Origin of the sequence: Myxococcus sp. RHSTA-1-4, from assembly GCF_020037125.1 — a bacterium.
Lineage (GTDB): Bacteria > Myxococcota > Myxococcia > Myxococcales > Myxococcaceae > Myxococcus.
In genome coordinates, this window is record NZ_JAIQDG010000024.1 from 115,344 (window position 1) to 169,968 (window position 54,625).

General features: G+C 71.6%; 56 protein-coding genes and 1 pseudogene (2 of these 57 only partly in view). 23 read left to right on the top strand and 34 right to left on the bottom strand.

The genetic code is table 11. The features are described 5' to 3' along the window. Positions 1-477: the 5' portion of a Sapep family Mn(2+)-dependent dipeptidase gene (locus K8638_RS29060; RefSeq protein WP_223757913.1), read on the bottom strand. The gene continues 1,146 nt to the left of window position 1, outside the view; only the first 477 of its 1,623 coding nucleotides appear in the window; it begins with the start codon at positions 475-477; its stop codon lies off the left edge, out of view. Between the two features lie 126 nt (positions 478-603). On the opposite strand from K8638_RS29060, the gene msrA reads away from it, so the two are divergent. Beyond that, a complete protein-coding gene (gene msrA, locus K8638_RS29065) occupies positions 604-1,260 on the top strand; it encodes a peptide-methionine (S)-S-oxide reductase MsrA (RefSeq protein ID WP_223757914.1) in 657 nt (218 codons plus the stop codon). A gap of 34 nt (positions 1,261-1,294) precedes the next feature. Here the strand turns inward: msrA and K8638_RS29070 are convergent, their stop codons facing one another. After that, a complete protein-coding gene (locus K8638_RS29070) occupies positions 1,295-1,795 on the bottom strand; it encodes a hypothetical protein (protein WP_223757915.1) in 501 nt (166 codons plus the stop codon). A 273-nt stretch (positions 1,796-2,068) separates the two neighbouring features. On the opposite strand from K8638_RS29070, the gene K8638_RS29075 reads away from it, so the two are divergent. After that, on the top strand, positions 2,069-4,384 hold the full coding sequence (locus K8638_RS29075; protein ID WP_223757916.1) for a kelch repeat-containing protein: 2,316 nt from the start codon (positions 2,069-2,071) through the stop codon (positions 4,382-4,384). Positions 4,385-4,425: 41 nt separating this feature from the next. Here K8638_RS29075 and K8638_RS29080 read toward each other — a convergent pair whose 3' ends face one another. Both K8638_RS29080 and K8638_RS29085 read right to left on the bottom strand, forming a co-directional pair. Then, entirely contained in the window at positions 4,426-5,148 is a 723-nt protein-coding gene (locus K8638_RS29080; RefSeq protein WP_223757917.1) for a YebC/PmpR family DNA-binding transcriptional regulator, read from the bottom strand. 108 nt (positions 5,149-5,256) lie between these two features. After that, positions 5,257-5,640 (bottom strand): DUF962 domain-containing protein, encoded by a 384-nt coding sequence (locus K8638_RS29085; RefSeq protein ID WP_223757918.1) that lies wholly within the window; start codon positions 5,638-5,640, stop codon positions 5,257-5,259. A 77-nt stretch (positions 5,641-5,717) separates the two neighbouring features. On the opposite strand from K8638_RS29085, the gene K8638_RS29090 reads away from it, so the two are divergent. From K8638_RS29090 to K8638_RS29100, 3 genes are all read left to right on the top strand, one after another. After that, a complete protein-coding gene (locus tag K8638_RS29090) occupies positions 5,718-6,614 on the top strand; it encodes a hypothetical protein (RefSeq protein WP_223757919.1) in 897 nt (298 codons plus the stop codon). A 178-nt stretch (positions 6,615-6,792) separates the two neighbouring features. Next, a complete protein-coding gene (locus K8638_RS29095) occupies positions 6,793-7,014 on the top strand; it encodes a hypothetical protein (protein WP_223757920.1) in 222 nt (73 codons plus the stop codon). Positions 7,015-7,131: 117 nt separating this feature from the next. Continuing rightward, the gene (locus tag K8638_RS29100) at positions 7,132-8,208 is read left to right on the top strand and encodes a hypothetical protein (protein ID WP_223757921.1); all 1,077 of its coding nucleotides are present in this window, start codon (positions 7,132-7,134) and stop codon (positions 8,206-8,208) included. Between the two features lie 214 nt (positions 8,209-8,422). Here the strand turns inward: K8638_RS29100 and K8638_RS29105 are convergent, their stop codons facing one another. Further along, complete coding sequence (locus K8638_RS29105) at positions 8,423-9,277, bottom strand: SDR family oxidoreductase (protein ID WP_223757922.1); 855 nt, start codon at positions 9,275-9,277, stop codon at positions 8,423-8,425. A gap of 102 nt (positions 9,278-9,379) precedes the next feature. On the opposite strand from K8638_RS29105, the gene K8638_RS29110 reads away from it, so the two are divergent. Next, entirely contained in the window at positions 9,380-9,802 is a 423-nt protein-coding gene (locus K8638_RS29110; protein ID WP_223757923.1) for a helix-turn-helix domain-containing protein, read from the top strand. Positions 9,803-9,812: 10 nt separating this feature from the next. Here the strand turns inward: K8638_RS29110 and K8638_RS29115 are convergent, their stop codons facing one another. Continuing rightward, positions 9,813-10,583 (bottom strand): bifunctional 2-polyprenyl-6-hydroxyphenol methylase/3-demethylubiquinol 3-O-methyltransferase UbiG, encoded by a 771-nt coding sequence (locus K8638_RS29115; RefSeq protein WP_223757924.1) that lies wholly within the window; start codon positions 10,581-10,583, stop codon positions 9,813-9,815. 56 nt (positions 10,584-10,639) lie between these two features. Continuing rightward, positions 10,640-11,101, bottom strand: coding sequence for a thioesterase family protein (locus K8638_RS29120; RefSeq protein WP_223757925.1), 462 nt, complete (start codon positions 11,099-11,101; stop codon positions 10,640-10,642). Positions 11,102-11,199: 98 nt separating this feature from the next. Here K8638_RS29120 and K8638_RS29125 point away from each other — a divergent pair, with 98 nt between their 5' ends. Continuing rightward, a complete protein-coding gene (locus K8638_RS29125; RefSeq protein ID WP_223757926.1) occupies positions 11,200-11,877 on the top strand; it encodes a cupin domain-containing protein in 678 nt (225 codons plus the stop codon). Then, positions 11,867-13,702, top strand: a complete 1,836-nt coding sequence (locus K8638_RS29130) for a metallophosphoesterase (protein WP_370644135.1) — start codon at positions 11,867-11,869, stop codon at positions 13,700-13,702. Before K8638_RS29125 ends, K8638_RS29130 begins: the two co-directional genes overlap by 11 nt. Positions 13,703-13,741: 39 nt before the next feature. Here K8638_RS29130 and K8638_RS29135 read toward each other — a convergent pair whose 3' ends face one another. Then, entirely contained in the window at positions 13,742-14,320 is a 579-nt protein-coding gene (locus K8638_RS29135; protein ID WP_370644136.1) for an imm11 family protein, read from the bottom strand. Positions 14,321-14,606: 286 nt separating this feature from the next. Here K8638_RS29135 and K8638_RS29140 point away from each other — a divergent pair, with 286 nt between their 5' ends. After that, positions 14,607-15,038 carry an OmpA family protein gene (locus K8638_RS29140; RefSeq protein WP_223757928.1) on the top strand — a complete coding sequence of 144 codons (432 nt, stop codon included), beginning with the start codon at positions 14,607-14,609 and terminating at the stop codon, positions 15,036-15,038. A 99-nt stretch (positions 15,039-15,137) separates the two neighbouring features. Here the strand turns inward: K8638_RS29140 and K8638_RS29145 are convergent, their stop codons facing one another. Further along, positions 15,138-16,574 carry a PLP-dependent aminotransferase family protein gene (locus tag K8638_RS29145; protein ID WP_223757975.1) on the bottom strand — a complete coding sequence of 479 codons (1,437 nt, stop codon included), beginning with the start codon at positions 16,572-16,574 and terminating at the stop codon, positions 15,138-15,140. Between the two features lie 199 nt (positions 16,575-16,773). On the opposite strand from K8638_RS29145, the gene K8638_RS29150 reads away from it, so the two are divergent. After that, positions 16,774-17,136 carry a DUF2917 domain-containing protein gene (locus tag K8638_RS29150; protein ID WP_223757929.1) on the top strand — a complete coding sequence of 121 codons (363 nt, stop codon included), beginning with the start codon at positions 16,774-16,776 and terminating at the stop codon, positions 17,134-17,136. Further along, positions 17,133-18,041: a DMT family transporter gene (locus K8638_RS29155; protein WP_223757930.1), complete on the top strand. Its 909-nt coding sequence runs from the start codon at positions 17,133-17,135 to the stop codon at positions 18,039-18,041. The genes K8638_RS29150 and K8638_RS29155 overlap by 4 nt, the downstream gene beginning before the upstream one ends. Here K8638_RS29155 and map read toward each other — a convergent pair. From map to K8638_RS29170, 3 genes are all read right to left on the bottom strand, one after another. After that, positions 18,028-19,026 carry a type I methionyl aminopeptidase gene (gene map, locus K8638_RS29160; protein ID WP_223757931.1) on the bottom strand — a complete coding sequence of 333 codons (999 nt, stop codon included), beginning with the start codon at positions 19,024-19,026 and terminating at the stop codon, positions 18,028-18,030. The two genes, K8638_RS29155 and map, sit on opposite strands and share 14 nt — an antisense overlap. Next, on the bottom strand, positions 19,023-19,244 hold the full coding sequence (locus K8638_RS29165) for a hypothetical protein (RefSeq protein ID WP_223757932.1): 222 nt from the start codon (positions 19,242-19,244) through the stop codon (positions 19,023-19,025). Before K8638_RS29165 ends, map begins: the two co-directional genes overlap by 4 nt. Positions 19,245-19,410: 166 nt before the next feature. Further along, positions 19,411-20,148, bottom strand: coding sequence for an immunity 52 family protein (locus tag K8638_RS29170; RefSeq protein WP_223757933.1), 738 nt, complete (start codon positions 20,146-20,148; stop codon positions 19,411-19,413). Positions 20,149-20,283: 135 nt separating this feature from the next. Between K8638_RS29170 and K8638_RS29175 the strand changes: the two genes are divergently transcribed. Both K8638_RS29175 and K8638_RS29180 read left to right on the top strand, forming a co-directional pair. Continuing rightward, positions 20,284-22,251 (top strand): serine/threonine-protein kinase, encoded by a 1,968-nt coding sequence (locus K8638_RS29175; protein WP_223757934.1) that lies wholly within the window; start codon positions 20,284-20,286, stop codon positions 22,249-22,251. Between the two features lie 17 nt (positions 22,252-22,268). After that, positions 22,269-23,192, top strand: coding sequence for a DUF2381 family protein (locus tag K8638_RS29180; protein WP_223757935.1), 924 nt, complete (start codon positions 22,269-22,271; stop codon positions 23,190-23,192). A gap of 223 nt (positions 23,193-23,415) precedes the next feature. On the opposite strand, the gene K8638_RS29185 is transcribed toward K8638_RS29180, so the two are convergent. Beyond that, entirely contained in the window at positions 23,416-23,775 is a 360-nt protein-coding gene (locus K8638_RS29185) for a TraR/DksA C4-type zinc finger protein (protein WP_223757976.1), read from the bottom strand. Positions 23,776-23,928: 153 nt separating this feature from the next. On the opposite strand from K8638_RS29185, the gene K8638_RS29190 reads away from it, so the two are divergent. Continuing rightward, positions 23,929-24,741 (top strand): YwiC-like family protein, encoded by an 813-nt coding sequence (locus K8638_RS29190; RefSeq protein ID WP_223757936.1) that lies wholly within the window; start codon positions 23,929-23,931, stop codon positions 24,739-24,741. Positions 24,742-25,230: 489 nt separating this feature from the next. Here the strand turns inward: K8638_RS29190 and K8638_RS45340 are convergent. From K8638_RS45340 to nrfH, 4 genes and pseudogenes are all read right to left on the bottom strand, one after another. Further along, positions 25,231-25,389, bottom strand: a pseudogene (locus tag K8638_RS45340) (helix-turn-helix domain-containing protein); the annotation flags it as partial. 971 nt (positions 25,390-26,360) lie between these two features. Further along, on the bottom strand, positions 26,361-27,008 hold the full coding sequence (locus K8638_RS29200) for an START domain-containing protein (protein WP_223757937.1): 648 nt from the start codon (positions 27,006-27,008) through the stop codon (positions 26,361-26,363). Positions 27,009-27,264: 256 nt separating this feature from the next. Continuing rightward, entirely contained in the window at positions 27,265-28,767 is a 1,503-nt protein-coding gene (locus K8638_RS29205; RefSeq protein ID WP_223757938.1) for an ammonia-forming cytochrome c nitrite reductase subunit c552, read from the bottom strand. Between the two features lie 24 nt (positions 28,768-28,791). After that, complete coding sequence (gene nrfH / locus K8638_RS29210; RefSeq protein WP_223757939.1) at positions 28,792-29,337, bottom strand: cytochrome c nitrite reductase small subunit; 546 nt, start codon at positions 29,335-29,337, stop codon at positions 28,792-28,794. A gap of 166 nt (positions 29,338-29,503) precedes the next feature. Between nrfH and K8638_RS29215 the strand changes: the two genes are divergently transcribed. Then, positions 29,504-31,021 carry an HAD-IG family 5'-nucleotidase gene (locus tag K8638_RS29215; RefSeq protein WP_223757940.1) on the top strand — a complete coding sequence of 506 codons (1,518 nt, stop codon included), beginning with the start codon at positions 29,504-29,506 and terminating at the stop codon, positions 31,019-31,021. Between the two features lie 35 nt (positions 31,022-31,056). Here K8638_RS29215 and K8638_RS29220 read toward each other — a convergent pair whose 3' ends face one another. Continuing rightward, positions 31,057-31,512, bottom strand: coding sequence for a DUF2267 domain-containing protein (locus K8638_RS29220; RefSeq protein WP_223757941.1), 456 nt, complete (start codon positions 31,510-31,512; stop codon positions 31,057-31,059). Positions 31,513-31,702: 190 nt separating this feature from the next. On the opposite strand from K8638_RS29220, the gene K8638_RS29225 reads away from it, so the two are divergent. Continuing rightward, a complete protein-coding gene (locus tag K8638_RS29225) occupies positions 31,703-32,191 on the top strand; it encodes a hypothetical protein (protein ID WP_223757942.1) in 489 nt (162 codons plus the stop codon). A 187-nt stretch (positions 32,192-32,378) separates the two neighbouring features. Next, positions 32,379-32,678 carry a hypothetical protein gene (locus K8638_RS29230; RefSeq protein ID WP_223757943.1) on the top strand — a complete coding sequence of 100 codons (300 nt, stop codon included), beginning with the start codon at positions 32,379-32,381 and terminating at the stop codon, positions 32,676-32,678. A 105-nt stretch (positions 32,679-32,783) separates the two neighbouring features. Here the strand turns inward: K8638_RS29230 and K8638_RS29235 are convergent, their stop codons facing one another. Continuing rightward, positions 32,784-33,485, bottom strand: coding sequence for a DUF1361 domain-containing protein (locus K8638_RS29235; RefSeq protein ID WP_223757944.1), 702 nt, complete (start codon positions 33,483-33,485; stop codon positions 32,784-32,786). A gap of 111 nt (positions 33,486-33,596) precedes the next feature. Continuing rightward, positions 33,597-34,247, bottom strand: coding sequence for a hypothetical protein (locus tag K8638_RS29240; protein WP_223757945.1), 651 nt, complete (start codon positions 34,245-34,247; stop codon positions 33,597-33,599). Positions 34,248-34,426: 179 nt separating this feature from the next. Here K8638_RS29240 and K8638_RS29245 point away from each other — a divergent pair, with 179 nt between their 5' ends. After that, entirely contained in the window at positions 34,427-34,825 is a 399-nt protein-coding gene (locus tag K8638_RS29245; RefSeq protein ID WP_223757946.1) for a hypothetical protein, read from the top strand. A gap of 65 nt (positions 34,826-34,890) precedes the next feature. On the opposite strand, the gene K8638_RS29250 is transcribed toward K8638_RS29245, so the two are convergent. From K8638_RS29250 to K8638_RS29275, 6 genes are all read right to left on the bottom strand, one after another. Beyond that, entirely contained in the window at positions 34,891-35,208 is a 318-nt protein-coding gene (locus K8638_RS29250; protein ID WP_223757947.1) for a YciI family protein, read from the bottom strand. Between the two features lie 22 nt (positions 35,209-35,230). After that, entirely contained in the window at positions 35,231-36,412 is a 1,182-nt protein-coding gene (locus K8638_RS29255; protein ID WP_223757948.1) for a trypsin-like serine protease, read from the bottom strand. After that, positions 36,409-36,960 (bottom strand): hypothetical protein, encoded by a 552-nt coding sequence (locus K8638_RS29260; RefSeq protein ID WP_223757949.1) that lies wholly within the window; start codon positions 36,958-36,960, stop codon positions 36,409-36,411. The genes K8638_RS29255 and K8638_RS29260 overlap by 4 nt, the downstream gene beginning before the upstream one ends. A 75-nt stretch (positions 36,961-37,035) precedes the next feature. Beyond that, entirely contained in the window at positions 37,036-37,383 is a 348-nt protein-coding gene (locus K8638_RS29265) for a hypothetical protein (RefSeq protein ID WP_370644138.1), read from the bottom strand. A 39-nt stretch (positions 37,384-37,422) separates the two neighbouring features. Further along, on the bottom strand, positions 37,423-38,319 hold the full coding sequence (locus K8638_RS29270) for a hypothetical protein (RefSeq protein ID WP_223757951.1): 897 nt from the start codon (positions 38,317-38,319) through the stop codon (positions 37,423-37,425). A 151-nt stretch (positions 38,320-38,470) separates the two neighbouring features. Beyond that, the gene (locus K8638_RS29275) at positions 38,471-39,541 is read right to left on the bottom strand and encodes a protein-glutamate O-methyltransferase CheR (RefSeq protein ID WP_223757952.1); all 1,071 of its coding nucleotides are present in this window, start codon (positions 39,539-39,541) and stop codon (positions 38,471-38,473) included. Between the two features lie 538 nt (positions 39,542-40,079). Here K8638_RS29275 and K8638_RS29280 point away from each other — a divergent pair. After that, a complete protein-coding gene (locus K8638_RS29280; protein ID WP_223757953.1) occupies positions 40,080-42,155 on the top strand; it encodes a M3 family metallopeptidase in 2,076 nt (691 codons plus the stop codon). Between the two features lie 24 nt (positions 42,156-42,179). Here K8638_RS29280 and K8638_RS44665 read toward each other — a convergent pair whose 3' ends face one another. Beyond that, positions 42,180-43,808, bottom strand: coding sequence for a R3H domain-containing nucleic acid-binding protein (locus K8638_RS44665; RefSeq protein ID WP_255662970.1), 1,629 nt, complete (start codon positions 43,806-43,808; stop codon positions 42,180-42,182). A gap of 307 nt (positions 43,809-44,115) precedes the next feature. Between K8638_RS44665 and K8638_RS29295 the strand changes: the two genes are divergently transcribed. From K8638_RS29295 to K8638_RS29305, 3 genes are all read left to right on the top strand, one after another. Further along, positions 44,116-45,822, top strand: coding sequence for a DUF1592 domain-containing protein (locus tag K8638_RS29295; protein WP_223757954.1), 1,707 nt, complete (start codon positions 44,116-44,118; stop codon positions 45,820-45,822). Next, positions 45,819-47,168 carry a DUF1552 domain-containing protein gene (locus tag K8638_RS29300; protein ID WP_223757955.1) on the top strand — a complete coding sequence of 450 codons (1,350 nt, stop codon included), beginning with the start codon at positions 45,819-45,821 and terminating at the stop codon, positions 47,166-47,168. The genes K8638_RS29295 and K8638_RS29300 overlap by 4 nt, the downstream gene beginning before the upstream one ends. A 106-nt stretch (positions 47,169-47,274) precedes the next feature. Then, positions 47,275-47,880 (top strand): CAP domain-containing protein, encoded by a 606-nt coding sequence (locus K8638_RS29305; RefSeq protein WP_223757956.1) that lies wholly within the window; start codon positions 47,275-47,277, stop codon positions 47,878-47,880. Positions 47,881-47,884: 4 nt separating this feature from the next. Here K8638_RS29305 and K8638_RS29310 read toward each other — a convergent pair whose 3' ends face one another. Then, positions 47,885-48,088 carry a hypothetical protein gene (locus K8638_RS29310; protein ID WP_223757957.1) on the bottom strand — a complete coding sequence of 68 codons (204 nt, stop codon included), beginning with the start codon at positions 48,086-48,088 and terminating at the stop codon, positions 47,885-47,887. Between the two features lie 144 nt (positions 48,089-48,232). Here K8638_RS29310 and K8638_RS29315 point away from each other — a divergent pair, with 144 nt between their 5' ends. Beyond that, on the top strand, positions 48,233-48,841 hold the full coding sequence (locus tag K8638_RS29315; RefSeq protein ID WP_223757958.1) for a CAP domain-containing protein: 609 nt from the start codon (positions 48,233-48,235) through the stop codon (positions 48,839-48,841). 76 nt (positions 48,842-48,917) lie between these two features. Here K8638_RS29315 and K8638_RS45345 read toward each other — a convergent pair whose 3' ends face one another. The 6 genes from K8638_RS45345 to K8638_RS29345 form a co-directional block, all read right to left on the bottom strand. After that, complete coding sequence (locus K8638_RS45345; RefSeq protein WP_223757959.1) at positions 48,918-49,964, bottom strand: WD40 repeat domain-containing protein; 1,047 nt, start codon at positions 49,962-49,964, stop codon at positions 48,918-48,920. Further along, on the bottom strand, positions 49,961-51,316 hold the full coding sequence (locus tag K8638_RS29325; protein ID WP_223757960.1) for a GTP-binding protein: 1,356 nt from the start codon (positions 51,314-51,316) through the stop codon (positions 49,961-49,963). Before K8638_RS29325 ends, K8638_RS45345 begins: the two co-directional genes overlap by 4 nt. A gap of 57 nt (positions 51,317-51,373) precedes the next feature. Further along, positions 51,374-51,997, bottom strand: a complete 624-nt coding sequence (locus tag K8638_RS29330; RefSeq protein WP_223757961.1) for a hypothetical protein — start codon at positions 51,995-51,997, stop codon at positions 51,374-51,376. A gap of 79 nt (positions 51,998-52,076) precedes the next feature. Then, positions 52,077-53,192, bottom strand: coding sequence for an alpha/beta fold hydrolase (locus K8638_RS29335; RefSeq protein WP_223757962.1), 1,116 nt, complete (start codon positions 53,190-53,192; stop codon positions 52,077-52,079). Between the two features lie 110 nt (positions 53,193-53,302). Then, positions 53,303-54,136: a dienelactone hydrolase family protein gene (locus tag K8638_RS29340; protein WP_223757963.1), complete on the bottom strand. Its 834-nt coding sequence runs from the start codon at positions 54,134-54,136 to the stop codon at positions 53,303-53,305. 185 nt (positions 54,137-54,321) lie between these two features. Further along, positions 54,322-54,625, bottom strand: partial view of an FKBP-type peptidyl-prolyl cis-trans isomerase gene (locus K8638_RS29345; RefSeq protein ID WP_223757964.1) — the 3' portion only. 488 nt of this gene lie beyond the right edge of the window; the window shows 304 of its 792 coding nt (coding positions 489-792); its start codon lies beyond the right edge, outside the window; its stop codon occupies positions 54,322-54,324.

The window sequence follows — 54,625 nt, forward strand, 5'->3', positions numbered from 1 at the left end:
GTAGAGGCGGCCGTCCTGGACGTAGGGCTCGAAGGGCGGCTTCTTCCACTCGTGCGTGGGGGCGGGCACCACGTCGCCGTGGAAGACGAGCCCCACGTGCGGCACCGCGTCGGCCGGGCCCCACGCCAGCTCGAAGACGTCGTTGTGGCCCACGGCGCGGTACGCCATGCCGCGCGCCTTCGCCCACTTCTCCAGGAAGCGGCCCATGGCGGCGATGCCCGGGTTCTTCGCGGCGGGGGCCTCGCTGCTGACCGTCTTGAAGCGCACGAGCTGCTTCGTCAGCTCCACCACCTCGTCCAGCGCGCAGGCCTGGACGTAGGCGGCATAGCGCTCCGCGGCGGGGGCGCCCTTCATGGCCGCTTCCGAGAAGCGCGCGGCGCGGGCCCTGGGGCCGCCCTGGCAGCGGGCGTCCTTCGGCGCGGCGAGGGCCAGGGAGGGGAGGACACAGAGAAGGGCGGCGGTGAGTCTCAGGCGCATGTGGGGGGACACCGTAGTCGAGGAGAGCGGGCCGGCCCACCGGAGGAACGGGGCTTCCACCCTCCGTCCGGCCGCCTGCTCCGTCTGGGGGTGAAACCGGGCCCCGGGGCCGCTATTCCTCAGGGCATGTTCTTCAACCCCACGAAGAAGCTGAGGATGCCGTCCCCGGACGAGGCACTTCCGGGCCGGTCGGAGGAGATGCCCGTTCCCACCAGGCACGAGGTGCTCGGCACGCCGCTGAAGGGCCCGGTTCCCGAGGGCTTCGAAGAGGTGGTGTTCGGCCTGGGGTGCTTCTGGGGCGCGGAGCGGAAGTTCTGGCGGACGCCGGGCGTGTACAGCACCGCGGTGGGCTACGCGGGCGGCCTGACGCCCAACCCCACCTACCGCGAGGTGTGCAGCGGGCTCACCGGCCACAACGAGGTGGTGCGCGTCGTCTTCGACCCGAAGAAGGTCTCCTTCGAGCAGCTGCTGCGCGTGTTCTGGGAGAGCCACGACCCGACGCAGGGCATGCGCCAGGGCAACGACGTGGGCACCCAGTACCGCTCCGGCATCTACTACACGAGCGACGCGCAGAAGCGCGCCGCCGAGGCCAGCCGCGACGCGTACCAGCAGGCGCTGAAGGCGAAGGGCTACGGCGACATCACCACGGAAATCGTTGCGGCGCCGGCCTTCTACTACGCCGAGGACTACCACCAGCAGTACCTGGAGAAGAACCCGGACGGCTACTGCGGCCTCGGCGGCACGGGCGTGAGCTGCCCGGTGGGCGTGGGCGTCAGCGCCTGAGCGTCACGAGGCATGGGGGCACTCCACGTGCCCCTCAGCAGCCGCAGGCGCCAAGCTGCGACTGCTCCTCCGTCTCGACACAGGTGTCTCCCCACCCATTGGAGCACTCCCGGTAGCGCTCGTAGGTTGTCACCTGGACATAGCCGTTCCCCGTCGCGACGCAGCACCAGTCCGACGGAGAAACGGGCTGGGGCAGGCTCTGGCAGTAGGGGTCGTCAAGCACCTGCACGCACACGGGACACCAGGAACTGCCCGAGCACCAGCCCCTCGTGGCGTACCACTCCGACCACGGCGAGCACTGCGAGTAGCCGAAGCAGGGAGGGATGAGGGCGGCTTCCTGCTGTCCCTCCTCACCGACCTCCAGCAGCGGGGACGCGTCTTCCAACCGCTCCGTGCCGCCGCAAGCGGACAGCCCCATGAGGGCCATGACTCCCAGGGACATGACCATCGACCGGCTCCAGGTATTCGGCATCGCCGACCTCCAGGTGAGGATGAAGCCGCGCGATGCCAGCAGCGACAAGGCCGGCCGGTCCATCAGGGAAACCCCTCACTACCCATGTGTTCAAGCCCACCATCACCGGGGCGTACGACCTCCACCTCGTGACGAATGAGGCGAGCACCTACCAGGCCGGGTGCCCCCCCCTGATGAGCCCGCGGGTCAGCTCGCACATTGATGGTGCCGTTACGACCCAGAGGCAGTGGCCCGCGTACCCCAAATACAGTTGCCACTCACCTAACAACGAGGGCGGCGCGCGAGTCGAAGCCAACGCCTGGCTGCGCCTCACCGCCGTCCTCGCAGGAGAGTTGGATGACCCGAAACGGAAAGACGTGGCTGCTGTGCATGGTGTTGGCCCTCTGCGCCGCCGTGTCCGGCTGCGGCCCGGAGGAAGCCTCGGGCGAGGCCCAGGCGTTGGTGACGCTACCGCAGGCGTTGAGCGCCAGCGACGTGGCGAGGGTGGAACTGACGGTGACCGGAACGGGCATGGTCACACGCACCGAGGCGCTCGCGAAGACGGGCGGGGTGTGGGGCGGGTTGGTGGGCAACCTCCCGGCGGGCACCGGCCGCACCTTCCGGGGCGAGGCCTTCAACTCCGCCAACACCCTCATCTACGCGGGCCAGGTGACGGGCGTCACCATCACCGCCGGACAAACGACGTCGGTGACCCTGATGCTGCAGGAGGTGAACGCCCCCGCGCCCTTCGAGAATGCGGCACCGGTTATCACCTCCGTGGTGGCCAGCCCCGCGATGGTGGGCCCCGGGGGCGTGGTGGCACTGCAGGCGAGCGCGGAGGACCCCAATACCGGGGACACCCTCACCTATGCGTGGACGGCAGGCGCGGGCAGCTTCACCGCGGCTTCGAGCCTCAACACGGCCTGGACGGCGCCCACGACGCCCGGGCCCGTGGTGCTGACGCTGACGGTGACGGATTCGAAGGGCGCCACGGCGGCCCTGAGCCTCACCATCACCGTGAACACCGGCACGGGCAGGGCGGCCGTCAACGCCACCGTGAATACCTGGCCGCAAGTGGCACGAGTCACCGCGACGCCCAGCACGGTGGCGGTAGGCCAGACCGCCACCGTGCTGGCCACCGCCAGCGACAATGACGGGGACGGCCTCACCTACGCGTGGACGGCGGGGTGCGCGGGAACGTGGACCCATGCCACCTCGGCGAGCGCGAGCTTCACGCCCACCGCACAGCCTCCGGTGGGCAACCCGTGCGCCACCTGCGCGCTCACCGTGACGGTGGAGGACGGAAGGGGCGGACAGACGACGGGGACGCTGGGTATCTGCGTGGGGACGCCGCCTTCGGCACTCTTCCCGCCGGAGGTCGTGGAGACCTTCCAGTCCACCCCCACCACGCCAGCGCCGGGAAGCGCCGTGGGCTTCCGGGTGCGGGCCAGGGACCCGCAAGGCAGTGCCCTCTCCTTCGCATGGGCGACCCACGTGGGCACGCTGGGGACGGCCACCACCGCGGCGACGACGAGCGAGGTCGTCTGGACGGCGCCTGCCTGCGTGCCGCCGGGTACGACACCCACGGTGACGGTGACGGTCTCCAACGCGCTGGGACTGCGGACCACGAGCAGCTTCACCGTCACGGGGTCGCCCGTCTGTGACACCTCGGGATGGACGTCTGTCGGAAGCCTCACCGAGGCACGCTATCGGCACACGGCGACGCTGCTGCCCTCGGGCAAGGTGCTGGTGGCGGGAGGTGGCGTCGGTTACAGCACCGACACGGTGGGCCTCTCATCCGCGGCCCTCTACGACCCGGCGACGGACACCTGGGTGCCCACCGGAAGTCTTCGTGTGGGCCGCTACGGCCACACCGCGACGCTGCTGCCCTCGGGCAAGGTCCTGGTGGCCGGTGGCATCACCCGCGACGGTGAGGCCCTGACCTCGGCGGAGCTGTATGACCCAGCAACGGGCACCTGGGCCTATACCGGCTTTCTCTCCGTGGCCCGCTGGGCGCATCTGGCGACGCTGCTGCCCTCGGGCAAGGTGCTGGTGATTGGCGGCGACGGTTCCTTCAGCCAATACGCCGCGGAGCTGTACGACCCGGCGAGGGGCTCCTGGGCATCCACCGGAAGTCTCTCCGTGGCCCGAAGCACAGCCACGGCGACGCTGCTGCCCTCGGGCAAGGTCCTGGTGACGGGCGGCACCGGCGGCGGCAGTACGGATGTGGAGCTGTATGACCCGGCGACGGGCACCTGGGCACTCGCCGCCAGCATGACCGGGCTCCGCCGGTTCCACACGGCGACACTGTTGCCCTCGGGCAAGGTGCTGGTGACGGGCGGCGACCACTCCAGCGCCGGAGCCACCGCGGAGGTCTACGACCCGGCGACGGGCACCTGGGTGCCCACCGCCAGCATGGCCGCGCGCCGCGCCAACCACACGGCGACACTGTTGCCCTCGGGCAAGGTCCTGGTGGCAGGCGGTCGCGTCAGCTCGACCCTGCCCGAGGCGGAGGTCTACGACCCGGCGACGGGCACCTGGACGCCCACTCCCAGCATGGCCACGCGCCGAGCCAACCACACGGCGACGCTGCTGCCCTCGGGCAAGGTGCTGCTCACGGGCGGCATGAGCCCTAACGGGCCTACCACCTCGACGGAGGTGTACTCGCCATGACCGGAGCCTGAGACTCGACTCCGCCGGGCGTCGTCCCCGCCTCAGGCCAGGTTGTGGAAGACGCGCTGGACGTCGTCGTCCTGCTCCAGCGCGTCCACGAGCTCCAGCACCTCGGTGGCCTTGTCCTCGGGCAGCTCGATGAGATTCTGCGCCACGTACTCGGACTCGGCGGAGATGGGCGTCAGGCCCTTGGCTTCGATGGCGGACTGGAGCTGGCCGAAGTCGTTGAAGGCGCAACGGATGATGAGCTGCTTCTCGCCCTTCTCACCGGTGCCCTCACCCAGCTCCTGGAGGCCGTGGTCGATGAGCTCCAGCTCCAGCTCGTCCTGATTCACGCCCTCGGGGTTGAGCCGGAAGACGCCCATGCGCTGGAACATGAAGGCCACGCTGCCGGTGGTGCCCAGGTTCCCGCTGTACTTGTTGAAGTGCATGCGCACGTTGGCCACGGTGCGCACGACGTTGTCGGTGGCGGTCTCCACCAGCAGGGCGATGCCGTGGGGGGCGTAGCCCTCGTAGAGCACGATTTCGTAGTCGGTGGCCGTCTGGCCGCTGGCGCGCTTGATGGCCGCGTCCACCTTGTCCTTCGGCATGTTCGCCGCGCGGGCGTTCTGGAGGACCCGGCGCAGCGTGGGGTTCGAATCGGGATTCGGCCCCCCGGCCTTCACGGCGATGGCGATGTCCTTGGAGATGCGCGTGAACTGCTTCGCCATCTTGTTCCAGCGGGCCATCATCGTGGCCTTGCGTGTCTCGAAAATGCGTCCCATGGGAGGGATGTATAGGTCGGCCACGACGCGCGTGGCTACTCCTACGCCACCTCCCTGGGGGCGCCCGGACAGGCTGGAACGAGGGGAGCGGCTCGCCCCCCCGGGGGACTACCGGACCTGCTGCTGCGCCGCCGGCATCCGGTTGGCGGCGCCGGAGCCCGGGCCGCCGGCGAGGGCGCGCTCCATGTGGGGGCCCAGCTGGCCGGCGGCCATCAGTCCGGCCATGCGGTAGTCGGAGATGAGCGACCAGAACGGGTACTTGAAGGACGCGGGCTTGTTGCGCTCGATGACGAAGTGGCTGAACCACGCGAAGCCGTAGGCGGCGACGAGCGCGGCCGGCACGAGCAGCCCGCGGCCCGTCACGGCGGCGGTGATGCCGATGCCCGTCCCCAGGCCGGTGCCGATGAAGTGAAGCCAGCGCGTGGAGGGCAGCGCGTGCTCCCGCAGGTAGAACGGCCAGAACTCGCCATAGGTCTGGATGCGGTCGGACATGGAGAGAAGTTGTGTCCGGGGGGCCGGTCCACGTCAACCTGCCCTGGGTCGTAGCGTGTAGGCATGGACAGGGCTGGATGCCTGCCCCCCTTGTGGTGCCCCTGCATCGTTGTAGATTCCCCGTGCCCATGTCGTCTTCCGCAACACTTCCGGCGCCTCTGTCGCTGCCCTCCGGCGGGGGGCTCCTCGCGCTCATCGAGATGGCGGCGTCTTTTCTCACGCGCGAGCGGTTGACGGCGGAGGAGCGTGCGCTGCTGGAGCAGGTGCAGAGCCTCTCTGACAAGTACGGGACGTACCTGCTGGAGGCCGGAGATCGGGAAGACCTGCTGAGCCGTGTCGATGCGGTCCTGGAAGATGCCCGGTTCCATGAAGACTCCCTGAGCCTGAGCCTCCTGCTCGACCCCAGACACATCGCCGAGTCCATGCAGGCGCTGCGGGACGAACCTGAAGAGGACCTGAGGGGGTCGGCCCTGGTTCGGGCCCTGGGCCCCGCAGCGACTCCCGCTCTGCACAAATGCAATCAGTACCTGGCGGAGCTCGGCCGGTGCATGAGCCCCCTTTTTCAGGGCGCGACTCCGGTATTCGAGCTCCCTGCTCCGGGCACGATTGGCCCGGAGCCCCTGGCATATCTGAGCGACCCGGCAGTTCCGGTACCAATTGCGCGCGCCCTGCTCTCCGCACACCGCACGAATGCCGTGGTCATGGCCATTGGCGCGGCGCGCTTCAGGGAACAGCCGATCGCCCGGTGGCTGGGCCTCGCGCTCGCGGATCTGCTCGCGGAGCAGGCCCGTGGCTTCCTGGCCTTGATGGCCGCATTCACGGGAACCGATGTTCCCGCCAGCCTCCTGCCCCCCGAAGAGCGGCTGGACCTGCTGGCCCTCCAGCGCAGCGCCCTGTCGGTGCAGTTGGCCTACGCTCGCTTCAACTCAGACGCGGAGCGCTCGGGTGAGCCGGTATACCCCTCCGCGTCCTGAGCCACGGCTCCGTGAGCGAGGCGTCGTTTCCGTCGTCATCAACGGAAAGCCTCGGCCCGCCATCCTCGTCCGCCTCTTCCAGGAAGAAGGACGCGCCGTTGTCCTCTGCGGCACGGGCACCCGGCGCTCCGAGCTACTCGTCATCGAGGTTCCGCAAGCCACTGCCGCGGGGAAGTCGTTGCGCCTGACCAAGGACACGTATTTCTACGCGGACCAATTGAAGAACGTGAAGCTCAGCCACTTGCAACCCGTGGAGGGGCTGTGTCCCCCGGGGCTCTTCCTCCAGGTACGACTCCTTGCCGAAGGAGCGCTCGCGGTGCTGACGGCCGAGGCGCTGACCAGGGACCTGGCCGAGGGCGCGGCCCCGGAGCTCGCCTCGACAGGAAGTGGACAGCCCTGAGCAGCCTGGGCTCCCTCGCAAGGGAGCCAGGGAGACACGCGCCCACGTCACCCGACTGACAGGGAGTCGCCGTGTCCACTCGGCGCGAGCCCACGGGTCGTGGGAGACTCCTGGGCGATGGCGGAATGGATTCCCAAGCTGAACCCCGCGGTGGACCTGCGGAAGCTGGTGCTCAGTCCCGAGGAGGGCTTCGTGCTCTCGCGCCTGGACGGGGCCACTCCGGCGCGGAACCTCCCCGCACTGACGGGCCTGCCCGTGGAGCGGCTGCGGACCATCCTCACGCGCCTCGTCTCCGAGGGCGCGCTGCTCCCCGCGGCACCGGTAGCGAGCCCGGGTGGGGTTCCTGAAGCACGGGCCCCCCACCCCACCCCTCCTCGGGAGCAGGAGGAGGAACTGCCCACGCTCGACCTGACGGCGCAGGAGGCCGAGGCCCCGGAGGCCGGCGATGCCGCCGACGAGCCGGAGCCCGCGGACGACGAGCCGGAGGTGGCGCTGGGCAACTACCGCCAGCTCTTCGAGACACGGCTGCACCCGCTGCCGGAGGACCAGCGCGTGGCGCACGCGCACGCGGCGGAGGACCCGGAGCTGTCCGCGCTGTGCTTCGACCCGGTGCCCGGGGTCATCAAGGCCGTGTTGGAGAACGCGCGAGTCGGTCTCGCGCATGCACGCCTGGTGGCGCGCTACCACCGCACCCCCGTGGGGCTGGAGGCGCTGTGCGGCCGGGCGGCATTCGCCGCGGACGCGGGCGTGCGGCGGTGGTTGGTGCGCAACCCGCAGCTCCCCTCCGGCCTCTTCCGCCGGCTGTGGGGCTCGCGGCGCCTGATGGAGCTGCACAAGGTATCGAACGACCGCGACATCCCCGAGGGGACGCGGCGCTCGGCGCGCGAGGTGCTCCGCCAGCGCTTCACCACCGGGCCCGCCGAGGAGAAGGTGGAGCTCATCATCAACACGGAGGGCCGCTCGCTGGCGGCGCTCATCGGCCTGCCGGTGGACGGCAAGACGGCGTCGCTCCTGTGCGGACGCACCTACCGCTCGCCGATGCTCATCCAGAACATCGCCCGCTGGAGCGCGGCGCCACCGGCGCTCATCGCGCACCTCCTGCGGCAGGAGGCGGTGCGCCGCCAGCCGCAGCTCCGCACCCTGCTCGCCCGCCACCCCAACGCCCCCGCGGAGGCGAAGCGCGGCGGCGCGTGAGGCAGGCCGTCTGAAGCCCCCCCCGCGCGACCGGGCGTTCCTCGCGGAGGCGAAGCGCGGCGGCACGTGAGGCAGGCCGTCTGAAGCCCTCCCCGCGCGACCGGGCGTTCCTCGCGGAGGCGAAGCGCGGCGGCGCGTGAGGCAGGCCGTCCGAAGCAGCCCCCCGCGCGACCGGGCGTTCCTCGCGGAGGCGAAGCGCGGCGGCGCGTGAGCCTCAGCGCTTGAGCGCCGCCGCGACCGCGTCCGCGAGCGGCGTCGTCGGCCTGCCGATGAGCCGGCGCAGGTCGCCGGAGGAGTCGTCCAGCGACCCTTGCGCGGCGTTGACGTCGGAGTCCACCAGCACCGCGGCAAAGGGCCCTGGCACCCCCACGCCCACGAGCGCCGCCTGGTACTGCTCGGGCGGCAGGTTGTTGTATCCAATCGTCTTGCCGGCCTGGCGCGACACCTCGGTGGCCAGCTCCGCCATGGTGAACGGCGTGTCTCCGGCAAGCTCGTACACCTTGTTCTCATGGCCCGAGCCGGTGAGCACCGCCACCGCGGCCGCCGCGTAGTCCGCCCGGGTGGCGGCGGCGATACGGCCCTCGCCCGCGCTGCCCATGAACGCGCCGTGCGCCAGCGTCGGCCCCAGGTTCTCGGTGTAGTTCTCGATGTACCAGCCGTTGCGCAGGAACACGTAGGGCAGGCCGGAGGCGCGGATGGCCTCCTCGGTGGCCTTGTGCTCCGCCGCCAGCGCCATCTTCGAGCGGTCCGCGTGCAGGACGCTCGTATAGGCGAGCAGCCTCACCCCCGCCTTCCTGGCCGCCTCCACCACCGCCTGGTGCTGCTGCGCCCGCTTCCCGACCTCACTGGAGGAGATGAGCAGCACCTTCTCCACTCCAGCGAGCGCCGGCCCCAGCGTCTCCGGCTGGCTGTAGTCCGCCTTGCGCACCTGGACGCCGCGCGCCGCGAGGTCGCCGGCCTTCTCGGGATTGCGCGCGGCCGCGACGACCTGGCTGGCGGGGACCTTCTTGAGCAACTCCTCGATGACGAGACGGCCGAGCTTACCGGTGGCTCCGGTGACGAGAATCATGGGGTGCCTCTCCTGGCGTGAGGACTTCGTTGGAAACACGAGACACACCGTAATGACCGTACTAACTTTTCGTAAGTACCCACTTTTTGGTAAGCTACTGACATGTCAGCGAACAAGCAGCCCAAGCACCTGCGCAAGGCGATGGCGAAGTGGGCCGAGCAGCGGGGCGACCTCTACGCTCCCGCGTGCCCGTCCCGGGGCGTGCTGGACCACGTCACGAGCCGCTGGGGGGTGCTGGTGCTCGTGGCCCTGCTGGAGGGCACGCACCGCTTCAGCGAGCTGCGGCGCAAGGTGGCGGGCGTGAGCGAGAAGATGCTCGCCCAGACGCTGCACGCGCTGGAGGAGGACGGCTTCGTGCTGCGCGAAGTCTATCCGGTGATTCCCCCGCGCGTGGACTACAGCCTCACCCCCATGGGCGAGGAAATCGCCGGACACATCGAGGTCCTCACCGACTGGATTGAGGACAACATGGGCCGCATCATCACCGCCCGCGCCCAGCACGTGCCCAGGAAGTCCACAGGCTGACCGGAGCGCCTCACGGCCTCCGGGCGGTGAGGATGGGCTGGTAGAACCCGGTCTCCTCGGGCGCGTACCATCGCGTGTCCATGAGGCCCGCCCGCGTCAGCGCGCGCTCCACCTCCACGCGCTGGAGGGCGCGGTACATGCCGGTGTGCTCGGTGGTCTGCCACCCGCTGCCCTCGGGGCGCAGGATGAACTGGTGCACCGTGTACGTCTTCCCGTCCACGGCCCAGTCCCACACCTGGAAGAGGATGCGGCGGCCCTCGGGCGCGTCCAGCACCCGCTCCGAGGTGAAGCGCGGCTGCTCCGCCACCAGCGCGTCGTAGTCGCGCATGCTCAGGAGCAGCAGCCCGCCCGGTGCCAGCTTCGACGCCATGGCGCGCGCCGCCGCGTCCAGGTCCTCATCCGTCAGCAGGTGCGGCACCGCGTTGTCCAGGGCCAGCACCACCGGGAAGGTGCCGGGCACCTGTGTGTCCAGCGTGCGCATGTCCGCCACGCCCGTGGTGAGGGTGACGTTCATGGCGCGCGCCTCGCGCTCGGCGCGGGCCACGGCGGCGGGGCTCAGGTCCGTGGCATGGACGATGTACCCCCGCGCCGCCAGGCCCAGCGCCTGGGTGCCGATGCCACACGCGCAGTCCAGCACGCGCCGGGGCGGGGGCGCACCGCAGCGGCGCAGCAGGGCATCCAGCGCGGCGCCCTGCCGCTCCACCGACTGTGCCCAGTTGGCGAAGAGCAGGTGGTACTCCTCCGCCATTCCCTCGTAGAAGCCCCGCACGGAATCGCTCATGTGCGGCGAGTCCTAGCACTCATGGGCGGGCGCGCACCTTCCGGGAGTGCCGAGCGTCATGGCCCGAACGAGCGCCCCTCGAGCGCCTCGATGGCCGAGCGGATGGCGTCCGGGACGGGGACCTTCTCGTGGCTGGCGTAGCGCAGGGTGACGATGGTGCAGCCACCGCGGGTGTAGAGGAGGCCGTCCTCCTCGCCGGCCACGGCGTGCTCGAGGGTGATGGAGGAACGGCCGATGCGGGTGACGCGGGTACCGGACACCAGGCGGGCGGGGAAGACGACGGGGCGGAGGTACTCCGCGCTCGTCGCCGCGAGGATGGGGCCGATGCCGCCCGGGGCCCGGTCCTCGCCGGCGCCTGACGGGCCCGTCAGGCCGATGCGGGCGAAGTAGGCGATGCGGGAGGACTCGAACCAGGTGAAGGTGCGGGCGTTGTTGGCGTGACCGAAGGCGTCCATCTCGCTCCAGTGGAGCGTGAAGGGGACGACGACGGGGAAGTCCTTGAGGGGGGAGTCCGGCATGGCGGGCAGGGTGCCCCAGGCCGGGCCCCCAGGGAACGAAGAACCGCGCCCGCCTGCCCTCCAGACAAGGGCCACGGCCGTGGTAATGCAGGAGCGTCATGCGCTCACGATTCCTGATTCCGGTGCTCGCGGCCGGACTCGGCACCGCCACGCTGGCCTGGGCCCGCGAGCCGGCGCCCCAGGCGGCCTCCGCGTCCACGAAGTCCGCCACGCCGGCGTCGCCGCCCACGGCTTCGTCCGCGAAGTCCGCGGCAGCGTCCCAGCCCGCCGCCTCGTCCGCGAATCCCGCGGCAGCGGCGCAGCGGCCCACCTCCGCGCCCGCGAAGCCCGCCACGCCAGCGTCCCAGCAGGCGGCTCCGGGTGCCGCCCCCGCGTCCGGCGCTGTGCGCTACCGCGTCCCCACCTCCGAGGCCCCGCGCCACATCATCGCGGGAGGCAAGGGCCGCGCGACGCTGCTGCTCAACCCGTCCACGGGCGCCACCGCCGCGTCGATGACGCTGCTGGAGCTCCAGCCCGGCGCGGAGGTCCCCGAGCACGTCCACGATACGAGCGCCGAAATCCTCTACATCGAGGACGGCGCGGCGGAGATGACCGTCTCCGGAGAGAAGGTGCGCGTCGCGAAGGGAGACGCGGTGTACATCCCCGCCGGAGTGAAGCACTCGGCGCGGGTGGTGTCGCCGGACGCCGCGCTGAAGGCGGTGCAGGTGTACGCCGGGCCGGGCCCCGAGCTGCGCTTCACGCAGGGCCCCCGGGAGAACCCGCCCCATGGCCGGTGAGCGGAACGGGGCCACGGCGCGACAGGAACAGCCCGAGCAGCCGCCAGCGGCCGTCGAGCGCCCCTACGCGGTGTCGCCGCGCGAGGGCCTTCCCATCTCCGACAGCGGCATGGCGACGAACCCGCATCGGCACGCGGGCATGGTGCGCTGGCTGCACCCGGCGCAGCTGCTGCGCACGGGCCTGGACGCGCTGGTGGCGGCGGTGTTCGGCGCGCGAGCGGACCACCGGCTCATCGAGGCGGTGGTGCGGCCGCAGGCGCCCTACTTCGACTACTCGCAGGAGACGCTGCCCGAGGGCGACTTCTGGCTGGACTACGTGGCGGACACCGGTGACGGCTGGGACTCCACGTACACGGTGGCGCGGCTGCTGGCGCTGCCGGAGCTGAAGCTGCCGGTGCGGGGCATCTCCCGCTCGGAGCCGCACGCCACGAAGCGCGGGCGGGTGCTGGTGTTCGGCGGGGACGGTGTGTACCCCGGGGCCAGCCGCGAGGCGTACGAGGAGCGGCTGGTGCAGCCCTACGAGGCGGCCATGCGCCGCTCGCAAGCGCCCAACCCGGACCTGTTCGTCATTCCGGGCAACCATGACTGGTACGACGGGCTCTCCGCCTTCATGCGGCTGTTCTGCGCCAACCGGTGGATTGCCGGCCGGCGCACGCGGCAGAGCCGCAGCTACTTCGCGCTGAAGCTGCCGAAGAACTGGTGGCTCATCGGCACGGACGTGCAGCTCAACAGCGACATCGACGTGCCGCAGGTGGAGTACTTCCGCGAGGTGGCCCAGCACATGGGCCCGGACGACCGCGTCATCCTCTGCAACGCGGAGCCGGCGTGGATCATGGCCGCCGCCGCGAGGCGCAAGGGCAGCTACCTGGAGAACAACCTGGAGTACCTCCAGGAGAAGGTGCTGGGCCGGCGCATCAGCGTCTTCCTCGCCGGTGACTTGCACCACTACCGCCGGCACGAGGACGCCGCGGGCCGGCAGAAAATCACGGCGGGCGGAGGCGGCGCCTTCCTTCACCCCACGCATGCTCCGGCGGCGCACGTGCTGCGCGACGGGTACCGCCTGCAGAAGAGCTTCCCGGACGAGCGCACGTCCCGGAAGCTGGCGCGGAAGAACCTGCTGCTCATCCGCTACAGCCCGCTCTTCGGGTTGATGACGGGCGCGCTGTACCTGTTGCTGGCGCTCGCGGCGTACGCGGAGGTGGGCTCGCTGGGGCTGTCGCAACTGCCGCAGGTGGTGATGGCGGTGGCCAACAGCATGGTGAGCCGGCCGTGGACGATGGTGCTGGGGCTGGCGACCATCGGCGGGCTCATCGGCCTGGCGGACTCGCACTTCGGCAGGTGGCGGGCGCTGGCGGGGACGCTGCACGGGCTGGGGCACATCCTGGCCGCCTTCTTCACCGCGTGGGGCGGCACATACCTGACGGTGAGCGGGCTGGGCATCTGCCCGGAGCTGACGGCGGATGGGCTCCACTGCACGGCGGGCTGGGCGCACCTGGCCGGTAAGTTCCTGCTGTCCTCGGGGTTCACCTTCCTGGGTGGCTTCCTGGTGGGCCCGTTCGTCATGGGCCTGTACCTGTGGCTGAGCGTCAACTTCTTCGGGGCCCACTCCAACGAGGCGTTCATCTCGCTGGCGCTACCGGACTGGAAGAACTTCCTCCGGCTCCACATCGGCCAGGACGGCCACCTCACGGTGTACCCGGTGGGCATCGAGCGCGTGCCGAGGAAGTGGAAGGAGACACACGCCGGCCCCTATGCGCCCGCCTATGAGCCGGATGACCCGAAGGCCACGCCGCCGGTGCTCATCGAGCCGCCCATCCGCGTCTAGGGATTGGCACGACTGCGTCAGGCCACGGTGCGTGGCCTGTCACCGGAAGCCGGCCGAATCGTTCCAGTCGGGCACGGGGATGAAGCGCAGCCCCTCTGGCGGAGGAGAGAGGCTCATCACCCGGTCCACCACGGAGCGGTGGAAGAGGTGCACCGCGGCCTCCTCCAGCCGGAAAGCGAGCCGCTCTTGGAGGGGAATCTCGCGCAGCACCGTCTCATCGAGGACGAGCTTGTCGATGCCCAGCAACATCAGCCCGCTGTCGGAGCTCTCGATGACGGAACGCTCCCGGTCCACACAGGCCAGGCGCCGCCACATGTGCATCAGCCAGTAGCGGAGGACCGCGTCGCCGACGCGGACGTCCGCGGGGACCCACTGCACCCCATGAAGGCCGAGCGGCTCCATGCACTCCTTGAGGCGCGAGGAGACCACGGGCGCGGGAAGGCTGTGGTGGTCAACCATGCGGGGCCTGGGCGGCACAGGTTCCCCCACCTTCAACCGAACGGGCTCCGAGCGTTGAACGGGGCGCCCTTTTCGGAATGGGGACGCGGACTCGTCCCAGGCCAGGAGCGGGTGTTCCTGCGAGCGGCAGCGCGTGAGCACGAAGTATTCGTCCTGCATCGGTTAAGCCCCTACCTGCAGCTGACGACGTACCAGAGGCTCACCAGTACGCCCGTGGCGAGCGCCATGCCACCTGCCACGGGGACATTCCCGCCGGGGCTTGTCCTGGAGGCTCGACGCACCAGCACAGCCCACTCCGCCCGGCTGGTAGTCCTGCCCGTCCGCGGTGAGCGTCCAGCGCCCGAAACGAGGCGGGGACGGCAGGCGGAGGCATTGCCTCTGGCAAGACGAAGGGGGCCGCCCACCCCGTGAGCTTCTCCTTTGACGTGAGATTTGAGGGAAGCCGGTGGTGCGAAACCTCGACCTGTTCACGCTGAATGACCGGAACACGGGGACGTTCCCCATCATGCAGTCGCAGTCTTCGCGCCCGGTGGCGGGGCTGCTCTTCGAGACGGACAGCGCGGTGCTCACCGATGAGGCGGTGACGCAGCTCACCCAGATTGGCGACATCCTCGCGAAGTACCCGGAGGACCGAATCACCGTCGAGGGCCACACGGACAGCCGGGGCACGCGGCCCTACAACGAGGCGCTGTCGCTGCGCCGCGCGGAGGCGGTATCGCGAGTGCTGCGCGGGCGCGGAGTGGAGGAGCGGCAGATGGTGGTGCTGGGCCAGGGCGAGACGCAGCCCGTCGCGCCCAACACCACCCCGGACGGCCGCACCGCCAACCGGCGCGTGGAGCTGCACATCGACGTGCCCGAGTCCTCCCGGCGCGGCTGAGCCGCCGGCCTCCATGGAACGAGGCTCGGAGCTGCCTGCCCTGGGCTCTCAGTGCGCATGTGGCGCCCGGGGCTCGCCTCCGAGCACGGCGCACCACCCTCACACCAGGCTGCGCGCGAGACAGCCCAGGGTGGACATGGCGCCCTCGATGCGCGGCGTCCACGGGTGGCCGCAGCTCAGGCGGATGAAGTGGCGGTACGAGTCCGGCCGCGCGGAGAAGATGGGGCCGGGCGCGATGCTGATGCCCGCCTCCAGCGCCCTGGCGTGCAGCACCGATGCATCCACGCTCGGCGGCAGCTCCACCCACAGCAGCGAGCTCCCCGAGGGGCGGGCCACGCGCGTGCCCTCGGGGAAGTACTCGGCCACGGCCCCGGCCATGCGCTCCACCTGGGCGGCGAGCCGGCGGCGCAGCGCTCGCAGGTGCCTGTCGTAGCCGCCCTCCTGGAGGAAGCGCGCAATCGTGAGCTGCGGCAGCGTGGCGGTGGCCACCGTCTGGGAGAACTTGAGCAGCTCGATGCGCTCGCGGAAGCGGCCCGGGGCCACGTAGCCCACGCGGAAGCCGGGGGCGAGCGTCTTCGAGAACGAGCCGCACAGCAGCACGTTGCCCGTCGTGTCGAAGGACTTGCACGTGCGCGGGCGCTCCGGGCCGAAGTGCAGGTCGCCGTAGATGTCGTCCTCGATGAGGGGGATGTCGCGCTCGGCCAGCATGGCCACCAGGCGCTTGCGGTGCTCCTCCGGCATGCAGCTGCCCACCGGGTTGCTGAAGCTGGGCACCACCAGCACGGCGGCCACGCGCCGCCGCTCCAGCGCCGCCCGCAGCGCGTCCAGCTCCATGCCATGCCGGGGGCTGCTCGGAATCTCCAGCGCGCGCAGCCCGAGCGACTCAATGGTCTGGAGCGTGCCGTAGTACGCGGGGGACTCGATGGCGATGGTGTCGCCGGTGCGGGCCACGGCGAGCAGGCACAGGTGGACGGCCTCGGACGCGCCGCAGGTGGTGATGAAGTCGTCGGGGGACAGCGCGCAGCCCCAGTCCAGCGAGCGGCGTGCGAGCTGCTGGCGCAGCTCCGGGCAGCCGGGGGGCAGGTCGTACGCGATGCCACTGTCCCCCGCCTCGCGGGTGAGGGCATTCAGCTCGCGGTACAGCCTCCGGACGGGGAGCAGCTCCGGCGAGGGCCACGCGGCGCCGAGCTGGACGAGGTGTGGCTCGCGCGCGGACTGGTACACGCGGGCCACCAGCGCGCTGACGGTGACGGGGGTGGCGCTCGCGGCGGGACGGGACACCTGGGGCTCCGCGAGCCGGGGACGCTCGCGGCGGCGCACGTAGTGGCCGGACTGCGGGCGCGTCTCGATGAGGCCGAGGGACTCCAGGTGCAGGTACGCCTGGAGCACCGTGGAGATGCTCACCCGCTCACGCAGGCTGAGCTGGCGCACGGATGGCAGCCGGTCCCCCGGGCGCAGCGTGCCCGAGGCGATGGCCTCTCCCAGCCGCTCGGCCACCTGCTCGTAAAGCTTCGGTCTCTGCGCCAGCGCGCCCATGTGGCGTCCTCCCGGGGTGTGCCGCTTCTGCGCCGCCATCGGTAACCGGCTCCTGTCCCGCCGCCCAGATACACCTGCCGTCCACTGTGACCGGTACAGTTTCTATACACACGACTGTACCGGTCACAATCCGTGGGGGCTGCATCTGTTCTGCTCCACCTGTCAGGCGCATGTTGCGGTGCGACAGGAGGACGCGGTGATGACGGTGACACTCCCCTTCACCCTTCATGGCTGGATGCGGGCCCTGACGGAGCGACTGAGGCCGGGAGCGCGGTGGGAAGGCGCGGCGGGACCGGTGTGGCTGGAGCGCGGTGCCACATGGAGCGTGCGCGCGCATGCTGGCGAGCCCCTGGTGCTCACCTGCGGCGACGGCCAGCTCTGGCTCACCTGCGAGGGCGATGCGAGGGACTATGTGCTCGGCCCCGGGGACACCGTACGGCTGGAGGCGGCCGGACACGTGGTGGCGCAGGCCCTGCGCCCCGCGCGCTTCTTCCTGTCACGAGGGACGTCCGTCACGGCCACCGAGCCGCACCCCCTCGCCCCGGAGGCGCGCACCCCATGACGGAACAGGCGAGGACGCGCGAGGGGCTTCTGCTCGGCGCGCTGGGCGTGCTGGCCTTCAGCCTGACGCTGCCGGCGACCCGCGTGGCGGTGCCGGAGCTGGGCGGCACGGTGGTGGGGCTCGGCCGCGCGCTGGTGGCGGCGGTGCTCGCGGGCGTGCTGCTGGCGGTGAGGCGCGAGCGGCTCCCGGAGCGGCGGCACTGGCTCCGGCTGGCGCTCATCTCCGGCGGCATGGTGGTGGGCTTCCCGCTGCTGTCGGCGCTGGCGCTGCGGGACATGCCGGCCTCGCATGGAGCGGTGCTGGTGGGATTGCTGCCGGCGGCCACGGCGGTGGCGGCGGTGTTCCGCGCGCGCGAGCGCCCCTCCGTCACCTTCTGGCTGGCGAGCGCGGCGGGCCTCGCGGCCGTGCTCGCCTTCGCGGCGGCACAGGGCGCGGGGACGCCCACGGCCGGGGACGGACTGGTGCTGCTCGCGGTGGCGGCGGCGGCGGTGGGCTACGCCGAGGCCGGGGCCCTCTCCCGCGAGCTGGGCGGCTGGCGCGTCCTGTGCTGGGCGCTGGTGCTGTCCGCGCCGGTGCTGCTGCCCTTCGTCGCGCTGAACGTGGACGCCCGCGTACTGGCGGCCAGCCCGCGCGCCTGGGCCGGCTTCGCCTACGTGTCGGGAGTGAGCATGTTCCTGGGCTGCTTCGCCTGGTACCGGGGCCTCGCGCTGGCGGGCGTGGCGCGGGTGAGCCAGCTCCAGCTCCTGCAGCCGCTGCTCACGCTGGGCTGGTCCGCGCTGCTGCTCGGCGAGCCGGTGGGGCGCGGCACGCTGGGTGCCGCGCTGCTCGTGCTGGGCTGCGTCCTGGCGAGCGCGCGCAGCCGCGTCCAACGGCTGCCCGCGCCCGAGGCCCTCAGGGCACCGTGAGAATCTCGGCGCCCGTATCGGTGACGAGGAGGGTGTGCTCGAACTGGGCGCTGCGGCTGCCGTCGGCGGTGACGGCGGTCCACCCGTCGTCCCACGTGCGGCTGCCCCAGCCGCCCAGGTTGATCATCGGCTCCACCGTGAAAATCATGCCGGGCTGCATGACGGTGTTCGCGTCCGGCTCGTAGTAGTGCGGAATCTGGAGCGACGTGTGGAACGTCTCGCCGATGCCGTGCCCACAGTAGGCGCGCACCACGCTCATGCCGTTCTTCGTCGCATGGTCTTCAATGGCACGGCCGATGTCGCTGATGGGACGGCCGGGCTTCACCGCGGCGATGCCGACGTCGAGGCACTCGCGAGTCACCTTCACCAGCCGCTTGCTCTCCTCGTCCACGTTGCCGACGAAGTAGGTGGCCGAGCAGTCCCCGTGGACGCCATCGAGGAAGATGGTGATGTCCAGGTTGATGATGTCGCCATCCTCCAGCGCGCGGCTGTCGGGGATGCCGTGGCAGATGACCTCGTTGACGGAGGTGCAGAGCGACTTGGGGAAGCCGTGGTACCCGAGGGTGCTCGGGTAGCCGCCGCGCTTGATGTAGGCCTCGTGGGTGATGGCATCCAGCTCGTCGGTGGTGATGCCCGGGCGCACGTGGGCGGACACCTCCTGGAGCACCTCGGCGGCGGCCTTGCAGGCGCGGCGCATGCGGGCGATGACGTCCGGCGTCTTGATGTCGGAGATATTCGCCCGGCGCGAGGGCTTCCCCGTCATCGCGTAGTCCGGGCGGGGGATGTGGATGGGCACCTCGCGGCGGGGGCTGACGATGCCGGGACGGACGCCCTTGCGGGCAACCTCGGGGCCCTTCTTGCGGGCCTCGGCGGCGTCGGCGCCCCGGTGGCACTTCTTGTACTTGGTGCCGCTGCCGCACCAGCAGGTGTCATTGGGCCCGGGCAGCACGGCGGGGGGCGTACGGGGGGGAACGGCGGTCGTCATGAATCATCTCCAACGCTGAGCTGCTCGGACTGGCGGGTGCGCAACCAGCGCACCACCTGGGGGCGGAGCCAGAGCCTGGGGCGTCCGGCGCCCAGGTCCAGCACGGGCCGCGGCATGTCCGGGTAGCGGCGCAGATAGGTGCTGACGCTGTTGGCGTGACTCAGGCGCAGGAGCCCCGCCACGCCCTGGGCGTCAATCAAATCCTCGGTCTTCACCATGGGGCACATGTGGGCCTGTCTATACCCATAGACAGGCCCACATGCACGGCTTCTTTCCAGGAAGAGCGGGCAGGCGCCTCCTGGCGCACACCGGGACGGGCCCTCGGTCCCACGCCCGCCAGGAGAGACAAGCAGCCAGGGCTCCCGCCACGGACAAAGCTCCAGGTCACCTCCCCGGATACACCGAGGGCTTCCACGGCCGCAGCGCGCCCAGCAGCTTCGCGCACCGCAGCGCCTCGCGGACCTGCGCGGCCAGCTCCACGTGCTCGGGATTGGAGGCCGAGAAGCGGTCGGGCGTCAGCACCACCAGCGTGCCCAGGCCCTCCACCGGCTCCACCTCGACGGGCTTCGGCAGCGGCGGCACCTCGCCCCGCCTGCGAGAGAAGTACATCATCCACCCCACGAACGTGCCCGCCCGCGCCCGGCCCGGCACCATGTCCCTGTGATTGTCCGACGTGGCCACCGCCCACTCGGGCTCCCACGCCAGCGCCATGCTCCGCAGCACCTGTTTCATCACCCCGGCGCTCACCACCCGCTCCGCCACCGGCCCGTAGGACGGCGGCTTCAGCAGGCACACCGCCGACGTCTGGTGGGACGCCGAGCCACACCGGAGGCTCACCCCCGTCACCTCGTCCCGGCGCTCGCCCGCCCAGGCCCACAGGCTGACGCCGTCCCCGGGCTCCTGGTTCTCCGGCCGCCCGAACATCCGCGCCAGGTTCGCCGCGTCCGGCTCGAAGGGCAGCAGCCTCGACGCCTCGAAGGACTCCGCGGCCTCACACCACCTCGCCCATGACGGGTCACACCGCCCCACCGAGCGGAAGAAGGTCTCCGCCCGCCTCGCGCACGCCTCCGCGGATTCCTTCCGGCCCAGCCAATACGCACCCGCGTACCAGGTCTCGTTCATCGTCAACCTCCCATGGACCTCTTCACCGGCTCCACTCCACCGGGGAGGTCCTGCGCCTTCGACAGAACACGCCAGGTCCCCACAACGCCACTCAACCTGCTAGGTTGACGGAAATCCAGGAGACCTCCCACGGCCATGCACTCGGACATTCCCAAGGTGAACCCGGACGCGCTGCCCCCCGGCACGGTGGTGGGCGGCTGCTGGCGCCTCCTCGAAAGGCTGGGCGTGGGCGGCTACGGCGCCGTCTACCGGGTGGAGGCCATCCACCACCCGGGCCCCTCCTTCGCGCTGAAGATGTCCCGGCAACCCTACGAGCCCCGCTCCAGGCGCGAGCTCACCCTGTTGATGGACCAGGCCGTCCACCCGCATGTGGTGGCCGTCCACGCCTGCGGGCGCTGGCCGGACGTCGTCTCCGGCCACTTCTTCTTCGTCATGGACTGGGTGCCCGGCCCCGCGCTCCACCTCTGGGCCGACCTCCACAACCCCTCCTTCCAGCAGCTCGCGGACGCCGCGCGCCGAGTGGCCCTCATCCTGGATGCCCTGCACGCCGCGGGTGTGCTGCACCGCGACCTCAAGCCCGAGCACATCCTCATGCGCGGCCCCCACGGCGACCCGGTCATCATCGACCTGGGCTCGGGTGACTACCTCGGCGCCCCCACCCTCACCACCGGCCCCCTGCCTCCCGGCACCCGCCACCTGCGCAGCCCCGAGGCGGTCCGCTTCCACCAGCGCCACTGGCGCCGCCCCGACGCCCACTACGTCGCCGCCCCCACCGATGACCTCTATGCGCTGGGCGTCTGCCTCTACCGCGCCGCCACCGGCCACTACCCGTTCTCTCCCGACTGGCCCGCGGACGTGCTGTACGCGGCCATCGCCTCGCAGCAGCCGCCGGCGCCCTCGGCGGTGAATCCCCGCGTGCCCGCCTCGCTCGGCGCCGTCATCCTCCGCCTGCTGGAGAAGGCCCCCGAGCGGCGCTTCGAGACCGGCGCCCAGCTCCACGAGGCGCTGGTCCAGGCCCTGAAGGAGCACCCCCGCGAGTCCTGGGAGGCTCCGCTCTTCGACTGGCATGAGGCACCGGCCGCCTCCGGTGATGCCGCCGTCACCTCCGCGCACGGCCACCGCACCCGCCGTCCGGAGTGGCCCACCCACACCCACCGGCCGCCCTCGATGGCGCGTGCGAAGCTGCTGCGCCTGTGGGCCGAGCTGCTCGGGGCCCTGCGCCCGCCTCCGAGGCCTGGCCCCCATGCGTCCCCCGGGAAGGCCGTGCTCGAGGGGAAGGCGCGCCGGGTGTACCCGCACCGGAGGCGGGCGCTGCTCGCGGCGGCGGGCCTCGCCATGGTGGCGGGCCTCGTGGCGCTGGGGGCTCGGGCATCGGGGACATGGCGGAACACTACCGCCCAGGTGAGGCACGAGGCAACCACCTCAGCCGGTCAGAAAATGGCCAGGCTCGCGGAGGCCCCCCACACTGCCCCGGTCGCAGTCCCGCCTCCGGCGGAGCCCACCCCTGCGGCCGCCGCCCCCGTGGTGGCGTCATCCCAGGAAGCCGCTCCCGTGAAGAAGAAGACCGCCCCCGTCCCCCGTCCCCAGGCCCCCCAGACGCCGGAGAAGAAGCCCACCGCCCACCTGCTGAAGACCGCCGCGGCGGCCGTGGCCTGCACGGGGCTCGCCTGCGCCAGCACGCCCGCGCTGGTGGAACAGCCCCTGCCCCCGGCCGAGAAGTGCCCGCCCGGGGCGGCGGCGGTGATGGAGAAGCTGGAGGTCCCTCTGGGAATCATCGTGTCGGGTGATTTCGCCGAGGAAACCGCCGGAGGAAACGTCACCGTCCGCGAAGGCCGGGCCAAGGTGGACTTCCTCACGAGCGTAGGAAAAATGCCCGGAAACGCGTGGTTGTCCGGGCATATCTACATCAGCAAGACGCGCGTCCATGGCCGCTTCACCTCGCTCCACATCAAAGACGCGCAGTATCCGGCCTGCTTCGAGATTTTCGACTTCAACGAACGCAGGCGCGGCGCCCCGCGGAAGCCCGGGGGCGACAACCAGAACGCCATCATCAACTCCCAGATTGGCCTCACGTACGTCCGCGACTTCGAGCGCTTCGAGTGAGTCGCGGGACCTCCCTCGTGTCCGCCCTGTTTCCCGGCCCGAGCCTCCTGCTCGTCCTGCTGTGCGGCACCGGCGCCGCCGCGCAGGCCCCCTCCATGCCCCAGGAGCGGCAGCAGGCCCGCCGCATCGAGCTGGGAACCGCGCCACGCCAGATACCGCCGGAAATCTCCATCCATCCGGGGACCGCCAGCCTCCTGCTGTTCGATACGCCCATCGCACACGGTGGGGTGGAGCTGGAGGGACGGGAGCGCTTCAGCCGCGTGGCCGTGGGCACCGACACCCTGGCCCTCCTCCCGTCGGAAGCGCTTCGCGAGGGAGAGCGCCTGCGGCTCACCGTGCGTTTCGAGGCGGGCACGGAGCCCGCCGAAGCGCGACTGCTCCTCGTGGTCCGAGAGCAGGCGGATGCCCAGCTGGAGTTCGTGCGCGCCCGGCGCCCGTCCGAGCCAACCCGGATGGACCCCTCCGGGTTGGCGGAGGAGCTCGAACGGCTGCGTGAGGAGAACGCACGGCTTCGAGCCGAACGCGGGCCGGGAGGACTGACCGGAGCCATCACCGCTTCGTGGATGCAGCGCCAGGGCATTGCCAACAAGCAGCTCCAGCGGACCGACCTCCGAATCACGGGCGCGGAGCTCCAGATGAAAGAGGCCGTGAGCTTCCGCGCCATGACGAGGGTCGCCGTGGATTTGACGGTGGCGCTCTCCCCTCACGAGCCCCCGTGGACGTCAGGGAGCGCGGTGCTCCGCGGCCCGGAAGGCCATCGGCTGCGCATCGTGCAGGTATGGCAGTCAGCCCCGCCGGAGGGAGCCCCTCCCGAGGTCCGCATCACCGTGGAAGCAGAGGCGAGCCGGCTCGACGCCCGGGGCACCTACATCCTGGAGCTCCGCGAGGCGGACGGGGACCGGACCCTCACATTCAGCCCGTTGACCTTCCCGGACCCGTGAGCCCGGCGCGCGGACACCGCTCATGCGCACAGTCTGGCGCCGGCCCATCGAGCCCCGACTCCGGGCACACGGCGGAACACGTGCCGCGCCGCGGCCGCGCACCTCATTCCGGCCCTCACCCCATCGACGCTCGGCTCCAGGTGCGCAGTGGGGCCATCACCGCCCCACGACCGCGCACTTCATTCCGGAGTCGGGCCCCGGCGCCAGGCACACAGCGGAGTACTCACCGTTCCTCTTCCGCGCACGTCATGCAGTGACGTGCCTCGGGGATGGCGCGGAGCCGGTGCCGGCCGATGGCGCCCCCACACCTCGCGCACCGGCCAAACTCCCCGCCGGCGATGCGTGCCAGCGCCTCCTCGATGTCCCTCAGCTCCCGCCGCTCGGCATCCGTGAGCGTCGCGTCATCGGCATCCAACTCTTCCACTGACGCCCGGGCTCGAGCCCGCAGGCGCTGGCTGCGCTGCCGCAGTGCTTCTTGGGCCTCACGGGCCAGCATGTCCATGTTCGCCTCCCACGGCGGCGAGTCCTGCAGCTCCACGCCGCGGCTACCTTGATTCTCGATTTCCAGCGTGGGAGGGGTCATTTCAGGAAGCGTGCCTTGCCGTCCCGAGGCGCCTCCCGGGGAAAGAAGCGCAAGGCTTGCGCGCCCTTGGGGGCCTTCCGCACCCGTTGCGCAGCCCCCCTGGCTCCGCCCTCCAGGTCCAGCCCGGAACGCCGCTTGCTCCTGTGGTGGCCCATGCTGATCCTCTCCGCCCGCCAGCACCTCCCCCTGCCCCGGCAGGCCCTCCTGCCGAGGGAGCACGGCGCCTACGTCCAGCTCGGTCTTCCCGTGGTCACCGCGCTCGCCATCACCGGCCCGAGCACCGCCGGCCTGTGGCTCACGGCCGCCGCGCTCGCCTGCTTCCTGGGCTACGAGCCCCTGCTCCTGGTGCTCGGCCAGCGCGGCGCCCGCCGCCGGGAAGAGGCGGGCTCCCTGGCATGGCGCCGGGGGCTGACACTCGCGGGCCTGGGGGTGTTCTGCGGGGTGCTCGGCATCCTGGGACTCCCGCCCGAGGCCCGGCCCTACCTCGCGCTTCCCGCCATCCTCGGCGCGGAGGTGCTGCTGATGACGTGGGGCCGGCAGGGGCGCACCCTCTCCGGTGAGCTGCTCGCCGGCCTGGCCCTGGGCGCATGGGCGGTGCCGGTAGCGCTCGCGGGCGGCATGGCCCCCGGCGCGGCACTGTCCCTCTGGGGCACGTTCGCCCTGGGCTTCTCGCTGGCGACGGTGGCGGTGCACGTCATCATCCGGGCCCACAAGCCGCGCGAGGACCGGCACCTGCCGCGCCTGGCGGGACTGGTCGCCGGAGGCTTCGGGCTTGCTGGCGCCCTTGTCTGGTCCATGACCTCGGGCGTGTCGCCGTGGCGCGTGGCGGCGCTGGTGCCCATGGCGGCCGTGGCACTCGGCGCCTGCGCCATGCTGCCCGCGCCGCGCCACCTCAAGCGCGTGGGCTGGAGCTTCGCCGCCGCGGGACTCGCCACCGCCGTCCTGCTCGCCGTCGGGCTGGCCTGATTCAGGAGATGGGTCAGGAGGACCGCCGGCCCCTCGGGGCCCGGAGTCTTCCGTCCGCCGCAACGCCTGCCAGAGGGCCTCACCCGCGGCGACGGCCTCGGCTTCGTCCACCGGCACCTCCGCCCACGCCGCCGCGCGCATCAACTCCGTCAGCGTCCCCCATACCAGCCCCTCTCCCACACGCGCCGCCCCCGCCGCCAACACCCCCTCACTCTCTCCCTCGCCCAGCACATCCCTCACCAACGCACGCACCGCCCACCCCGCCAGTCGCCCACCCGCCTCCTTCGGGCGCCAGTGCAGGAACGCGAAGCCGAACAGCCCGGGCTGCGCACCCGCCCACCACACCAGCTCCCCCCACAGCGCCAGGAAGGCCTTTCGCAAATCCCCCTTCGACTTCTCGTGCGTCCGCTCGTAGGTGCCTCGCGCTAGCTGGCAGAGGTCCTCCTCGGCGAACTCCCTCACCGCCTGCGCGAATCGCGGCTTGTCTCCGTAATGCCGGTACAGCGTCCCCACAGACACGCGCGCGACATGGGCCAGCTCTTCCGCACGCACGTTGTCGTAGCCACGCTGCGCCAGCAGCTCCGCCGCATCCCGCAGCACCCGCTCCCGGCACTGCTCCAGTATCCACATGCCCCTCCCCCTCACCATCCCCTCCTCCCCAAATGCATGCCCTTTGGAAGGAACGTTCCTTCCACTACGGCCTGTATAAACCGGGGGCCTGACATGGGGTCGGGTGCCGGCGGACGGATGCTGGTGGCCGGGCGCCTCTCGAGCCCAACACGAGCCCGTGCGCTCCGCGGACGAGGGTCCCCGTATGCGCCCTGCCGAGAACCTGACCTCGGATCGGCAGGCCGGCGGATGGATGCTGGAGGCCGGGCTCCTCGCGAGCCCAACACGAGCCCGTACGCTCCGAACGAAAGGCCCTGTCTGGCGTCCCCTGCCGAGAACCTGACCTCGGATCGGCGGGTCGGCGGATGGAGGCTGGCGGCCGGGCTCCTCGCGAGCTCAGCACGAGCCCGTGCGCTCCGGCCCCCGCGGGCCCTGTCTGGTGCCCTCCGCCGAGAGCCTGACCTCGGGTCGGCGAACCGATGATGGTGGCCAGGCGCGACTTGTCGACTCGGCACGGCTCGCGCGCTCCGGACCCGGCGGGCCCTGGCGAGCCGGCTCATGTGTTCATGAGCGCGAGGCCGGAACGGGCATGGCTGGACTCGGCACGGCTCGCGCGATCCGGACCTGGCGGGCCCTGGCGAGCCGGCTCATGTGCTCATGAGCGCGAGGCCGGAACGGGCATGGCGAGCCCCCGCGGTCGCGAGCCCTGCGTGGGCCCGGGCAGGTGTCGCTGCCGCCGCGAAGCCGAGGCGGAGGAGCAGCTCGCATGACCTCCATCGCGCGGTGCCGCCGCGAACCCGCTCCGTGGAGGAAGACGCGCTGACCGGTGGCGGGCATCGCGCGCAGTCCCTGTGCGCGGCGGCATGAGTTGTTCGCCCGGGAAGACGCGCTGACCGGTGGCGGGCATCGCGCGCAGGGCGCCTGATGCCGTGCGAGACTCGCGCAATCCGGCCGGCCGGCGCGCGCCTCATCCACGCCTCGGGTGCGCCACGCCGCCGCGCGGCGTCACGTCACTTCGCCTTCCGCCGCTCCTCACCGTGGAGCCGGGCCCGCTTCTCCACGGCGCGGAAGGTGTCCACCACGCCGTCCTTCTGGCCCATGTTGGCGAGGAAGCCGGGAATGGAGCCCGCGGGGTCCACGGTGAACTTGTACACGGCGTAGGACTTCCCCTCGCCGCGAGGCTCCACGCGCCAGCTTCCCTCGTTGAGGCGCAGGCGCACCGTGCTCCGGCGCTCGGGGATGGCATCCGGCTCCGCGGTCCACCGCTGGGCGAAGACTCCCGTGCCGTCCTCCGCCAGCCTGGACTCCATCACCAGCCGGGACACGTAGTCGCGCGACGACACCACGGGCAGGTCCAGCTTCGTGTACGTCAGCCGCGTTCCGTCCGGCAGTTCCTTGAGGGTGCGAGACTCCTTCACGTACGGCATCCACAGCCGGTACGAGTCCACGTCCGTCAGCACCGCCTGCACGTCCACGGCGCTGGCGGAGATCTCCCCTTCCGCCCACACATCCTTGGCGTGAGTGCCCGGCCGGGGGCGTACCTTCACCACGTAGGGCTTCTCCGCCACCGTCTCCCACGCCTCTTCCGCGCGAGACGTGCCGGCGGCCAGCACCACCACCGCGGCCATGACGGTCCCCCAGTTCCAAAGCATCCGCATGCGTCCCCTCCCGCGACCCGGCCCGGTGTGCAATCCCTGTATCGCACCTTTCCAACCGCCGGGCGACACGGGGCATTCACGCCCCGGCGAACGCATCGAGACCACCAGGCGGCCCGGGACATTCACGCCCCGGCGAACGCATCGAGACCACCAGGCGGCCCGGGACATTCACGCCCCGGGCGGACGCATGGAGCCCACCGGACGTCCCGGAGCCTCCACGCCCGGGGCGGACGAACCGGGACCGCCCGGAGGGCACTCAGTGAGCGGTGCCGCCCGTGCCCTCCGCGGGGCTGCCCACCGGCTTGCCGCCGGTGCCCGGGCCCGCGTGGGCGTCTCCCGCGCTGGCCGGGAGTGCGTCGGGAATCTCCGGCTTGAAGTTGGAGTCCCGCACGAGAATCTGCGCCTGGCGGATGAGGTTGGTGGCCTGTCCGAGGATGCGGGCGGCCTCCTCCGGCGCATGGAAGCCCATGGAGTTCTCCGCCTCGATGAAGTCCAGCATGAACTGGCCGCGCCGCTGGAGCGCGTACACGCCGGCCAGGTCCTGGTCCGTCTTCCCCGCCGCCTTCGCGGCCTTCACGTCGTTGACGAGCCCCATCAGCGCGTCCAGCCCCTGGTTGCGCAGCCGGAAGGTGCGCTCCTGGAGCGCCTCGGCGCGGGCGCGCAGCTCGGCCTCGGAGAAGTGGTGGCACGTCTGGCACGCGCGGTTGATGTTGAGCAGCGGGCTGCGCACGTGGTGGTCGCTGATTTTCTGCGCCCCCACCCGCGTGTACGGCATGTGGCAGTCCGAGCACGACACGCCCGAGCGCGCGTGCACGCCCTGGTTCCACATCTCGAACTCGGGGTGCTGCGCCTTCAGCACCGGCGCGCCCGTGTCCGCGTGCGTCCAGTCCTTGTGCGGGTTCTCGTCGTAGTACGCGAGGATGTTCTCAATCTTCAGGCCCTTGTCCCACGGGTAGGTGAGCGTCTTCTCCGGGCCCTTGAAGTAGTACTCCACGTGGCACTGGCCGCACACGTAGCTGCGCATCTCCTGGCGCGTGGCGTCGCGGTTGACGTTGTAGTCCTGCACGCCCTGCGCGGCCTTCATGCGCGCCATGGCCTGCATGAAGGCCGGCCGCGTCACGCGCAACTGCAGCGTCTGGCTGTCGTGGCAGTCGATGCAGGCCACCGGGTGCTCGGTCAGCTTGCGCGCCTCGAAGTAGGTCATGTGGTTGACCGCGTCGAAGCCCTTCATGAGGTCGCCGTCGCCCAGCTTCTTGTAGACGTTGTACGTGCTGGCGTGGCAGTGCAGGCACGTGCCCGGCTGCTTCGTCACCTGCTGGCGCTCGGTGAAGGTCTGGTCCGCCAGCATGTGCGCGTGGCCGCGCTCCTCGCGGAAGTCCTTGCTGAAGGCGTAGCCGGCCCACATCGTCTTCAGGCGCGGGTCCTCCTCCAGGCGGCTCTGGGCCACCACCGAGCGCGGGTCCGCCTGCGTGGGGGCATGCGGCACGGCCTCGCTGCCGCCGTACTTCGTGCGCACCTGGTCCACCGTGCGCAGGTACATGTCGTACTGGAGCGGGAAGTTCTTGCCCCAGATGGCCGGGTCCACCGTGTCATCGGTGAGCTCCGCCACTCGGAAGAACGGGTTTCGCGCCTCCTGCTTGCGCTCGAAGATGTTGGTGGCCAGCGCCACCGCGGCCGCGGCGGCCAGGGCGGACACCACGCCGACTCCCACCAGGAGCAGCAGTCCACGGCGCTTCACGGGCGCACTCGGGTTCACCATACGCGGCGGTTCCTCCAGGAATCTTCAGTCCAGTTGCATGTGTCCCACCGAGCGGTGGCAGCGCACGCAGCTCATCGTCCCGTCCCCGGGTGGCAGGTGCGGGCCGCCGTGCCGCTCGGTCTCCCCACGAGAGCCCCCCGCGCCCTCCGCCGACACCCGCACCAGCAGCCCCGGCTCGATGGCCTGGACGATGTCCTGGTGGCAGGAGCGGCACGCCGACTCCGTCACCTCCAGGTTGCGTGCACCGATGTGGATGGGCTCGTGGAAGTCCCCGGAGGTGAAGGCCACCGAGTGGTGCCAGCCATTCAGCGCCTTGGTGTAGTACTTCCCGAGGAAGTCGCGCGGGGCGTGACAGTCGTTGCACACGGCCACGCCGTGGTGGCTGCTCTTCACCCAGCCCGCGTACTGCTCATTCATCACATGGCAGTTGGCGCACGCGCTCGGGTCGTCCGTGAGGTACGAGCTCCCCTTCGCATAGACGAAGGTGAAGCCGACCACCCCGACGGCGGCACCAACGAGGACGGACAGCGCGACGGCGCTGATGGCGATGCGGCGGGAGACTCCGGGCATGGGCGGCTCTGTGAGCCCGCGGACGGTAGGCATCTTCCACCGGGCTTACAACCCGAACCACTCACGTGCCGGTCGATTTCCACCCGGAGGCATGTGCCCGCCACCTGACCGCGGATGCACGCGGGCATCGACTTTTGCCCCGGGCCGGGGCAAAGCCAGGGTGTCTATGCGCCCGCACCCTCCTGGTCCCCCGCCCGAGCGGGGCCTGTTCTGCAACCGCACCCTCAACCTGCGCGCCATCAAGGCCGTGGGTTACGACATGGACTACACGCTCATCCACTACCGCGTGGAGGCGTGGGAGCGCCGTGCCTACGAATACATCCGGGACAGGCTGGTCGCCCAGGGCTGGCCCGTGGGTGACCTCACCTTCGACCCGGCGCTCGCCATCCGCGGCCTCATCATCGACACGGAGAAGGGCAACCTCCTCAAGGCCAACCGCTTCGGAATCGTGAAGAAGGCCCTCCATGGCACCCGGCCCATGGAGTTCGACGCGCAGCGCGACGAGTACGCCAGCACGCTCATCGACCTGCACGAGCGCCGCTGGGTGTTCCTCAACACGCTCTTCTCCCTGTCCGAGGCGTGCATCTACGCGCAGCTCGTGGACCGGCTGGACGCCGGCCAGCTCCCGGGCCCCAGCCCCATGGGCTACACGGACCTCTACGAGCACGTGCGCAAGAATCTGGACGCCACGCACATGCAGGGGCGGCTGAAGGCGGAAATCATCGCCGACCCGGAGCGCTACGTCCTCGACGACCCGGAGACGCCGCTGGCGCTGCTGGACCAGCGCAATGCCGGCAAGAAGCTCCTGCTGATTACCAACAGCGAGTGGGCCTACACCGAGCCCATGATGCACTTCGCCTTCGACCGGCACCTGCCGGCGGGGATGACGTGGCGGCAGCTCTTCGACGTGGTGATTGTCTCCGCGCGCAAGCCCGAGTTCTTCACCACGCGCGCCCCGCTCTTCGAGGTGGTGGAGTCCGGCGGCGAGGCCCTCTTGCGGCAGCACTCCGGGCCGCTGAAGGAGGGCACGCCGTACTTCGGCGGCAGCGCCGTGGAGCTGGAGCGGCACCTGGGGATGAGCGGGGACCAGATTCTGTACGTGGGCGACCACATGTTCGGCGACGTGCACGTGACGAAGGACGTGCTGCGCTGGCGCACCGCGCTCATCCTCCGCGAGCTGGAGGACGAGGTGCGCGCCATCGCCGGCTTCCGCGCCACGGAGGCGCGGCTGGGCGAGCGCATGGAGCACAAGGAGCGGCTGGAGGCGGAGGGCTGCCTGCTCCGGCTGGAGCTGCAGCGGCGCCGCCTCCAGTATGGCCCCCGCTCGGAGACCCCGCCGGAGGCGGAGCTGGTGGCGCGGCAGGCCGAGCTGCGCGCGGAGCTGGAGGCGCTGGACGCGGAGCTGGCGCCCATGGCGCGCGCGGCCACCGAGCTGTCCAACCCCCTCTGGGGCCTGCTCACGCGCGCGGGCAACGACAAGAGCCACCTGGCGCGGCAGATGGAGCGCTACGCGGACATCTACACGTCGCGGGTGTCCAACTTCCTGTTCGCCACGCCCTTCGTCTACCTGCGCAGCCCGCGCGGCAGCCTGCCGCATGACCCGAGCCTGCCCGGAGGCACGCCCGTCTTCCCCTCCACGGATGCCGGCGGCGGCGGAGTGATGGGCACGGACGGCGCGGAGTAGCGGACCGGGCCCCGCCGCGCGACGCTCGCGGCGGCCTACTGCGTCAGGCGCCACAGCGCCTGCAGGTCCGGCGGCAGGTTGCTGGCGACGTCGTCCGCCTCACCCTCGGAGATGAGGTCCCGCATCGCGCGGAACACCGCGCGCACCAGGGGCTCCATCTCCTCCACCGGCTTCTCCAGGTCGTCCGCCACCGTCTGGAGGAACGCCTCCTTGCCGAAGCGCCTCGGCCGCTGTGGGCGCTGCTCCAGCGGCGGCAGGAACTCCACCAGCCGGCGCGGGAGCTGGGCCTCCAAATCCTTCGCCTCCGACGGGAGGATGCGCCGCTCCAGCGCGCGCAGCACCGCCACCGCCGCGCACTCCGCCAGCGCCGGCTCCATCTTCCCCACCTCGCACAGGTGGCGGATGAAGGCCGCATAGGTGGAGCGGGTGTGGGACTCGTGCCGCTGCGCGCGGCGCTCCGTCAGCTCACTCTCATTGGTGGGGCGCGTCATGGGTGGGGGCCTCCGTTCGCCCCGACAAGCTGCGCACGCCCCCGCTCCGCCCGCGCCAGCCGGCCGGCCGGGGGCCCTCCCGCGCCACCCCACTTCCAGGGTGGGGGCGGCGTAGGTCCGCGACATTACTGGACTTTCGTTCAGCGCCCGCCCGGAGAGGGGGCAGGGGGCCGGGGCCCGCCAGCGGGGCATGTCAGACCGCCCCAGTATGAGTTGTCCCGTGAGCCACTCGACCTCGCCCAGTTCGCCGTCGCGTGTCCTCGAGCAGCGCAACCTGCTCGGAGGGATGGACCTCATGCCCGTGCTCGGTCGCGGCAACCGCAAGCGCGGCCGCAGCTTCCACATCGCCTCCACGGGGCGCATCGGCTTCGCCGCGGCCCTGGCGCTGGTGGTGGAGCACGGCCGTCAGAAGGCCAAGGAAATCGGTGTCACGTCGCTGAGCCGCTGCCCGCGCTGCGGCCACATGGGCCCCACCGAGCAGGACTTCGGCTACCGCATCATGCGCGGCGAGCGCCGGCCCCAGTCCTGGTGCCGCGGCTGCCGGGGGCTGCACCTGGAGCCCTCCGAGGCCCACGTGTCCAGCACCACCGCCTCGGCCCCCAGCGAGGGCTGGCTCTTCCCGCCCGAGAGCACCACCAGCACCCGCCCGCCCCGCAAGGGCAAGCGCTCGTCGACATAGGGCCCATTCTTCCTCCGGGGGCACGGGGCCCTCCCCGGGTCGGACCCGTGGAAGGGCCCCTTCCCTCGGGGGAGGCCGCAGGCGGCCGGTGAGCACCCAGGCACGCGGCATGGCCCCCGTTCCGTCCCCCGGAGGGGGATGGAAAAGCCGGGGCGCCGTCCTTACCTCTCCACGGAAGGAGGGCATCATGGCCGTGCGGACCAAAGTGGCAGGTATCAAGAACAAGCGGCGGGTGGATGCGCACGCGGCCCAGCCCAGCGTGCAGGCCAGCAAGGGGCGCAAGACGCTGCCCCGGGACGACGCCGCCGCGCTGCGCCGTCAGAAGACGCTGGAGCGTGTGACGCTCGGCCCCGCCGCCGAGCTGCATGAGCCCAAGAGCCACCGTCGCCGCGCGACGACGCTCAAGGGCCGCAAGAAGGCGCCCAGCGAGATGAACGTGAAACACACGGGCGGCCCCAAGAGGCGCCTGCCCATCCACGGCGGCTGACGCCGGGAGGACGACTTTCGAGCACGGGACACCGCCTTTCGCCCGGGCACACCGGGCGGAGGCGGTGTCCTCGTGTCTCCGGGGCTCCGCCCGGGTGTGTCCCGGCTACGCGGCGCGGCGGCAGCGCAGGCGCGCGGCCAGCACCTCGAAGACGGCATAGGACAGCAGCACCAGCGCGGCGAAGAGGACGGTGAGCCGAGTCAGGTGCGGGAAGGCGCCGGGCTCGCGCAGGTGCGCGGCCATCGCGGACAGCAGGCGCTCCGGCTCGGCCAGCACGTCCCAGCTGTTCCACCGCTCCACGCGGCCCAGGTAGATGCCGTAGCCACACAGCACGGACGTGACGGCCACGAAGGCCCAGGCCCGGGCGCGGCCCCAGCGCCGCTCCAGCCACTCCTTCCACACCTCCAGCGACAACAGCCCCATCAGCCACCCGGTGGCGGCGAACAGCGCGAGCAGCGCCGCGTCGAACCAGAGCGGCACCACGGGCCGCTGGCGCAGGTGGATGAAGTCCGTGAGGAGGTAGGGCGCGTTGGGGAACAGCGCGAGCCACCCGAGGGCCAGCGGCGACAGCAGCCACCCGCGGCCCAGGCCCCTCGCCATCAGCAGGCGCGCGGCGAGCGACAGCACGTAGGGCACCCACGCCAGGAACAGGTTCCAGGTGAGGAAGGCGTAGCTGGCGCGCTCGCTCCAGTCGAGCCGGAGGGCCAGGAGGCCCACCGCGGCGGCGCTGCACAGCAGCACGGGAAGGACGCCATGGCGGTGCAGCACGGACCGGAGGGACGCGGGAGCGGGCGGAGTCTGGGTCATGGTGACGGTGCGGTGGCCGGGCCGCGCACCGTGGCCGGGAGACCACGGTGGAGGCCTGGGAAGAAACGTGCCCACCTCCCCAAGCAACGTCCAGGCCAGCGCCCGTGCCCCTCAGGACTCCGGGGGCCAGAGCGCGCTGATGCGCGGGTCCTCGGCCAGGTAGACGGCCCAGACGCGCTCCCCGGGGCGCCGCTGCGCGTCGGCGAGGTGGGGCGAGGGAATGCTCCCGAGGAATGGCTGGCCGTGGACGGTGAAGGCGTAGTCGAGCTGCACCACGCGCCCGGCCTCCAGCGAGGGGATGACGTGGCGCTCCACGCGCGTCAGCTCCGCCGGGGCGGGCAGGCCCCAGCGCAGGGCCCGGAGGCGGCGCCTCTGCTCGCGGCGGAGGGCCCCCGGCCAGCCGGAGCGGCGGAGCAGAAAGCCCACCCCGAGGAAGATGGCGGTCATCAACAGCAGGGGGCGGAGGAAGGCGAGCGCCACCGGCAGCATCAGCGCGCCCAGGGCGAGGAAGAGCGTGCCCAGGTCGTGATGCGCGCGCAGCTTCGGGCGGAGGATGGCCCGGCGCTGCGCCCGGGTGAGCCGGCGCGGGGGCAGGGGCGGCCGGGGCCCGCGCGAGGCCTCCAGCACGTCCGCCAGCGAGCCCCCACACACCTCGCAGCGCGCCTCCGGCGCCACGGGCACGGACGTCCCGCAGGCCGGACACACGAGGCGCGGCTCGAGGGGCTCCGGCGGCTCCATCGTCAGCGGTGGGCGGCGAGTCACGGTGCCATCATGAAACACCGGGGCGCGAACGTGCGCGGCCTCGTACCCGGGTACGGCGCGGATGGGGAGAGGTGGAGGCGGGGCCGGCTCGCGGCGGACACGGGCGCTGGGGCCCGCTCGCCCTGCTGCTCCCTGGCATCCAGGGAGGTTCATTCCTACCTGAGTGCCTGGGAGGTCTCATGCCTGAGAAGACTCGAGCAGTGCGCGTGAAGAGCGCGAAGAAGAAGGGCACGACGCTGGCCCTCAAGGCCACGGACGTGGGCAAGGCCGCGGGGGAGAGCACCCACAAGGCGAAGAAGAGCGGCCGGCGGGCGCTGGGCACCGCGGAGTTCACGGACCGCCACGTCAGCCCACGCCATCCCCCGGGGCGGGGCCTGACGGCGCGGAGCCAGAAGCTGCCGGTGCCAGGGCTGGGCAGCAGCACGTCGCGGCGCAAGACGCTGCCGGCCGAGGCCGCCGTGGGCTACCGCAAGGAAGGCACGGCCAAGCGCACCACGGGGCGAGGTGACACGACGCCGCTGAAGGCTGGCAAGGCCTACAAGCGCAAGGGCGCGCGCAAGACGAGCATCCGCGCCTGAGGTCTCCCGCCGCTGGCCGCGCCGCATGGGTGCGGACTGCTGGCACGGCTCGGGGGGCGCGAAGCTCAGCCGCGCACGCGGGAGGCGTCCACGCCAAGCAACGCCGCGACGGCGGGATGCACCCGCCCCGGGTCGATGGTGATGACCGTATACGCCGCGACGCCTGCCTGGACGAACGGGTCCTCGGTGGTGATGCGCTCCGCGGTGGCGCGGTCGATGCCTCGGGCGAGAATGGCGCCACCGAGGTCCGAGGGGACCGTCTGCCCGGACACGAGGAACGTCCCGTCCCGGTGGTAGCGCTCCAGGAAGCGGACGTGCTCCGCGATGTAGGGTTCCGACTCGCGCTCCGTCACGAGGTACCGCAGGACCAGCAGGTGCAGCATGTGTATTTCCTCCGCGCGGAGACTACCGCCGCGCGGCCCGCCGTGTGCCCCAGGTGACTCGCACCGAGAGCGCGAGCAGGCCGAGGAGCATGGAGCCCGGCGCGCTCGCGCAGCCGCCTGAATCGGCTTCCGGACCGGAAGGCTCCAACGGCTCCGGGTCGGCAGGGGGCGCGGTGCACGGGGTGAAGCAGCGGCACGCCTCATCGCCTTCCGGCTCCAGCCGCGCGCACACGCCGCCCGTGCCGCACGCGGCGTCCTCCGAACACGCCTCGCCGTAGTCGCCCGCCTGGAGCGCGGGCAGCAGGCAGCGGCCCGGCCCGCCCTCCACGGAGACACAGGCAAGCCCCGAGGGGCACTCGGCGTCACGCGCGCAGGTCTCACCGCAGAGATTCCCTGGCGGAAGCGTGGGCACGCCCGGAGCCGGCGCCTCCGCGAGGAACGGCCGGATGAAGCCGTCGAGCAGCGCGTCCACGCGCACGTTGATGGCCTCGTCCCGACAGGCGACGTCGCCGCTCGCGGTGAGTCCCACCAGGACCTCGCGCCCGCCGTCGCGCAGGAGCACCGGGCCCCCGCTGTCCCCCGCGCAGCTCATGCTCGGCGAGGGGCTGGCGTGAAACGCCGCGGACTCCACCCGTGTCACCGTCAGCGTCCCCTGCCGCCGGCGGCCGGCGGGAGCCTCGGCGTCCTTCGTGTCCCCGTAGCCGAGCACACGCACGCCCGTACCGGCGACCAGGGGAGCACTCGTGGAGTCCGGCAGCGGGAAGGGCGTCACGTCCACCGGCGCCGCGAGCCGCAGCAGCGCGGCGTCGTACGCGTGCGTCCTGGAGTCGTAGTCCGGGTGGATGACCGCGCGGGCCACGCGGGCGAAGCGGCCCCGGGGCGCGGGCTCCGGCTGGGGCAGCAGCACCTGGCCGAGGTAGACCTCGTGCGGCCCCCGCGGGCCGAAGATGGCGAGGCAATGCGCCGCCGTCAGCACCACGTCCGGGGCGATGAGCGCACCGGAGCAGAGCAGCATCGGCTCCTCGCCCGTGCACCGGGTACGGCGGGCGAGCAGCGCCACCGCGGCCCCGTCCTCGGGCGCGTCCGTCCCCTGCACGATGGGCCTCGCGGCCGTGCGCGGAGTGGACTCGGACGGTGCCTCGGCCACGGGATGGCAGGCGAGCAGCAGGGCCGCTGCCGTCACCAGCGCGAGCCCGGGCCTCATTCCGAGGACGACTCTTCCTTCACCAGCTCGTCCAGCTCGCGAATCTCCTCACGCAGCTCATGGAGCCGCGCCCGGTGGCGCTGGATGAGCATCTGGAGTTGCTCGCTCCGCCGCTCGTCACCGCGAGCCTCGGCGTCCTCGCGCTCGCGCTCCAGGCGCTCCACGTCGCGCCCCAGCAGCGCGGTGATGTGCGCCGTCTTCTCCAGCCGCCACTGCACCGTCCGCGGCAACTCCGGGGCAATCTCGTCGTTCTCCTGCGGAGGCGCGTTCTCCACCTCGGGCTCCGGCGCCACGTCCCCGGGCCCCAGCGCCACCACCGTGGCCGCCGGCCCCGCCGCTTCCGCGCTCGCGAGCACCGGCTCCACCCGCGCCGCGGTGGCCGGCTCGGGCACCGGCGCCGGTGGGGGCGGGGCAGCCTCGGACATGACGGGCTTCGCCACCGCCGGAGAGCCCGGCGGTGGCGGCGAATCCGGCCACAGCGCCACCATCACCAGGGACACGGTGAGCGCCACGACGGCGGCCAGCATCAGACGGTAACGAATCCTCATGTCTCGCCTGCCCTCCTCGCATCCCGCGTCGTGCAAGGCGCGTGCAGGAGGCCGTGAAGGAGCGTACTCCAGTTCTCAGAACCGGACGCGCCAGGTGCCTGCCTGCCGCTCCACGCGCAGCAGCCACGGCTCCTTGCGCTCCTCGCCGCCGCCCGCCATGCGGGCCCGGACGATGACCGCCTCCGCGTCCCGCCCATCCACTTTCGACCCGATGATTTCCACCAGGGAAACGCCGTGCTCCCGCAGCTCCCGCACGGTCTCCTGGCAGGGCCGCGCGCTGCCCCCGGTGGCCAGCAGCGGCTCCAGCACCGCGCAGTCCTCCGAGGGCAGCGCCGTGAAGAAGCGGCGGACGGACTCCTCCGCCGCGCGCGTCTTCGAGGACGCGGGCGAGCACGCGAGCGCCGCCAGCAACACCCAGCCCACGCCCGCCCGCCTCCCCTTCAAGCAGCCGGCACGCATCGCTCAGTAGCAGTTGGGCGCGAACAGCTCGTCGTCGCTGGCGGACACGAACTGGTCGTCGCACCAGGCGCTGGCCAGCATGTGGCCGTTGCGCACGCAACCGTCGTGGTTGGTGGCATCCAGCGTGTACTGGGTGTCACCGCCACAGCCACCGCCGCAGCGGCCGAAGCAGTTGCCCATCACCTTCGGACGGGACCAGTGGTCCGGCTCGCCGCACACCCAGGTGCTGCCATTCAGGTAGTACTCGTCACCGCTGCACGTGGTGTGGTCGCCAAGCTGGGCAATCTGCTGGTTGCCCGCGTAGCTGAAGCCGCCCTTGTTGCAGTCGTGCTTCGCGTACGAGTACCAGTTGTAGGAGCCGCCGCAGCTCCCCGTGTAGGAGCCGTTGCACTTCGCATAGCTGCACAACATGGTGTAGCCGCGGCCCTGCTCGCCCATGACGGTGCGCCGCAGCTCCACGCTGGTGGGGTTCTGCGACCACAGCCCCACCGCGCGCCGCAGGTACATGGCCTCCGGGGCCGCCGCGTCACCGGCGGGCAGCTCCGCGTTGAGCGCGCCATAGAGGGCGGCGAGCAGCTCGCGGTCCGTGTCTCCGAGCTGCGTATCCGCCGCGCCCTCGTCCGCGAAGCCGTCCAGCGTGGACACGCCGCTGGCGGGGTCCATCAGGCCGGTGAGCGTCATCCCGCGCAGCCGCACCTCCAGCCGGTACACGCCGGGCTCCACCTCGCGCGAGGAGAACGACACCTCGCCGCCCTCCCGGACGAAGGTGCCGCTCGTGCCGCCCGCCTCCGCGGACACAGTCAGCCCTTCCTGCTTCGCCTGGGAGGTGTCTCCACCGTTCGAACCACCACACGCTGACAGCATCAACGTCGCGACCGCGGTCCACAGCGCCTTGCGCATATCGTTGCCTTCCCTCCGGCCAGGGGATTGGCCCCAAAGGAGGGAACCGTGCTACCGAGCGCACGAGACGCACTCAAGGCGGGGCGCGTCACACCTTCATGACGTGTGACTCACGTTTCACGGGTGCACGGAGACCCGGTTCCAAAGGGCCTCAGCTCCGGCGCCTCCGGAACACGGGCAGTGGACCCGCGGCACGCTCCAGGTCAGTGTCGTGTTCGGGAAGTGACTCATGGCCGCCGATGACGAGCAGTCCGTCCGGCACCAGCCGCGCCACCAGCTTCGGCAGCACCTCCCGCTGGAGCGGCGGCGCGAAGTAGGTGAAGGCCACGTTGCGGCACAGCACCAGGTGGAAGGGCCCGTCCTGCAGCTCCGTGCGCAGGTCCTGGCGGAGGAAGGTGAGCCCCTCGCGGAAGCGGGGCGCGAGGCAGGGCTCGGGGCCGGGCTCCGGAAAGGCGGCGGCGGCCCACTCGGGTGGCAGCTCGCGCAGGGCGCCGCGCGGGTAGCAGCCCCTTCGCGCGCGCTCGAGCAGGGCCTCGTCGGCATCGGTGGCGACCAGGTCCAGTTTCGCCTCCGGGAAGCGGGGCTGGAGTCCCATCTGGAAGAGGACGCTCACGGTGTAGGGCTCCTCGCCGGAGGCACAGCCGGCACTCCAGACGCGGAAGCGGTGCTCGCCCCGGGCGCGCGACTGCTCCAGCAGCGCGGGGAGCAGGTCGTCCCGCAGCACGTCGAAGACGCGGTGGTCCCGGTAGAAGCGGGAGATGGTGACGCGGCAGAACGAGTCGAGCACGTCCCACTCGCTGGGGTCCGCCTCCAGCCGCGTGCGGTACTCCGCGGCGCTCGACAGCCCCAACGCCTTGAGCCGGCGGCCGAGGCGCTTGCACACCTGCCCCCGGACGCGGCGGAAGCCCTCCCAGCGCAGGCGCAGCCGGGGCGCGGCCCACTGCAACAACTCCACGCAGTCGCGGTCCGTCATGGCGTGCACCTCCCCTCCCGCCGTGCCCGGCGGTGGCCTCGGGTCCGAGGAGAACATGCGCCCCGCCGACGCGGAATGGAGGCTCCATTCCACGTGCCCCTCACCAGGGCGGTGGCCTCCAGCCCCGAGGAGGACCTGCGCCTCGCCGATGTGGAATGGAGGCTCCATTCCACACGCCCCCTTGCCCGGAGCAGTGCCCTCGGGCCCGAGGAGGACCTGCGCCTCGCCGATGCGGAATGGAGGCTCCATTCCACGCCCCCTTGCCCGGGGCGGCGACCTCGCCCTCCTGCCCCGCCGATGCCGGAATGGAGGCTCCATTCCACGCCCCCTTGCCCGGGGCGGCGACCTCGCCCTCCCGCCCCGCCGATGCCGGAATGGAGGCTCCATTCCACGCCCCCTCGCCCGGAGCGGTGCCCTCGGGCCCGGGGAGGACCTGCGCCCCGCCGATGCGGAATGGAGATTCCATTCCACGCGCCCCCCTTGCCCGGGGCGGTGACCTCAGTCCCCGCCCCTCCGATGTGGAATGGAGGCTCCATTCCACGCGCCCCCTCGCCAGAGCGTGCGGTGGGGCCCGCTGGCGGCACCACCGCCGGGCCCCACCCGCGCGGGCTCCCGCACATGGGCGTGCGCCGCGGGTGCCGGAGGGAGGCGCCACCGCCGGGCACCTTCAGCGGGCCATCCGATTCGTTGCCCGCTTCACGGGACGCCTGCCCCTCCGCCGAGCGGAAGAGCCCGGGATGTGGCATGACGCTCCGGCGTTTTCGATGGACTCCGGAGGACCCCACCCTTGAAGAGACTGACCGCTCTCACCCTCTCCGCGGCGCTGACCGCGGCCGGCTGCACGCACGGCACCGCGGCCACCGAGCCGGCTCCCCAGCAGGCGCAGCAGGCCCAGGCCCCCGCTCCGGCCCCCACGGCGGCCGAGCCGCTCCCGCCGCCCCGCGGCGCCGACCTCCTCTCCGGCACGGTGGAGGCCTTCACCGCCGCGTGCGACGCGGACCTCGAGCGGGCCCGCGCGCAGGTCACCGCGCTCAAGAAGCTGGACGCGCGCAAGGACGGCCCGGCCGTGCTCGCCGCGTATGACGAGGCCACCGGCGCGCTGACCGCCGCCACCTACCGCTCCAGCCTCGCCCGCGAGGTGCACCCGGACGCCGCCTTCCGCGACGCCGCGCGCGCCTGTGAGCAGCGCGTGGACTCCGCCAACGTGGAGCTGTCGCAGGACCGCGGCGTCTATGACGCCCTGGCCGCGGTGGACCTGTCCGGCGCGGACGCGGCCACGCGGTACTGGATGGAGCGCGCGCTGCTGGACTTCCGCCGCGCCGGCGTGGACCGCGACGACGCCACGCGCGCGAAGGTGAAGGCGCTCAACGAGGAGGTCCTCAAGCTGGGCCAGCAGTTCGGGAAGAACATCGCCGAGGACGTCCGCACGGCGTCCTTCAGCCCGAAGGAGCTGGACGGCCTGCCGGAGGACTACCGGAAGGCGCACCCGCCGGGGAAGGACGGCAAGGTGGTCATCACCACCAACTACCCGGACTACTTCCCCTTCATGACGTACGCGAAGAACGCGAAGGCGCGCGAGAAACTGTGGCGCACCTACCGCCAGCGCGCCTTCCCGGCGAACCAGCAGGTGCTGTCCCAGCTCCTCGCGAAGCGGCACGAGCTGGCCACGCTGCTGGGCTACGAGAACTGGGCCGCGTACACCACCGAGACGAAGATGACGCGCACGCGCAAGGCGGCGGCGGACTTCATCGACCGGATGGCGGTGGCCACCGAGGCGCGGGCGAAGCGCGAGTTCGCGGAGCTGCTGGCGCGCAAGCAGAAGGACGTGCCCGGGGCGAAGACGCTGGAGCCGTGGGACCAGGACTACTACGAGGACCGGCTGCGCGCGGAGCGCTTCGGCTTCGACTCGCAGGCGGTGCGGCCCTACTTCGAGTACAGCCGGGTGAAGGCGGGCGTCATGGACACCACCGCGCGCATGTGGGGGCTGACCTGGCGCAAGGTGGACGGCGCGAAGGCGTGGCACTCCGAGGTGGAGACGTACGACGTGCTCGACGGGGAGCGGCTCCTGGGCCGCATCTACCTGGACATGCACCCGCGTGACGACAAGTACAAGCACGCGGCGCAGTTCGACGTCGTCGCGGGCCAGGCCGGCAAGCGCTACCCGGAGGCCGCGCTGGTGTGCAACTTCGGGCGCCCCGGCGAGCTGATGACACACGACGAGGTGGAGACCTTCTTCCACGAGTTCGGCCACCTGCTGCACGCCATCTTCGGGGGCGGACAGCGGTGGAGCGGCATCGCCGGCACGCGCGTGGAGTGGGACTTCGTGGAGACTCCGTCCATGCTGCTCCAGCAGTGGGCGGGCAGCGAGCAGGTGCTGACGCAGTTCGCGAAGCACCACCAGACGAACGAGCCGATTCCGGCGGAGCTGGTGGCGAAGCTGCGGGCGTCGAAGGAGTTCGGCAAGGGGCTGTGGTCGCGGCGGCAGCTGTTCCTGTCGGCGGTGAGCCTGGACTACTACTCGCGCGAGCCGGGCTTCGACACGACCGAGGCGCTGGCGGCGCTGCAGAAGAAGCTCAGCCCCTTCAAGCACGAGCACCGGGACGGCACGCACTTCGAGCTCGCCTTCGGGCACCTGGATGGGTACTCGGCGACGTACTACACGTACCTCTGGTCGACGGTCATCGCGAAGGACCTGGAGACGGAGTTCCAGCAGCGCGGGTACCTGGACCGGGACACGGCCATGAAGTACCGCCGCGCCGTGCTGGAGCCCGGCGGCGCCAGGCCCGCCGCCGAGCTGGTGAAGACCTTCCTCGGCCGCGAGTACGGCTTCGACGCGTACAAGGCGTACCTCGACCGGAACTGACCCGGTCCACGGCCGGGGGGACGCCTACGCCGTCCCCTCGGCCTCCTCCTGCGCGAGCGCGGCGTCCACCTCCGCGCCCAGCGGGTAGATGGTGAGGTGTCGCACCGGCTCGCTGCCGTGGCTCACCGCCTCCAGGTGGTAGCGGCTCACCAGCCGGTGCTGCAGCTTGCGCAGCCTCGGCGGGCGCGGCGCCAGCGGCACCGAGACGCCCTCGCTGAGCACCCGCTCAATCGCGTGCTCCACCTCGGCCACCGCCTCGCGGACCTGGTCCTCGTCCACGCCCTCCACCACGTTGAAGGCCGTCTTCAGCACGCGGCGCAGCTCCGCGGAGCTGTTGCGCTTCACCACCTCCACCCGCGCCCCCGTCTTCTCCGCCGTGCGCCGCAGCCTCGGGTCGTTCGCCCGTGAGCGCAGCGTCACCACCAGGTCCGCCGCCTCCAGCCTGCTCACCAGCCGCACGTCCACCGACAGCTCCCGCAGCACCTTCGTCAGCAAATCCCTGCTGACCGCGTGCGCGTACACCTTCGTCGTCCCGCCCATTCCGGGCGCCCGCGCATGGACGCGCTCCGCGCCCCGCACGCCCGGCGGCCCCGCCGTCCGCCCCGGCCGGAGCGCGGGCAGTGACGACGACGCCGCCGCCTTCGCCTCCACCACCTCCACCTGCCCTGAAACGGCGTCCTGCTTCCGGCGCTCGCCCCCCACCTCCAGGCCCGCCAGCAGCCGGTCCACCGAGTCCGCCGTGTCCGAGTGCACCAGCACCTCGTCCCGGTTCACCATCTCCACCACGATGTCGAAGGTGGGCGGCGCCTTGCGCTCGCTAATGGTCTTCTGCGTGTTCCGCCGGCGCGCCTCCTCGTCGCTCAGCGTCACCGTGTGCACCCCGCCCACCAAATCGGACAGCGTGGGGTTCAGCACCAGGTTCTCCAGCGTGTTGCCGTGCGCCGTGGCCACCAGCTGCACGCCGCGCTCGGCAATCGTCCGCGCCGCCGCGGCCTCCGCCGACGTGCCAATCTCGTCGACGATGATGGCCTCCGGCATGTGGTTCTCCACGGCCTCAATCATCACGTCGTGCTGCCGGTCCGGCCGCGACACCTGCATCCGCCGCGCGCCGCCGATGCCCGGGTGCGGCACGTCCCCGTCTCCGCCAATCTCGTTGGAGGTGTCCACCACCATCACGCGCTTGCGCAAGTCGTCCGCCAGCACGCGCGCCACCTCGCGAAGCTTCGTCGTCTTCCCCACGCCCGGGCGCCCCAGCAGGAGCAGGTTCCGCCCGGAGCCGATGAGGTCCTTCAACATGTCGATGGTGCCGAAGATGGCGCGCCCCACCCGCAGTGTCAGGCCCACCACCTTGCCCTTGCGGTTGCGGATGGCGGAGACGCGGTGCAGCGTCCGCTCGATGCCGGCGCGGTTGTCGTCCCCCGGCGGCCCCACCTGGGCCAGCACGTGCTCCAGGTCCTCCCGGAGCACGGGCTCCTCGCGAAGCGGCTCCACCCGGTCCACCAGCCGGGCCTCGGGCGGGCGGCCGAGGTCCATCACCACCTCCAGCACCTGCTGGGGCGGCAGCGCCCGCACCGCCGCCTGCAATGGCCCCGGCAGCACGCTCACCAACAGCAGGAAGTCGTCGGCGACGGCATCGGCACGCGGTGATGTCATGTCCTGACCCTCTACGCCCCCTCGGCAACGGTGTGTCTTCCCCACCCGCCATGCAGGCCCAACCCGGCCGGGAGGGCACCAGCCGTGCGAAGCCACCTCCGCTCCAGAGGGCTTCCCACCCAGGGAAACCCGCTTCCCGCCCCTGCTCCCATGGGCGTCCGGGAGGAGACCGGCGACGCCTGCCAGCCTGCCCTCGCGGGTGCCCTTCCGTCCACCACCGTGCACATGGCCGTTGGTGAGCGTCTTGCTTACCCCGGAGCGGCCCCGCCGCTGGGGGCGTGTGGCGAGTGTGGAGGGGGTTCGAGACGTGACACCCAGGCTTCGAAGAAGACCCGGCTGGCGGATGCTGGCGGGGGCGGGCAGCGCGCTGCTGCTCGCTGGATGCGATGGTGACAAACTTCCCCAGGCCCAGGTGCGTCCCGGCGAGGACGTGCCAGGCCTGGACGTTCCGCCGCCGGACGGCAATCCGCCGCAGAATGCGTGCGGGGACGCACCGAAAGACCCGGGCCGCGTCACCCTGCACCGCCTCAACCGCGCCGAGTACGACGCCACCGTGCGGGACTTGCTGGGCGACACCACCCAGCCCGCCCGGGACTTCCCGGCGGATGACCACGGCTACGGCTTCGACAACAACGCGGACGTGCTCAGCATGTCGCCGCTGCTGATGGAGAAGTACTCCACCGCGGCGGAGAAGCTGGTGGAGGCGGCCTGGAAGAAGGGCACCCTGCGCACGTGCACGCTGGACGCGGCCAACCCGGAGCCCTGCGCCCGGGACATCCTCTCCGGCTTCGCCCGCCGCGCCTGGCGCCGGCCCGTCACGAAGCAGGAAGTGGACCGGCTGATGGACTTCCTCGCGCTGGCGAAGCGCCACGGGGACACGCCCGAGGCGGGCGTGAAGCTGGCGCTGCGCTCGGTGCTGGTGTCGCCCCACTTCCTCTTCCGCGTGGAGAAGGACCCGGACCCGAAGTCCCCCACGCCGCACCGGCTCAACGACTTCGAGCTGGCCAGCCGGCTCTCCTACTTCCTGTGGAGCAGCATGCCGGACGAGCAGCTCCTGGCCGCCGCCGAGGCGGGGAAGCTCCGTGACTCGAAGGAGCTGGAGGCCCAGGTGCGCCGCATGCTCGCGGACCCCAAGGCCCGGGGGCTGGTGGAGAACTTCGGCGGCCAGTGGCTCTACACCCGCGCCATGGACTCCGCGGAGCCGGACAAGACGCTGTACGGCGCCTTCAATGAGGACCTGCGCTCGGCCATGCGCCAGGAGACGCAGCTCGTCTTCCGCGAGTTCATCACCGGCGACTACAAGCTGAGGGACCTGGTCGACGCGCCCTTCACCTACGTGAATGACGCGCTGGCCCGGCACTACGGCCTGCCGCCGCCGGGCAGCGGCACGCCGGTGCGCGTGGACCTGTCCCGCCACCCGGAGCGCCAGGGCCTGTTCGGCCATGGCTCGCTGCTCACCGTCACCTCCAACCCGGACCGCACCTCGCCGGTGCAGCGCGGGGTGTGGGTGCTGGAGCAGCTGCTGTGCCTGCCGCCTCCGCCTCCGCCTCCGGACGTGGAGAACCTGCCGCCGCCCATGCGGCCGGACATGACGATGAAGGAGCGGATGGCGATTCACCGCAGCAACCCCGCGTGCCAGGGCTGCCACCGGATGATGGACCCGCTGGGCCTGGCGCTGGAGAACTACGACCCCATCGGCCGCTGGCGGATGCGGGAGGTGAGCGGCGCTCCGGTGGATGCCAAGGGAGACCTGCCGGACGGCACCATCCTCGACGGCGTCGGGGACATGCGGCGCTTCGTGAAGAGCGACCCGAAGCTGCCCGCGTGCCTCACCGAGCACCTGCTCACCTACGCACTCGGCCGCGGCATGTCCGAGGCGGACGCGTGCGCGGTGCGGGAAATCGCCGCCACCGCGGAGGCCAGCGGTGGCCGGTTCACCGACTACATCCTCAGCATCGTCCTCAGCGACCACTTCACCCAGCGGCGCGGGGAGACGGAGGCCCAGCAGCCATGAGCAAGAAGTTCCAACTCTCCCGGAGGACCCTGCTTCGCGGCGCGGGGGCGCTGATGGCGCTCCCCGTGCTGGAGGCCATGCTGCCCGCCACGGCCCGGGCGCAGACGGCCACGGGCCCCGCGCCCCGCAGGCTGGCCGTCTTCTACACGGCCAACGGCATCCACATGCCGAAGTGGACACCCAGGGCCACCGGCGCCAACTGGGAGCTGACACCCACGCTCCAGTCGCTGGCCCCGGTGAAGAACGACGTGCTCGTCATCAGCGGCCTGGCCAACTACCCCGGCCGCCCGGACGGGGACGGCCACCACGCCGCCGCCACCGCGGCCTTCCTGAGCTGCACCAAGGCCTTCAAGACGGAGGGCACCAACTTCCGGGCGGGCATCTCCATGGACCAGGTCATCGCCAACCACCTGGCGGCGAAGAAGGCCACCCGCTTCCCCTCGCTGGAGCTGGGCAACGACGCGGGCAAGGGCATTGGCAACTGCGACTCCGGCTACGCCTGCCCCTACGCCAACAACATCGCCTGGGCCGGCCCCACCACGCCGGTGGCCAAGGAGACGCGCCCCAAGGCCGTCTTCGACCGGCTCTTCGCGGGGTTCGACACGGGCGCCTCCCAGGCGCAGGTGGAGAAGCGCCGCGCGTTCGGCAAGAGCATCATCGACTTCGTGCGCGATGACGCCACCGCGCTCAAGGCACAGCTCGGCACCACGGACCGGCGCAAGCTGGACGAGTACTTCACCGGCGTGAGGGACTTGGAGAAGCAGGTGGAGGCCATCGAGGCCGAGGGGCCGTCGTGCAACCCGGGCATCTCGCCCGACAACAACGAGGACCCGCGCGCGAAGACGAAGGCGATGATGGACCTCATCGTCCTGGCCTTCCAGTGCGACCTCACCCGCGTCGTCACCTTCATGCTGGCCAACGCGCGCAGCAACAAGGTGTACGGCTTCCTCGGGCTCAGCGGCGCGCACCACACGTACTCGCACCACCAGAAGGTGCAGGCCAACTACGACGCGCTCGCCACCATCGACCGGTGGGAGGTGGAGCAGTACTCCTACCTGCTGCAGCGCATGAAGGGCATCCAGGAGGCTGACGGGAAGACGCTGCTCGACAACTCCATGGTGTACTTCTCCAGCGAAATCGCCGACGGCGACTCGCACGAGCACTGGAACCTGCCCATCCTCCTCGCCGGCAGCGGCGGCGGCGCCCTGACTCCGGGCCGCCACCTCCGCTACAACGCCGCGCCGCTGGCCAACCTCTACATCTCCCTGATGCAGGCCATGGGGGTGCAGGGCCTCACCTCCTTCGGAGACAACGGCACCGGGCCGCTGCCCGACCTGAAGCTCTGAAGAGGGAGCCCTGGCGGCCGGGCAGGCGTGCGGGCGTCCCCCGCACGTCCCGCCCGCCGCACGCTTCACATGCATGGACGGGCGTCCTGGCGCATCATGGCGTCCCATGCGTTCGTCCTCGTCCGTCCTCCGCTGGTCCGCCCTGCTCCTCCTCACCCCGCTGCTGGGCTGCGGTACTGGAAGCAAGGCGGCACAGCGACAGCCCGCCTCGCGGCGCCAGACGGTGACGGCCTCACGGGAGAAGGCACCGGCGCCGAAGGACTTCGAGCGGGACATGGTGGCCGCGCACAACCACGCCCGCGCCCAGGCGAAGCCCACGCCGAAGCCCGCGCTGCCGCCCCTCACCTGGTCCAGCGAGGCGGCGAGGAAGGCCGCGTCCTGGGCAAAGGAGTGCCGCTTCGAGCACAACCCGAACCGGGGTGACTTCGGAGAGAACCTGGCCGCCGCCACGCCCGGCGCGTGGACCACGCCCGACGTGGTGAAGAGCTGGGCGGACGAGGCCGTGGACTACGACTTCGCGAAGAAGGCCTGCAAGCGGGGCAAGGTGTGCGGCCACTACACGCAGGTGGTGTGGCGGAAGACGGCCGCGGTGGGCTGCGCCACGGTGCTGTGCAACAAGAACTCGCCCTTCGGCGCGCAGCACCCCACGTGGCAGAACTGGGTGTGCAACTACGCGCCGCCGGGCAACTACATCGGCCAGAGCCCCTACTAGGGGCTCAGCCTCGGAAGAAGCGGCGGAACAGCCGCGAGAAGACGCTGGACGGCACGCTCTCCGGCGGCCCCTCCGCCGCCGCGCGCTTGCTCTCCAGCTCGACCTTCAGCTTCCGCATGTCCGGGTCCACGGACATGACGCTGAACTCGTCCATGCCTTCCAGCGCGGTGAACACCTTGTTCGCGCGGTTCTGGGAGTCGTTGCTCATGGGGGGCCTCCGAAACGGAGGGGAAGCCTAACAGGCTCCCGGCCCGGGTGGGGGCCCGTCCTCCCGTGGACACTGGAACTTTCCATCCGCCATTTCACACGGGGCGGTTTCCCCCCTGCCCCCCGGGCGCGGATAATCATGGCCATGCTCCGCCCCTCCTTCCGACGCCTGCTGACCCTCGGACTGCTCGCGCCCTGGCTCACCACCGGCTGCGGCTCCGATGGGAAGTCCTCGGACGATGCGCCACCCACCGGTGAGTCTCCTTCCGGCGAGACGCCCCAGGACCCGGCCACGCTGCCCCCCTTCGCGCGCGACATGCTCGCGGCGCACAACTCGGTGCGGGCCGGGGTGACGCCCGCGGCCAACCCGGCGCTGGAACCGCTCGGCTGGGACGCGGCGGCGGAGGCCAAGGCCCAGGCGTGGGCGGCGAACTGCGACTTCAAGCACAACCCCAACCGTGGCGACCTCGGGGAGAACCTGGCCGCCGCCACACCCAACCACTGGGACACGCCGGGCGTGGTGGAGGAGTGGGCGTCGGAGGCCGCGGACTACGACTACGCCCGCAACACCTGCGCCTCGGGCAAGGTGTGCGGCCACTACACCCAGGTGGTGTGGCGCGCCACGAAGCGCGTGGGCTGCGCCACGCAGGTGTGCAACAAGAACTCGCCCTTCGGCGCGCAGTACCCGACGTGGCAGTTCTGGGTGTGCAACTACGCGCCACCGGGCAACTACGCCGGGCAGCGGCCTTACTGAGTCAGGCGGGAAGAGAGCCCAGCTCCACCGCGTCACGAGCCACGGCGCGACGCGCCTGGAATCGCCGCCACCCCGCTCAGCCCACACGTGCCTCCGCGACACGCCAGACCTCGAGATGCCCCGTGGCATCCGCCGCCGCGAGCCGCCTCCCATCCGGACTGAAGCGGAGCAGGACGACCTCATCCTTCATCCGCGCGAGCCCCACGGGCTTCGGCGTCACGCCGGGCCGCCAGAGCAGCACGTCCCGGTCCTTGCTCCCCGACGCCAGCGTGAGGGCCTCTCCGCCGAAGTCGAGCGCGGTGAGCAGGTCCTCGTGCCCCTTCAGCAGCAGGGGCTTCGTCCCCTCCGGCCCGTCCCCCTCGAACCTCCACACGCAGATGGCCGCCCCGCCGCTCGTCGCCAGCAGCCGGGAGTCCTTCGACCAGGCCAGCTCCCTCGGCTTGGCCGGGTAGCCGGTCATCTCCGAGTCCTTGCCGCTGCCGAGCCGCCAGAAGTGCACCGAGCAGTCCTGGCTCCCGCAGGCAATCACCTCGCCATCCGGACTCCACGCCAGCGAGATGAGTGAACCCTTCCAGGGCAGGTGGCGCGCGGGGCTCCCCTCCACCAGGGGCCAGAGATGCACGCCGCCGTAGCAGATGGTGGCCAGCGCATCTCCCCGGGGGCTCCACTCCAGCCCGGTGACGGTGCTGGGGTGGGCCTCGGTCTCCAGCACGGGCTCGCCGCTCGGCGTGAAGACGCGGGCGGTGCGGCCGGAGGCGATGGCGAGCCGCTCGCCATCCGGCGACCAGGCGACGTGCTCCACCCAGCCACCGCCCTTGCCCGGCAGCTCCGCCACCAGCTCGCCCGAGCCCTGCCACACGCGGCAGGCACCGTCCTCCGAGGCCGCGGCGAGCAGCCGCTGCCGCGGATTCCAACGCACACAGGTGAGCCCGCCACCGGAGGACTTCGTCCGGAGGAGCGTCCCCCGGGCGGAATCCAGGAAGCGGAGGCTGCCGTCCGCGGCGCCCAGGGCGACGAGCTCGCCGTCGGCGGACCAGTCCAGCGAACGGGGGTACTCGGCGGCCTCGAGCGTCCACGCGTCCACGAGGTGGAGGCGGGGCCCGGCACCCTTCTTCTTCTTCACTTGAGACACTTGCGGAACCCCTCCGTGAGCGCCTCACGGTCCAGGTTGCGGCCGATGAAGACGAGGTCGTTCGCGCGAGGCGTCTTGCCCCAGGGCTTGTCGGGCTGCCCGTCGAAGAGCATGTGCACCCCCTGGAAGACGTAGCGGTTCTTCTGGCCCGCGATGGCGAGGATGCCCTTCATCCGGAAGATGTCCGTGCCCTGCTCCTGGAGCACCTTGGACAGCCAGGCATTCAGCCGGTGCTGGTCCACGTCTCCCTCCAGGTGGATGCCGACGGATGCCACCGTCTCGTCATGTGAGTGGCCGGCGCCGAAGGGCCGCTCCGCCCGGCACTTCAGGAAGCCCCCCGCCGGGTCCTCCACGCGCAGCGCGTACTCCTCGGGGCCATGCTCCGTGAAGAGGGCATAGAGCCCCTCGCGAGGCACCGACAGGGGGTACGCCTTGCGGCCCTTCTCCTTCGTGAAGTCGAGCTGGAAGTGGGTGTTGCCTGCGGCGAGCGCGTTGCCGGAGACGCGGCGCGAGGGCGAGCGCGACCAGAAGCGCACGGCCGTCTCCGCGCCCGCCTTCAGCCCCGCCTCGTCGGCGGAGTCCACCGGCACCAGGGCGACGTCCATCGACGCGTCCGGGCCATCCCCGAGGACGAGGCTCGCCTGGCCCGGCTGGAGCGCATACACGCCGCCCCACTCGAAGGGGTACTCGGGCTCCAGGAAGGCCGGCTTCTGCTTCAGCGCCCGCCCCAGGTCGAAGCCGCCCACATCGAGGACGCTCTCGATGGGTACCTGCCCCTTCACGGCACGCTGGACGCGGGCCAGCGCGTTCATGCTCCGGATGCGGCGCTCCACCCGGTCGGCCTCCTCCGGCGTCACCAGGTCCGTCTTGTTGATGATGATGACGTCGCCGAAGGCAATCTGCTCCTTGCACTCGTCGCTCTCGTCGATGTGCAGGGAGACGTGCCTGGCGTCCACCATGGTGACGATGCCGTCGAGTTGGAACTGGGAGCCAATCTCGTCATCGACGAAGAACGTCTGCGCCACCGGGCTCGGGTCCGCCATGCCCGTGGTCTCCACGAGGACGTGGTCGAACTTGTCCTTGCGGCGCACGAGGTTGCCGAGGATGCGGATGAGGTCTCCCCGCACCGTGCAGCAGATGCACCCGTTGTTCATCTCGAAGACTTCCTCGTCCGCGTTGATGACGAGCGCCTGGTCGATGCCGATTTCGCCGAACTCGTTCTCGATGACGGCGATGCGCTTGCCGTGCTGCTCCGTCAGGATGCGGTTGAGGAGCGTCGTCTTGCCCGAGCCGAGAAAGCCGGTCAGGACGGTGACGGGAATCTTCTTCTCCGAAGTCGCCAAGGCGTTGCCTCCTTGAATCACAGGTACAGGTCAGTGCCGCGCGGCCCCTCTCCGCGCTCAGCCCAGCAGGGCCCGCAGCCCCGCCACGCCCATCCACGCGCCGAGCCCGATGCTGAGCGCGCTGGTCACCTTGAGGATGCGGGCGCGCCAGCGCTCCGAGTTCCGGACGACGAAACCCAGGGGCAGCGACAGGAGCACGGTGAGCAGCACCATGCCTCCTGAGACGCCAGCGCCGAACAGGAGGAGGAACATGAAGGCGGGGAGCCGCTCGTGGACGGTGGAGAGCGCGAGGAGCGCGATGCCCGCCGAGCCCGCCAGGCCGTGAACGATGCCCACCAGCACCACGCGCCAGGAGTGCGGCCTCGCGGACTCGGGGTTCGCGGGCAGCGGGCAGTCCGCGTGGCGCCACTGCACCGTCCCCAGGCCCATCAGCAGCGTGGCGACCATCAGCTCCATCACCGGGTCCCACGCCTCCGGCACCGACAGCCCCCCGCCGACGAGCACCGCTCCCACGGCGAAGAAGGTGAGCGAATGGCCCAGGCTCCACAGGAGCGCCGTGCGCACGGCCGCCCGGAAGCCCTGCCCGGACCTCAACAGCGAAGCGATGGCGCAGACGTGGTCCGCGTCCGAGGCATGACGAAGCCCGAGGACCAACCCGAGGCTCAGGGCACTTTCCAGCATGCGAGTTCCGAGGCGAGAGGGACGCCCCAGGTATCGCACCAGGGAGTCTATTGCAACTTCATTGCATCTAAGGAACCTCTCAGCGCTCCAGCTCCCGCAGCCATGTCTCCAGCGCGGGGAATACCTCCTCCGCCGTCGTCCGCACGCCCGGCTGCTTCGCGCCGGGCGGGAGGGCGAGCCGGTGGTCCGCTCCGGGCAGCACCTTCACCGTCACCGTGGCGGCCTGGACGCCGCCATCGGAGCGCTGGAGTGCCTCGGACAGCGCGCGGGCCGTGGGCCCCGCGGGCGTCACCTCGTCCTTCTCGCCCAGCAGCGCGAGCACCGGGCCGCGCACCCGTCCCAGGTCTTCCGCCGGGTCGTAGGACAGCACGTTGCGCCACACCAGCCGCTGCAGCTCCAGCAGCCCGGGCAGCGGCAGCTCCTCGTGCCGGGCCAGCGGCGTCACCGCGTACCAGCGCCGGCGCTTCGCCCGCTTGAGCTGGAAGTCGAGCGTCCGCAGCGCCTTCGCCTCGCGCTCGGGCGCGTAGAGGCGCGCGTCGTGGAGCGTGCCCAGGAAGTCCATCAGGTCCACCAGCTCCGGGCCCGTGAGTCCCTTCCGCCGCGCCTCGTTGCGCAGCCGGTGCTGCTCCTGCTTCCACACGGGTCCGCCGCCACCGGAGACCAGCACGAGGAAGCCCGTCTCGGGCGCGCGCGCCGCCGCGTGGACGGCCACCCAGGCCCCCTGGCCGAAGCCCATCAGCCCCACGGCCCCCTCGCGCACGGCGGCACGCTCCCGCAGCAGCCGCGCCGCGGCGAGCCCGTCCTCCGCCAGCGCTCCAATGCCAGACACCCACGGCTGGCCATTGCCCGTGGAGCCCCCCGAGCCCCGCCTGTCATAGGTGAGCACCGCCAGCCCCTGGCGGGCGAGGAACGCCGGATACGGCTCCAGTTCCCGCCGCGTGCCCTCCCCCTCGTCGGGCACCAGCACCACGCCGGCCCGGGGTGGCCTCCCGGCCGGCAGCCACAGCGTCCCGGAGAGGGTGACGCTCCCATTCTGGAAGGAGACCTCCTCGGTGCGCGGTGGCAGCCGCCGCGCCACGAGCGGCTCGGCCACGCCGCCATCCGCCACGCCCCCGCCCACCGTCCCCGCCTGTCCCGCCCCGCTCCACGGCAGCAGGCACAGCCCCACCGCGACGCACGCTCCTGTCCTCAGCACCGGGCCTCCCGAAGATGTGCCCGTCCTTCAAGCCGACCCCGGTTCGGCGGGCAACCGTCCGCCGTGAGGACTGGCCCCGAGGGGCCCAGTGGACAACACCTCGCCCCGGCTCAGCGCTTCAGGTGGTGCTCCAGGAACGCGGAGGCCTCGTGCCACGCCGTGGACGCGGCGCGCTCGTCATAACGGCCGCCGGATGGGTTGGCGAAGGCGTGCTCCGCGTCGAACTCCAGGATGCGGTGGCGCACGCCCGCCGCGTCCAGCGCCTGCCGGAACTCCGCCACCGTCTCCGGCGGAATGGACGCGTCCTTCGTCCCGAAGATGCCCAGCACGGCCGCCTTGATGGTGGCGAGCGCGTCCACGTCCGTCACCGGGTTGCCGTAATAGATGACCGCCGCATCCAGCTCCGGAATCGCCATCGCCGCGCGCAGGGACCAGCCACCCCCGAAGCACCAGCCGATGCTGCCCGTGCGCTCCGCCCGCACCCGGGGGTCCTGCTGGAGGAAGGCGTGCGCGGCCTTCAGCACCTCCTGGGCGCGCGCCGCGTCCACCGACTTCACCAGCGCCATCGCCTCGTCTCGCGACGTGGCCACCTTGCCGCCGTACAGGTCCACCGCCAGCGCCGCGTACCCGTTCGCCGCCAGCCGGTCCGCCCAGTGCTGGATGTGCTCGTTGAGGCCCCACCACTCGTGGATGACGAGCACCCCCGGCACCGGCGCCCGAGCGCCCTCGGGCAGGCTCAGGTACATCTTCGTCCCGGCCACCTCCACCTCCTGCCCCCGGCGCGGCGGCGCCGCGTCCGCGCGCAGCGTGTGCAGTGCCTTGAACTCCGCCTCGGAGACGGCCCCCGTGGGCGACGGCTCGCGAGCCACCTCCCGGGCTCCTCCCCGGACGCAGGCCCCCAGTAGCAGCGCTCCCATCCACAGCAGCAGCAGGCTCCGGCGCATGGTGTCTCCTCCGTGTGTCCCGCCCGTCCCCGAGGAAGGGGCGGCGGCCCCTGGCCTACCCCGGGCCCGCACGGCGCGCCACCGGCTCGCGTGGGGGCGGTCCCCGGAAACACGAAGAGGGCTGGGAGGGGAACGCCCCTCACCAGCCCTCCGTGATTCCCACTCACCAGGAGCGGGAGGTGCGGCTACTTCTTCGGCGCCGGAGGCGTCGCCGGCTTCTCCTGCGGAGCGCCCGTCGGCGGCGCGCCCATGCCCGGCATCTCGGGCGCCTTGACGATCTCCAGCAGCTCCACCTCGAACACCAGGGCCGCGCCACCCGGGATGTTCGGCGGGGCGCCGCGGTCACCGTAGGCGATGTCCGACGGGCAGGTCAGCTTCGCCTTGCCGCCCACCTTCATCTTCTGCACGCCCTCGGTCCAGCACTTGATGACGCCCTGGAGCGGGAACTGCGTGGGCTCGCCGCGCTTGTAGGAGCTGTCGAACTCGGTG

Bases quoted from the DNA above. Each gene is read 5' to 3' on its own strand.
- msrA (WP_223757914.1), top strand. From the start codon at position 604: ATGTTCTTCAACCCCACGAAGAAGCTGAGGATGCCGTCCCCGGACGAG.
- K8638_RS29070 (WP_223757915.1), bottom strand. From the start codon at position 1,795: ATGGACCGGCCGGCCTTGTCGCTGCTGGCATCGCGCGGCTTCATCCTC.
- K8638_RS29075 (WP_223757916.1), top strand. From the start codon at position 2,069: ATGACCCGAAACGGAAAGACGTGGCTGCTGTGCATGGTGTTGGCCCTC.
- K8638_RS29080 (WP_223757917.1), bottom strand. From the start codon at position 5,148: ATGGGACGCATTTTCGAGACACGCAAGGCCACGATGATGGCCCGCTGG.
- K8638_RS29085 (WP_223757918.1), bottom strand. From the start codon at position 5,640: ATGTCCGACCGCATCCAGACCTATGGCGAGTTCTGGCCGTTCTACCTG.
- K8638_RS29090 (WP_223757919.1), top strand. From the start codon at position 5,718: ATGCCTGCCCCCCTTGTGGTGCCCCTGCATCGTTGTAGATTCCCCGTG.
- K8638_RS29100 (WP_223757921.1), top strand. From the start codon at position 7,132: ATGGCGGAATGGATTCCCAAGCTGAACCCCGCGGTGGACCTGCGGAAG.
- K8638_RS29105 (WP_223757922.1), bottom strand. From the start codon at position 9,277: ATGATTCTCGTCACCGGAGCCACCGGTAAGCTCGGCCGTCTCGTCATC.
- K8638_RS29110 (WP_223757923.1), top strand. From the start codon at position 9,380: ATGTCAGCGAACAAGCAGCCCAAGCACCTGCGCAAGGCGATGGCGAAG.
- K8638_RS29115 (WP_223757924.1), bottom strand. From the start codon at position 10,583: ATGAGCGATTCCGTGCGGGGCTTCTACGAGGGAATGGCGGAGGAGTAC.
- K8638_RS29120 (WP_223757925.1), bottom strand. From the start codon at position 11,101: ATGCCGGACTCCCCCCTCAAGGACTTCCCCGTCGTCGTCCCCTTCACG.
- K8638_RS29125 (WP_223757926.1), top strand. From the start codon at position 11,200: ATGCGCTCACGATTCCTGATTCCGGTGCTCGCGGCCGGACTCGGCACC.
- K8638_RS29130 (WP_370644135.1), top strand. From the start codon at position 11,867: ATGGCCGGTGAGCGGAACGGGGCCACGGCGCGACAGGAACAGCCCGAG.
- K8638_RS29135 (WP_370644136.1), bottom strand. From the start codon at position 14,320: ATGCAGGACGAATACTTCGTGCTCACGCGCTGCCGCTCGCAGGAACAC.
- K8638_RS29145 (WP_223757975.1), bottom strand. From the start codon at position 16,574: ATGGGCGCGCTGGCGCAGAGACCGAAGCTTTACGAGCAGGTGGCCGAG.
- K8638_RS29150 (WP_223757929.1), top strand. From the start codon at position 16,774: ATGACGGTGACACTCCCCTTCACCCTTCATGGCTGGATGCGGGCCCTG.
- K8638_RS29155 (WP_223757930.1), top strand. From the start codon at position 17,133: ATGACGGAACAGGCGAGGACGCGCGAGGGGCTTCTGCTCGGCGCGCTG.
- map (WP_223757931.1), bottom strand. From the start codon at position 19,026: ATGACGACCGCCGTTCCCCCCCGTACGCCCCCCGCCGTGCTGCCCGGG.
- K8638_RS29165 (WP_223757932.1), bottom strand. From the start codon at position 19,244: ATGGTGAAGACCGAGGATTTGATTGACGCCCAGGGCGTGGCGGGGCTC.
- K8638_RS29170 (WP_223757933.1), bottom strand. From the start codon at position 20,148: ATGAACGAGACCTGGTACGCGGGTGCGTATTGGCTGGGCCGGAAGGAA.
- K8638_RS29175 (WP_223757934.1), top strand. From the start codon at position 20,284: ATGCACTCGGACATTCCCAAGGTGAACCCGGACGCGCTGCCCCCCGGC.
- K8638_RS29185 (WP_223757976.1), bottom strand. From the start codon at position 23,775: ATGACCCCTCCCACGCTGGAAATCGAGAATCAAGGTAGCCGCGGCGTG.
- K8638_RS29190 (WP_223757936.1), top strand. From the start codon at position 23,929: ATGCTGATCCTCTCCGCCCGCCAGCACCTCCCCCTGCCCCGGCAGGCC.
- K8638_RS29200 (WP_223757937.1), bottom strand. From the start codon at position 27,008: ATGCGGATGCTTTGGAACTGGGGGACCGTCATGGCCGCGGTGGTGGTG.
- K8638_RS29205 (WP_223757938.1), bottom strand. From the start codon at position 28,767: ATGGTGAACCCGAGTGCGCCCGTGAAGCGCCGTGGACTGCTGCTCCTG.
- nrfH (WP_223757939.1), bottom strand. From the start codon at position 29,337: ATGCCCGGAGTCTCCCGCCGCATCGCCATCAGCGCCGTCGCGCTGTCC.
- K8638_RS29215 (WP_223757940.1), top strand. From the start codon at position 29,504: ATGCGCCCGCACCCTCCTGGTCCCCCGCCCGAGCGGGGCCTGTTCTGC.
- K8638_RS29220 (WP_223757941.1), bottom strand. From the start codon at position 31,512: ATGACGCGCCCCACCAATGAGAGTGAGCTGACGGAGCGCCGCGCGCAG.
- K8638_RS29225 (WP_223757942.1), top strand. From the start codon at position 31,703: ATGTCAGACCGCCCCAGTATGAGTTGTCCCGTGAGCCACTCGACCTCG.
- K8638_RS29230 (WP_223757943.1), top strand. From the start codon at position 32,379: ATGGCCGTGCGGACCAAAGTGGCAGGTATCAAGAACAAGCGGCGGGTG.
- K8638_RS29235 (WP_223757944.1), bottom strand. From the start codon at position 33,485: ATGACCCAGACTCCGCCCGCTCCCGCGTCCCTCCGGTCCGTGCTGCAC.
- K8638_RS29245 (WP_223757946.1), top strand. From the start codon at position 34,427: ATGCCTGAGAAGACTCGAGCAGTGCGCGTGAAGAGCGCGAAGAAGAAG.
- K8638_RS29250 (WP_223757947.1), bottom strand. From the start codon at position 35,208: ATGCTGCACCTGCTGGTCCTGCGGTACCTCGTGACGGAGCGCGAGTCG.
- K8638_RS29255 (WP_223757948.1), bottom strand. From the start codon at position 36,412: ATGAGGCCCGGGCTCGCGCTGGTGACGGCAGCGGCCCTGCTGCTCGCC.
- K8638_RS29260 (WP_223757949.1), bottom strand. From the start codon at position 36,960: ATGAGGATTCGTTACCGTCTGATGCTGGCCGCCGTCGTGGCGCTCACC.
- K8638_RS29270 (WP_223757951.1), bottom strand. From the start codon at position 38,319: ATGCGCAAGGCGCTGTGGACCGCGGTCGCGACGTTGATGCTGTCAGCG.
- K8638_RS29275 (WP_223757952.1), bottom strand. From the start codon at position 39,541: ATGGAGCCTCCATTCCGCATCGGCGAGGCGCAGGTCCTCCTCGGGCCC.
- K8638_RS44665 (WP_255662970.1), bottom strand. From the start codon at position 43,808: ATGACATCACCGCGTGCCGATGCCGTCGCCGACGACTTCCTGCTGTTG.
- K8638_RS29300 (WP_223757955.1), top strand. From the start codon at position 45,819: ATGAGCAAGAAGTTCCAACTCTCCCGGAGGACCCTGCTTCGCGGCGCG.
- K8638_RS29305 (WP_223757956.1), top strand. From the start codon at position 47,275: ATGCGTTCGTCCTCGTCCGTCCTCCGCTGGTCCGCCCTGCTCCTCCTC.
- K8638_RS29310 (WP_223757957.1), bottom strand. From the start codon at position 48,088: ATGAGCAACGACTCCCAGAACCGCGCGAACAAGGTGTTCACCGCGCTG.
- K8638_RS29315 (WP_223757958.1), top strand. From the start codon at position 48,233: ATGCTCCGCCCCTCCTTCCGACGCCTGCTGACCCTCGGACTGCTCGCG.
- K8638_RS29330 (WP_223757961.1), bottom strand. From the start codon at position 51,997: ATGCTGGAAAGTGCCCTGAGCCTCGGGTTGGTCCTCGGGCTTCGTCAT.
- K8638_RS29340 (WP_223757963.1), bottom strand. From the start codon at position 54,136: ATGCGCCGGAGCCTGCTGCTGCTGTGGATGGGAGCGCTGCTACTGGGG.